Origin of the sequence: Fulvimarina uroteuthidis, assembly GCF_034321785.1 — a bacterium.
GTDB classification, from domain to species: domain Bacteria; phylum Pseudomonadota; class Alphaproteobacteria; order Rhizobiales; family Rhizobiaceae; genus Fulvimarina; species Fulvimarina uroteuthidis.
This window is the reverse complement of the sequence record NZ_JAXLPB010000005.1, coordinates 1-57671: the sequence shown is the minus strand read 5'-3', so window position 1 is coordinate 57671 and position 57671 is coordinate 1. Positions and strand designations below refer to the sequence as shown.

Below are 57671 nucleotides of genomic sequence, written 5' to 3'. Positions count from 1 at the left end.
CTGTCGAGGCGATCCGCAAGGCTGCGCAGACAGGGCGAATCGGCGACGGAAAGATTTTCGTGTCGAACATCGAAGAGGCCATCCGCATTCGAACCGGCGAAGCGGGCACGGACGCAATCTGAGCCACAAACGTTCGTCGTTTGGACCCCCACAATTCATAAGCCTGAAATTACAGCCTATTCACAGGGAAAGACTATCATGACCGATGCGAACGAAATTCTGAAGCAGATCAAGGACAACGACGTCAAGTTCCTCGATCTCCGCTTCACCGATCCCAAGGGCAAGATGCACCATGTCACGATGGATGTATCCTGCGTCGACGAGGACCTGTTCTCCGAAGGTTCGATGTTCGACGGCTCGTCGATCGGCGGCTGGAAGGCCATCAACGAGTCCGACATGGTGATGATGCCGGATCCAGAGACGGCCTACATGGACCCGTTCTTCGCTCAGTCGACCATGGCCATCGTCTGCGACATTCTCGATCCGATCTCCGGCGAGTCCTACAATCGCGACCCGCGGACCACCGCCAAGAAGGCCGAGGCTTACCTTTCCCAATCCGGCATCGGCGACACCGCGTTCGTGGGCCCGGAAGCCGAATTCTTCGTCTTCGACGACGTCCGCTACAAGACCGACCCCTACAACACCGGATTCAAACTCGACAGCACGGAACTTCCCTCGAACGACGACACCGACTACGAGACCGGCAATCTCGGCCATCGCCCGCGCATCAAGGGCGGCTATTTTCCGGTGCCGCCGATCGACAGCGCCCAGGACATGCGTTCCGAGATGCTGACCGTCATGGCCGAGATGGGGCTCGAGGTGGAGAAGCATCACCATGAGGTCGCCGCCGCGCAGCACGAACTCGGCATCAAGTTCGACACGCTCACCCGCAACGCCGACAAGATGCAGATCTACAAATATGTGATCCATCAGGTCGCGAACGCTTACGGCAAGACCGCGACCTTCATGCCGAAGCCGGTCTTCGGCGACAATGGCACCGGCATGCACGTGCACCAGTCGATCTGGAAGGACGGCAAGCCGACCTTCGCCGGCGACGAATATGCCGGCCTGTCCGAGAGCTGCCTCTTCTATATCGGCGGCATCATCAAGCATGCGCGGACGCTGAACGCGTTCACCAACCCTTCGACGAACTCCTACAAGCGCTTGGTTCCCGGCTACGAAGCGCCCGTGCTGCTCGCCTATTCGGCCCGCAACCGGTCGGCTTCGTGCCGCATCCCGTTCGGCCAGTCGCCGAAGGCCAAGCGCGTCGAGGTGCGGTTCCCCGATCCGACGGCCAACCCCTATCTCGCCTTCGCGGCAATGCTGATGGCCGGCCTCGACGGCATCAAGAACAAGATCCACCCCGGATCCGCGATGGACAAGGATCTCTACGACCTGCCGCCGGAAGAGCTGAAGGAAATCCCGACCGTCTGCCGGAGCCTGCGCGAAGCGCTGGAGCATCTCGATTCGGATCGCGACTTCCTGAAGGCCGGCGGCGTCTTCGACGACGACCAGATCGATGCCTACGTCAAGCTGAAGATGGAAGAGGTCGAGCGTTACGAGATGACCCCGCATCCGGTCGAGTTCGAGATGTACTACTCGGTCTGACACCATTGAAACCGACGCGCGAACTTGATCCGCCGAACGAGGAAAGGGGTGCCATCGGCGCCCCTTTCTTGTTCCGACCGCCGATCAGGCCCTTCGGCTTAAGTGGGCAAATCGTTCCGGATGAAGCGTACATCGCAGCGATTTCTGCTCTCATTGGGAACTGATCGCAGACCTTGCGACGGACCTGCGCCTGCCGGAGCCGTGGACCGGTATCGCGCCCACGCGCCACGCCTTCGTTTCACACGATCGATCGGTTTTGAATGATCAATATAGGAAAATACTAAGAGATTTCGGCGATGCTCCCGCAATCAAACGAGACAATCGCTATGAACTTATTTCTCGACGGTTTCATTTCTACATTTCTGTACACTCCGATGCGGGCGCCAACCCCGACCGAGCACAGCAAGGCTGAGTCGGTCGTGGTCGCAAAGCTCGGGGCATCGGCTCCGGCGCAAGCGCCATCGGTCAACGCGGCACAAGCTGCGGCGCGAGCACAGGCCATGGCCAAATTCACCGCCTGGCGGCTGGAAGCAACGACGAACGATGTCGTGCCAGCCGACCATTCGCGCCCTGCGCCCCAGGAACCCAGCGGCGGCACATCTGTGACGGGTCCGATCAGGATGATCTCGCCGGCCGCCGTCAAAGCGGCCTACGCGGAAGTCTGACCGTTTCAGCGCACTGGGCGGTTTGGGCGGCGAGCGGAAAGGCTCTGCCGCCTTTCGCTTTGCGTGCCTTGAAAGCCAGCCGAACTTCCTCAGTCGAACAACGACCGCACCCGTCACACGTCTGGAATGGGGTCTGATGCGGACGATCGACGTGATCGGCATCGGATGATCCGAAGACCGAGGTCACGTTTCGGATCGGTGCCTCCAAACGCAAAAGGCCGGGCACCCGATCGTGCCCGGCCTTTTCGCTAAACTCGAAGCGCGCGGTGAAGCGCCTGATCAAGCAGCTGCGGAGATGCCGCCTTCTTCCGCGCCCTCGACCTCGGCCACGGTCTTCAGGATCACCGATGCGATCTGGTACGGGTCGCCCTGGGAGTTCGGGCGGCGATCCTCCAGATAGCCTTTGTAGCCGTTGTTCACGAAGGAATGGGGAACGCGGATGGAGGCGCCGCGATCGGCAACGCCCCAGGAGAACTGATCGATCGCCTGGGTCTCGTGCAGGCCGGTCAGGCGCATGTGGTTGTCGGGACCGTAGACGGCGATATGCTCGTCGACGTTCTTCTCGAATGCAGCCATCAGCTTGAGGAAATAGTCCTTGCCGCCGGTCTCGCGCATGTAGCGCGTCGAGAAGTTGGCATGCATGCCGGAGCCGTTCCAGTCGGTCGCGCCGAGCGGCTTGCAGTGATATTCGATCACGATGCCGTACTGCTCGGTGAGGCGCTGCAGCAGATAGCGCGCGATCCAGATCTCGTCGGCGGCGCGCTTGGAGCCCTTGCCGAAGATCTGGAATTCCCACTGACCCTTCGCCACTTCGGCGTTGATGCCTTCATGGTTGAGGCCGGCCTCGAGGCAGAGATCGAGATGGGCTTCGGTGATCTCGCGCGCGATATCTCCGACATTTTCGTAGCCGACGCCCGTATAGTACTTGCCCTGGGGCTCGGGATAGCCGCTCTCGGGAAAGCCCAGCGGACGGCCGTCCTTGTAGAAGAAATATTCCTGCTCGAAACCGAACCAGCAGCCCTCGTCATCGACGATGGTCGCACGTTTGTTCGACGGATGAGGCGTTACGCCGTCCGGCATCATGACTTCGCACAAAACCAGGGCGCCATTGGTCCGAGCCGGATCGGGATAGACCGAGACGGGCTTCAGGACGCAGTCCGAGCTCGAGCCTTCGGCCTGTTTCGTCGAGGAGCCGTCGAACCCCCAGAGCGGAAGCTCTTCGAGCTTCGGAAACTCGTCGAAGCTCTTGATCTGGGTCTTGCCGCGCAGGTTCGGCACCGGGGTGTAGCCGTCCAGCCAGATATATTCGAGCCTGTACTTCGTCATTTGCATACTCCTGAGAGGGTCTTTCGAAAGAAAGGCTAGCCCATGGACCTTCGTGCCTTCCGCCTCGGCCAAACAGATGCAAAAGCCGTGCCAAGATCGGGCGCGACCGGTCTCGGGCAATGGCACGACCGCTTCGATTTTGTGCAGCGCGATAGGCAAGCGCCGGAACAATAGGCATTCCCACTGTCTGCACGCCTTTTACGCCGCAGATCACATCTTGTTGATAGAGGTGATATTGCCGGTCTCGACACGCCATCTTCCGCGCGAAGCGATCGCATTTGCTTTATTTTCGTGCATAATGGTCACGCAGTAGGCAATACGCGCTCGTCGCGACGCAGCGGCTTCCCGGCGGAATCCACCTGCCATCGCAACATGAAAGGAGCAGGCAAATGGCTACCGGCACGCACACACGCGCAGGCACCAGCGCCACGATCTTCCAGTTTCCAGTGGGTGGGCGCGCGGGGACCGTCGTTCCGCTGGATACGAGAGACGCGCTTCGAGGCATGATGTCCCAGACGACGGCCCGCAACCTCGACTGGCGCGCATTCTATCATGCCGAGGCGATCGAGGACGAACGCAAGGGTTCATGACACGGGCCTGATCGCCCTGGCGAAAGCCGCGCTCAAGGCGCATGATGATGCGCCCGTCGAAGCTGCTTTGGGCGTTGATCCGCCCCGGCATCGGTCGCCGCCCTTGCGGATGGGGACGAATGCCGTGGATAGTTCGGTTCGGCGGCATGCCATCCTGCGCCTGTCGCACGGACTTCGCTTGAAGAACATTTCGTGAAAGTGTAGCGTCGGCACCATGGTCGATACGCGCTTTCACAACTGGTCCGGAACCCATTCTGCATCCTGCGGCGCGACGACGCCGCAGCCTGGCATGGGGCGACCGGCATGAGCGACGATCTCTTTTCCGGAAACGCCGCGCGCAAGCTGCCCTCCACCCGCACCGCAAATCCGCGCAAGCCGAAGAGCGAGGGCTTCGACCCGAACGCCGATTATACCGCCGCGGACATCGAGGTTCTCGAGGGCCTCGAGCCGGTGCGCCGCCGACCCGGCATGTATGTGGGCGGGACGGATGCCAAGGCGCTCCATCATCTCTTCGCCGAGGTGATCGACAATTCGATGGACGAGGCGACGGCCGGCCATGCCAACTTCATCGAAGTCTCGCTGGACACCAACGGCTTCTGCACGGTCAGCGACAATGGTCGCGGCATCCCGATCGACCCGCACCCGCGATTCAAGGACAAGTCGGCGCTCGAAGTCATCCTGACGACGCTGCACGCCGGCGGAAAATTCGATTCGAAGGTCTACGAGACCTCCGGCGGTCTCCACGGGGTCGGCGTTTCGGTCGTCAACGCGCTGTCGGAAAAGCTGGAGGTCGAGGTCGCGCGCAACCGCAAGCTCTACCGTCAGGACTATGCACGGGGCCATGCGGTCACCCGGCTGGAGGAGGTCGGCGAAACGCAGAACCGGCGCGGCACGCGAATCCGCTTCCGCCCGGACCCGCAGATTTTCGGCGAGCACGCGACGTTCGATCCGGCGCGGGTCTACCGGATGGCGCGTTCGAAGGCCTATCTGTTCGGCGGCGTCGAAATCCGCTGGCAGTGCGATCCCAAGCTGTTGCCGGCCGACAGCGAGATCCCGGCCAGGGACACCTTCCATTTTCCCGGCGGCCTGAAGGACTATCTCGACACCTCGATCGGCAAGGACCGCATCACCTCGCAGATTTTCGCCGGACGCACCGAGAAGGTGTCCGGGCATGGCGCGGTGGAATGGGCGGTCGCATGGACGCCCGACGACGGGTCGATCCGATCCTATTGCAATACGATTCCAACGCCGGAAGGCGGCACTCACGAGACCGGCCTGAGGGCGGTGCTGTTGCGCGGATTGAAGGCCTTTGCCGAACTGTCGGGCAACAAGCGCGCCTCCGTCGTGACCGGCGACGACGTGATGTCGACGGCGTCCGGCATGCTGTCCGTCTTCATTCGGGAACCGGAATTCGTCGGCCAGACCAAGGACCGGCTCGCCACGTCCGAAGCGCAACGGATCGTCGAGCAGTCGATCCGCGATTCGTTCGAGATCTGGCTCGCATCCTCGCCGCAGGACGCCGCGCGCCTCATCGAATGGGTGCTCGACCGGGCCGACGAACGTCTTCGTCGACGCCAGGAAAAGGAAGTCAGCCGCAAGAGCGCGACGCGCAAGCTTCGCCTTCCCGGCAAGCTCGCGGACTGCTCGCAGACCGGCGCAGCGGGCGCCGAGATCTTCATCGTCGAAGGTGATTCCGCAGGCGGCTCGGCCAAGCAGGCGCGTGACCGCAAGACGCAGGCGATCCTGCCATTGCGCGGCAAGATTCTCAACGTGGCGAGCGCGGGACGGGAAAAACTGGGCGCGAACCAGCAATTGTCCGACCTGATCCAGGCGCTCGGGTGTGGAACCGACGCGAAATATCGCGATGCCGATCTGCGTTACGAGCGCGTGATCATCATGACCGATGCCGACGTCGACGGCGCGCACATCGCCTCGCTGCTGATCACCTTCTTCTACCGCGAAATGCCCGAGTTGGTGCGCAGCGGGCACCTCTATCTCGCCGTTCCGCCGCTCTACAAGCTGACGCAGGGCGGGAAGACGGCGTACGCCCGGGATGACCGGGACCGGGAACGGCTGATCGCGAAGGACTTCAAGGGCAAAGGCAAGGTGGAGATCTCCCGCTTCAAGGGGCTGGGCGAAATGCTGCCGTCCCAGTTGAAGGAAACCACCATGGACCCGCGCAAGCGCACCCTTCTCCAGGTGGTCATGGACGAAGCGCCCGAGGCTGGAACATCGGGGGCCGTCGAGGCCTTGATGGGCAACAAGGCCGATCTGCGCTTCCGGTTCATCCAGGAGCGCTCGGCGTTCGCGGACGATCTCGACATCTGACGGCATCCGGAACAGGCAAGGGGTCGAACCGCCGGCCGCGAGCCTTAGATGAGGGTTCGAGCTGCAGGCCCATGCCTGATCATCCATACGCGCCAGAAGGTCTCCCATGCGATACGTTTCAGCGACATTTCTTCTCGTTTCCGCGGCCTCGATGCTGCCGCTGACCGGATATGCGCAGACACCGGAGCCACCGGCGTCGCAGACCGCGCCCGCGGACGCGTCCGGGCAGCAGGCGCCCGCCGGGGCGCCTGCGACCACCCCCGATATAAATTCGGACACGCCCACGGCAGAGGCCGGCGAAAGCGCAGAGGCAGCGGCGACGAGCCCGTCTCCAGTGACCGTCGGCGCGGACGGGGTGTCGGCCATCGTCGGCACGCTCTCGCCGCTGATCGAGGACGTCCAGGTCGTCGGGCCGTGGACCGAGGGCGACAGGACCGGCGTCTGGCGCGCGGTGATGGCTCGGGACCCCGCCGATCCGGCCAAATCCCATTTCTTCATCCAGCAGATCGCGCCTTCGCCGAGCGGGGCTGAGATCGCGCGTTCGGTGCGCGTCGAGGAAGTCGCCGCATTGGGCGGAGCGGTCGTCGGCTATTCCGCCGATCAGCCGACGGAGGGGCAGGAAAACTCACTGACGCTCTTCTTCGAGATCGTCCCGAGCGACGGCGAGATCTCCGAGACCTACGAGCTGAATGTGCAGACGGACGGTTCCTACGCGTTCGGCACCGCGACGAACTAGCGTGCGCACGATCCGGCCGGGCCCGATGGTCGCAGCGCGTCAAACCATGGGACCGCATGGATTGCGGTCTTCGACGTGGCATCTCTAAAAAGCACGTTCCACCCGCCCTATATGGAGGATGGCGGTTGACTCCAACAAGGGCACGCTCTATCGCGCGCACATGGGCGGACCGCCGTCCCCATATTACGAAACGAGAGTATTGTCGATTTGACCACCTTTTCCGAACTCGGCTTGAGTGCCAAAGTCCTGGCTGCCGTTGAGGCGACGGGCTACACCGAGCCGACGCCGATCCAGGCCGAAGCCATTCCGCATGCGCTGCAGCGCCGGGATGTTCTGGGGATCGCGCAGACGGGAACGGGCAAGACGGCGTCCTTCGTACTTCCGATGCTGACGATGCTCGAAAAGGGCCGCGCTCGCGCGAGGATGCCGCGCACGCTGATCATCGAGCCGACGCGCGAACTGGCCGCGCAGGTGGCCGAGAGCTTCACGCGCTACGGTCACGACCAGAAGATCAACATCGCCCTTCTCATCGGCGGCATGTCGTTCGACGAGCAGGACCGCAAGCTCGATCGGGGCTGCGACGTGCTGATCGCGACGCCGGGCCGACTGCTCGACCATTTCGAGCGTGGCAAGCTTCTCCTCACGGGCGTCGAGGTTCTCGTCATCGACGAGGCGGATCGCATGCTCGACATGGGGTTCATCCCGGACATTGAACGGATCTGCAAGCAGCTTCCGTTCACGCGCCAGACGCTGTTCTTCTCGGCGACGATGCCGCCCGAGATCACCAAGCTGACCGAACAGTTCCTGCAGAACCCGGTGCGGGTCGAAGTCGCCAAGCCGGCGTCCGCCGCGCTCACGGTCGAGCAGCGGCTCGTTGCGGCCGGTTCGAAGGACTTCGAGAAGCGCGACCGTCTTCGGGAACTCCTCCGGGCCAATCCGGACGTCAGCAATGCGATCATCTTCTGCAATCGCAAGCGCGACGTGGCGACCTTGTTCCGGTCGCTCGAGAAGCACGGCTTTTCCGCCGGCGCGCTTCATGGCGACATGGACCAGCGCGCGCGTATGACCATGCTGCACAATTTCCGCGAGAACAAGCTGCAGCTACTCGTCGCCTCGGACGTGGCGGCCCGCGGTCTGGACATTCCCGCCGTCAGCCATGTCTTCAATTTCGACGTGCCGATCCACGCCGAGGATTATGTCCACCGCATCGGCCGCACGGGTCGCGCGGGACGTTCCGGCAAGGCCTTCACGCTGGTGACCAAGCCGGAGGTCAAGAACCTCGAGGCGATCAAGAAGCTGATCGGAACGGATATCGAGTGGCTGGACGGCGATCTGTCGACGCTGAAGGTCAGCGAAGGGGGCGGTGAGGACGACGAACGCCGCCCACGCGCACGCAACAGCTCCACCCGCAGCAGCGGGCGTGTCCGCAAGAGCAGAGCGCGTGGCGAAGGCGAGAACGAGACCGTCGAGCAGCCACAGGCCGAAGCGATCTCCAAACCTTCGGAAGAGCCAAAGACACCCGACATCCAGCCAGAAGACGAGACGATTTTGGACGCAGTTGCAAACCACGACGCCGACGCACCGGCGCAGCCGAAAAGCCGTGCGCAATCCAGCGCCCGGTCCCGCCCGGCGGCGCGCGGACGCAATGCGCCACCGGCAGCGGCCCGCGGACGCACACCGCGCGAGGAGGCCGGTCCGGTCGGTTTCGGCGACGATATTCCGGCCTTCATGCTGATCGCGACCGGTTCCTGAACCGCCTCCTGAAGGGAAAGCTTCAGGCAGCGGCCGACATTGAGAAGCCCTCGTCCGCAGAACGGACGAGGGCTTTTTTCGTGTGTGGCGGCTGGTCCGGTGCCGGGCCGTTGCGGAAGGTCGCAAAACCTCCGCGCGAAGGCTTGCCGACCGTGCGGATCGAAGATGCCGTAAGGAAGCATCGCGCGTCCACAGTCTCGGGCGACATATCAGCATCGCACGAGACTGTCGGTTTATTGCCTGGCGTGCCGGATCGACCGAAAAACCGGTTTCCACTTTTTCGCCTGGCCCCCTATTCGCACGCACGATGCCCCCGCCGGGTTTCAGAATTCACGCATCGGGCTTTCGGTCGATAAAGCGATCCCGATTTTCGCCCCGATGCACCGGCGTTTAGCGATGGGTCGAAGCTCGACCCGAACGGCGAGAGCGCCAACGGCCGTTCTGCGCCGGGCGTCCTATCCGAGCCGGATGCCCGTGCCGGACGCCTTCAAGCGGTTGAGCTCGGTGATTCCCTGTTGCGTCATCTGCAATTGCAGATGGACGGACCCGTTCTCCAGATCTTGGCGCTCCAGCACCGACGCATTCTGGTAGATCCAGGACAGATGGCTCATGCCACCGGAATCCAGTGTCACGTCGATCTCCGCGACCCGGCCCGCGATACGGCGTTCGATGTCCACCAGCAGCGCGTCGATGCCGTCCCCCGTATGGGCGGAGACGAGATGGGGCGCGTTGATGCCGCTCATGTTCGAGGCGAGCGTGCCGATGCGTTCCCGCTCGGATGCGTCGAGAAGATCGATCTTGTTCCAGATCTCGACCACATGCTCGGAATCGTCGGCATCGATCTTCAGGTCGCGCAGGATCTGCCGGACATCGTCTGCCTGGGCCAGCGTGTCGGGATCTGCGACGTCGCGAACGTGCAGGATGATGTCGGCCTCGATGACCTCTTCCAGCGTCGCCCGGAACGCCGCCACCAGATGGGTCGGAAGCTCCGAAATGAAGCCCACCGTATCGGAGAACAGGATCTCCGTCCCGTGCGACAGCGTCGTGCGGCGAAGCGTCGGATCCAGCGTTGCGAACAGCAGGTCCTTGGCGAAAACATCCGCCCCCGTCATCCGGTTGAACAGGGTCGACTTGCCGGCATTCGTGTAGCCGACGAGCGCCACGATCGGATGCGGCCGCTTCTGCCGCTTGGCGCGGTGCAGCTGGCGTGTCCGGCGCACTTGGTCAAGTTCCGCCTCCAGGCCCTTGATCTTGGACTGAAGCTGCCGGCGGTCGGCCTCGATCTGCGTTTCACCCGGACCGCCCAGGAAACCCGCACCGCCGCGCTGGCGTTCCAGATGGGTCCAGCTGCGCACGAGGCGTCCACGCTGATAGTTGAGATGGGCGAGTTCGACCTGGAGCCGGCCTTCCTTCGTCCGCGCACGCTCGCCGAAGATTTCGAGGATCAACGCGGTCCTGTCGAGCACCTTCGCGTTGAGCTCCTTCTCCAGATTGCGCTGCTGCACCGGCGTCAGCGGATGATCGAAGATCACCAGGGCGATCTCGCCGGCGGCGATGATGCCCTTCAGCTCTTCCACCTTGCCCGGACCGATCAGGGTCGCGGGGCGACGCTCGCGCTGGGTGATGACCGCGCTGTCGATGATTTCGAGATTGATGGCGGCCGCAAGTCCGACCGCCTCCTCGAGCTTGGCGTCGGGGGACCGGCGGACCTCGGTTTTCGAAGCCGCTTCGGCACGTGTCATCGTCTTGAAGATCGGAACATAAACGGCGGTCCTCGTCGGCTCCGCCTTGTGCTCGATCGGGCCGCTCGGGCCCTTCTCATGAAATTCTGCCAATCAGGCCTTCCCGTCATCGCCATCGTAAAGTGCAACCGGCTGTGCCGGCATGATGGTGGATATAGCGTGCTTGTAGACGAGTTGCGAATGGCCGTCGCGCCGCAGCAGGACACAGAAATTGTCGAAGGACGTCACCACACCCGTCAGCTTCACGCCATTGACCAGAAAAATCGTGAGGGAAATCTTTTGTTTGCGAACGGTATTGAGAAACAGGTCCTGCAGGTTCTGCGTGCGTTCAGCCATGGCGTTCGGCGCCTTCCTTCTTGTTATCGTTATTGAAGAGCCAGAGGGCTCCAGGCGTTGCACCACAGTACACCGAGATGAGAAAGGATCAATCCACCCCGCCTTGTCGGGACGCGATCGGGTGATGGAAGCGTGCGGGAAATCCGCCGGTTTCAAGACCGGAAATGCCGGAACCGAAATCGAGATTGCCACACTCCGAGGCGCGAAGTGCGCCCGCAGCCGAGGGAATGCTCCGCCCGCATCTGCGATCAGAAGAATTCGAGACTTACCCGGAACATCTGCTCGACATGGCGCACCGCCCCGGCCTTGGCGAAGATCACGACCCTGTCCTTGGCCCGGATCTTCGTCGCGCCGGTCGGCTTGATGAAGGTCCCGGCACGATAGATCGATCCGATACGCAAATTCTCGGGCAGATCCAGTTCCTTCAAGGGGACGCCGACGATCGGCGAGGTTTCGAGGGCTTCGGCTTCGATCGCTTCCGCAAGCCCGTTCTGGATCGAATGCACGGCGCGGATACGGCCGCGGCGCACATGCTGCAGCACGCGGGAAATCGTCACCGACTTCGGATTGATGAAGGCGTCGATCTCGAGCGGCCGGGTCAGGCCCTGGAAGGCCGAATCGTTCAGGAGCGCGAGATTGCCGTGACATCCCAGCCGCTTGCCCATCACGCTCGCCAACACGTTGACCTTGTCGTCATTGGTCAGCGAAACGATGAGGTCGCTCTCCTCGATATCGGCCTCCCGCAAAAGGTTCTGGTCGAGCCCCGATCCGTGCAGCACGATCGTGCGCTTGAGCTGGTCGGCAATGGCGACGGCCCTGTCGCGGTTCGCCTCGATGACGCGCATCTTGGCCCGAAGATTGCGTCGCTCCATCTCGCGGGCGACGTAAAGACCGATATTACCGCCACCGACGATCACGATCCGCGTCGCTTCCGGTTCGACATGGCCGAACAGGCCGAGGGTGCGCTTTACCTGCGCCCGCTCGACCACCGCATAGGCGACGTCGCCGGCGACCATCTGGTCGTTCGATCCCGGAATGAAGAGATTGTTGCCACGCAGGATGCCGACGACCGTGGCGTTCAGGTCCGGAAAGAGATCCGTCAGCTGGCCGAGCGGCGTGTTCACCACCGGACAATCCTCCCGGCATTCGATCGCGATCATGGCGGTCGAATTGTCGGCGAAGCGCACCGCGTCCATCGCTCCGGGCAAAGCGATGCGCCGCAGCACCATTTCGCCGACTTCGATCTCCGGGGAGATGATCACGTCGATCGGCATGTTGTCGGTGGAGAACAGATCCTGCCAGTGGGACTGCAGATAGCTCTGGGCACGCACGCGGGCGAGCTTCGTCGGAATGTTGAACAGCGAATGGGCGACCTGGCAGGCGACCATGTTGACCTCGTCGTGCAGCGTCACGGCGATGATCATGTCGGCCTGCTCGGCGCCCGCCTCGGCAAGCACGTCCGGATGGGCGCCATGCCCCACGAAGCCGCGTGCGTCGAGATTGTCGCGGATCGCCTGAACCAGCGTCGGCGAGGTGTCGATCACCGACACGTCGTTGCGCTCGGACGCGAGGCGTTCGGCGATACCGTAGCCCACCTGCCCTGCCCCACAAATCACGACCCGCATCGGCGACGCCCCTCAAACTCGAACTGAACAAGGCTTTATCGCGGCCTTGGATAAAGCGCAAAGGTCGAAGGGCCGAGGGCCGCGTTCAGATGCCGAGCGATTTCAGTTTCCGGTGAAGTGCCGAGCGCTCCATGCCGACGAACTCGGCGGTTCGCGAGATGTTGCCGCCGAACCGCGAGATCTGTGCGACGAGATATTCCTTCTCGAACACCTCGCGGGCGTCGCGCAGCGGCAGGGCCAGGATCTGTCCGTTCGACTGGCTCGGCGTCTGGGGCAGCATGTCGCCGACCTCCGACGGCAGCATGTCGGCCGAGATCATCGCGTCGTCGTCGCCATCGCGCGACAGGATCATCAGGCGCTCGATATTGTTGCGCAACTGGCGAATGTTTCCCGGCCATTCGGACGATTGCAGAACGGCGAGAGCCTCAGGGCTGAGCTGCTTCGGCCTGATGCCGGTCTGTTCGGCGATCTGCTTCATGAAGGCCTCGATCAGCATCGGAATATCCTGGCGCCGCTGCGACAAAGGCGGCACGCTGATCGGCACGACGGCCAGGCGATGATAGAGGTCCTCGCGGAACTGACCTTCGGCGATCGAGGACTCCAGATTCTGCGCCGTCGATGAAATGATGCGGACGTCCACCTTCACCTTCTTGGTGCCGTCGACGCGCTCGAACGACTGCTCGGTCAGAACGCGCAGGATCTTGTTCTGGGTTTCCCGGGGCATGTCGGCGATTTCGTCGAGATAGAGCGTTCCGCGGTGGGCCTGCTCCAGGGCACCGATCTTGCGCTCCACGCCGGGCGGCGTCTCGTTGCCGAACAGCTCGATCTCCATGCGATCGGGCGTGATGGCGGCCGCGTTCAGCGCGATGAACGGCCCCTGCGCCCGCAAGGACGAGCCGTGGATCGCCCGCGCCACCATCTCCTTGCCCGAGCCGGACGCGCCCAGGATCATGATGCGGCTGTTGGTCGGCGCCACCCGTTCGATGACGGTTCTGAGCTGGTTCATCGGCTGGGACTTGCCGAGGAGTTCGGTGAAGTCGCTCGACTTGCGCCGGAGTTCGACGACTTCCCGCTTCAGCTTGGAGTTTTCGAGCGCGCGCTCGGCGATGAGCACGAGCCGGTCGGCCTTGAAGGGCTTTTCGATGTAGTCGTAGGCGCCGCGCCGGATGGCGGAGACAGCGGTCTCGATATTGCCATGTCCTGAAATCATCACCACGGGCACTTCCGGATGCTGCGCCTTGATCATGTCGAGGAGGTCGAGCCCGTCGATCCGGCTTCCCTGAAGCCAGATATCGAGGAAGATCAGTTGCGGCGCGCGGTCGGCGATCGACTGAAGCGCGAGATCGGCATTGCCGGCCGTGCGCGTCTCGTGCCCCTCGTCCTCCAGAAGGCCCGCGACCAGTTCCCGAATGTCCGCTTCGTCGTCGACGATCAGAATGTCCGATGCCATAGCGTTTGTCGTCCCTCTAAGCGTTATTCTTGAACTGCATGTGTTTCACCTGCCGGCAGCGTGACGCGAACCATCGCGCCGGGCGCTCCGTCGGGCGCGTCTTCGAGCGTGATCGTGCCGCCATGTTCCTCGATGATCTTGCGGACGATCGCGAGACCCAGCCCGGTGCCCTTCTCGCGCGTCGTCATATAGGGCTCGAGCAGGCGATCACGATCCTCGCGCGGAAATCCCAATCCATTGTCGATGATCGCGATCTCGTGGGTCCGCGGCGTGGAACGCGCGCGAATCATTACCTTGCCGTTGGTTATACCAGCCCCTTCAAGGGCTTCCACGGCGTTCTTAACGAGATTTCCCAACGCCTGGCCGAGCAGCCGCGTGTCGTAGAAGCCCTTCAGCGGACGGTCCGGGACGTCCTTCTCGAACATCACGCCATGATCGCCCATTTCGCGCGCGAAGATGGCTTCCTTGATGACGTCGCGCAGATCGGTCGGCTCCATCCGGGGCTTGGGCATGCGGGCGAAGTTCGAGAACTCGTCGACCATCCGGCCGATGTCCGCCACCTGGCGCACGATCGTATCGACGCAGCGATCGAACACTTCGCGATCGTCCTCGACCCGCTTGCCGTAACGCCGCCGGATGCGCTCGGCCGAAAGCTGGATCGGCGTCAGCGGATTCTTGATCTCATGCGCGATCCGGCGCGCCACGTCGGCCCAGGCCGAGGAACGCTGCGCATCGACCAGATCGGTGATGTCGTCGATGGTGACGACGCTCGCCTGGCCTTCGTTGCTGCGTTCGGCACTGGTGATGCGCACCGCGAGCGTGCGCTCGCGCTCGCGGATCTTCAGCTTGATCTCTTCCTGATATTCCGAGCGATGCGAGGTCCGGGCCGCATCGTGGATCTCGGCGAAGGCCGGAAAGGCCTGCCGCAGCGGCTCGCCGACGAGGGTCCGCGATTCCGTCGCCAGGATCCGCTCGGCCGACGGATTGACCATCGAAATGCGGCGGTCCGGCGAGACGCCGATGACGCCGACGGTGACGCCGGACAGGACCGCCTCGATGAACCGCCTGCGCTCGTCGATCGTGTCCCGCGCATTGACCAGTTCGGACCGCTGGCTCTGAAGCTGGCGCGTCATGTTGTTGAAGGTGGACGACAGGGAGCCGACGTCGCCGTCCGATGCCAGGACCGGAACCGAGACCGAAAGATTGCCGCGCGACACTTCGTCGGCTGCGGCCATCAGGAGCCGGATTGGCCGCACGAGCCGGTCGGCGACGCCGATGCCGGTCCAGATCGCCGACAGAAGGACGATCAGCGCGATCCCGAGATAGAGCAGCGCGAACGCCACCTGCAGCCCGAAGCGGTTCTCCTGCAGGCTCTGATATTCGGCCGAACGCTCTTCCATCAGGCGCAGGGCTGACAGCACCTGCGGATCGACCGCGCGCACCGTGTAGAGAAAGGCGCCAGGCACCTGACGCAGTCTGATGATCGCCCCGACGAGGTTCGTCACGCCTGGCGGAATGAACACGAGATTGCCGTCGATCGCCTGCTGCATCGCATCGTCGGGCGGGACCGGAAGCGGCTGCTCGGTCTCGACGTCGGCCGTCAGGAACGGCGTCTTGTCCTGCCGGATCAGTTGCGCGCCGAGGAGGGAGCGCCCCCGCGCCTGCTCTGTCATGAAGTTCTCGAAACCGCTCGGATCGAGGTCGAACAGCCGGCGCTGCTGATCGAGATCGTAGGCCATGGAGAGCGTCGAGCCCTGCAGGTTGCGGGCGTTCTCGTTCACATAGGCGCGAGCCACATTGATCGAGGAATCGACGATGGCGCGCGTGCGCACCTCGAACCAGCGATCGAGGCCGAGATCGAGGGTAATCGAGGCGACGATCGCCACGAGAATCGCCGGGATCGCCGCGACGATCGAAAACAGGATGACGATCCGCACATGCAGGCGCGAAGCGGCGCGTCCCTGGCGCCGCGCACGGAACATGCGCGCGACCTCCCGCCAGATCAGCGTGGCCAGAAGCAGCACGAACAGGCCGTTCACGATCGTCGCGACGGTGACGACCGTGTCGGTGGGCGCGATCGGCGTCAGCCCCATGAGAACGACGAACGAGATCGCGCCGCAGATCATCGCGCCGCAGACCGCGAGCAAACCCGGGACGAGCATGAACCGGCGCCGTTCCATGAGGAACGGGACGTTGGTCGCCGTATCGATGGGTTCGCTGGTCATAAGTTGCTGGTACCTCTCGTTGAACGTAGAGATACGGAATGTGTCAAAAATGCAACTTATTTTTTCTTACCCTAAGGCAACCGAGACAATTGCCTTTCGTTTCGGGGTCCGGAACCCGGTTGTCGGCGGAAACCCGCGCCCGCATCCGAAGAATTCAGGCGGGGCCGTCCGCGAACGCCTAGCGAATCGACCGAACGATCGAGATGTCGAGATCGCGGATCTTCTTGCGCAAGGTATTCCGGTTGAGGCCCAGAAGGTCCGCGGCCTTCACCTGGTTTCCGCGGGTGGCGGCCAGCGCCGCCGCGATCAACGGGTACTCCACCTCCCTGAGGATGCGCGCGTGAAGGCCCGCCGGCGGAAGCGTATCGCCGAACGAGGCGAAATAGTCGGCGAGATACCGTTCGGTTGCATGGCTGAGGTCGACGGGTGCGCTGCCGTCATCGTCGCCGGGGCCGAACTGGGAGGCATCGTTCGCCAGTTCGTTCTCGACAAGCTCGGAGGTGATCTCGTCCTGCGGGTAAAGAGCGCACAGCCGGCGCACGAGGTTCTCGAGCTCTCTGACATTGCCCGGCCAGCTATAGTGACGCATCACGTCGAGCGCGCCGTTGGTCAGGCTCTTTCGCGGCAGCCCTTCCCTGGCCGCGAGCGCAAAGAAATGCTGCGCGAGATCCGGCAGATCGTCGAGACGCTCGCGAAGCGGCGGCAGGCGGAGCGGAACGACGTTGAGCCGGTAGAACAGGTCCTCGCGGAACAGGCCGCGCGTGATCAGAAGCCGCAGATCCTTGTTCGTCGCCGCGACGATGCGCACGTCGGCGGTGATGGGGGTCCGCCCGCCGACCGTCGTATATTCGCCCTGCTGCAGAACGCGCAGGAGGCGGGTCTGTGCCTCCATGGGCATGTCGCCGATCTCGTCGAGGAAGAGCGTTCCGCCCTCGGCCTGCTCGAACCGTCCGGTCGAGCGCGACTGCGCGCCGGTGAAGGCCCCCTTCTCATGACCGAAGAGTTCCGATTCGATCAGTTCCCTCGGGATCGCGGCCATGTTGATCGCGACGAACGGCCCCTTCTTGCGCCGGCCGTAATCGTGCAGCGCGCGCGCGACGAGTTCCTTGCCCGTGCCCGATTCGCCCGTGATGGTGACGGTCAGGTCGGTCTGCATCATGCGCGCGAGCGCCCGATAGATGTCCTGCATGGCTGGCGAGCGGCCGACGAGAGGCATGGTCTCGCCATCCTCGTCGTGCGCCATGCGCTTTCCGTCATTCTTGGGCTCGGCGAGCGCGCGGCGCACCACGCCGACGAGCTCGTTCAGATCGAAGGGCTTGGGCACATAGTCGTAGGCGCCCTTTTCGGAGGCCTTCACGGCCGTCATGAAGGTGTTCTGCGCGCTCATGACGATGATCGGGAGATCCGGCCGCGAGTTCTTCATCTTCGGCATGGAATCGAAGACGTTCCCGTCCGGCATCAGAACGTCGGTCACGACGAGATCGCCCTCGCCACTGGTGACCCAGCGCCAAAGCGTGGCGATGTTGGATGTCGCCCGGACTTCGAAACCCGCCCGCATCATGGCCTGCGAGACCACGGTGCGGATCGCGGCATCGTCGTCGGCGATGAGAATCTGTTGGACCATCGCTTTATTCCCGTTCCGCCGAGTCCGGCTCGTGCCCTGTTATGGTGTCGGATGTTGGTGCCGGCTCCAGATCGGCGCGCAGCTTCTTCCACGTCGGCATCAGGACGCGGAAGATCGTATGGCCGGGCTGCGACTCGCACTCGATCACGCCGCCATGGTCGCCGATGATCTTGGCGACGAGGGCAAGCCCGAGACCCGAGCCCGAGGCCTTGGTCGTCACGAACGGATCGAAGATGTTCTGGCGGATATCGTCCGGCACGCCCGGCCCGTTGTCCTCGACGGTGAATTCCATGGGCAGGGACACGCGATCGCTGGTGCCCGGGATCGTCAGCCGCACGCCGGGCCGGAACGAGGTCGTCAGCCGGATCTCCGGTTTCTCGGTCCGTGCGACCGCCTCGGCCGCGTTCTTGATCAGGTTGAGGAACACCTGAACCAGCTGGTCGCGGTTGGCGAACACCGGAGGCAAGGAGGGGTCGTAGAGTTCGGTGATCGGAATGTCGCGCGCCACGCCGTTGACCGCGATCCTCTTCACATATTCGAGCACCGAATGGATGTTGACGGCGGAGCGTTCGATCGGGCGCTGGTCGGAGAACACTTCCATCCGGTCGACGAGCTTGACGATCCGGTCGCTTTCTTCCTGGATGATCCGGGTGAGGACCCGATCCTCGTCCGATGCGGAACTCGCCAGCAGTTGCGCCGCACCCTTGATGCCGGAAATCGGGTTGCGGATCTCGTGGGCGAGCATCGCGGCAAGGCCCGTGACGGTGCGCGCGGCGGACCGATGCGTCAGTTGCCGGTCCATCTTCTCGGCGATCGACCGGAGCTGGATGATCACCACGACGCGATTGGGAAGCTCGGGAATCGTCGAGACGTAAAGATCGACCACCCGCTCCTGGCCGAGACGCGGCGAGGACAGGTCGACCCTGTATTCGCTGAACCGGGCCTGCTCGTCCACCGCCTTCTGGATCAGCGAGAACAGCGGGCTGTCGCCCGGCACGAAATCCTGCAACCGGCGCTTCGCCAGATAGGTCTGACTTGCGGAAAAGAACTGCTCCGCGTCGGAGTTGGCATAGTGGAAGGCGCCACGATCGTCGCAGACGATGACGGGATGGGGCAAGGCTCCCAGAATACGCAACGCGTCGGGATCGGCCTTTCGATGGGTCGAATTGCTCACGATCAGGCCGCCTTCGGACAGGTGTGGAGACGCGCGGCCTTGCCGAATTCGAGGTCCGCGAGGGATGTGCCGGAAAAGATCGCCCGCAACAGGCCGAGGACGCGGTGGGGATCGCGCTCCGTCATCAACGCGCCTCTTCGGGCCGGCTCGATCGGACCATCGGCAAGGGCATGACGATCGAGATACCAGCCGATATGCTTGCGTGCGTGGCGTAGCCCGGTGCGCTCGCCGTAATGGGACAGCATCGCCTCGTAATGCTCGCAGATGAAATCTCCGGCATCAATGGCTGCGAGGCGCGCACGGGTGGTCGCTCCGGAAAGCAGCCCCGGAAGCCACATCCGGCCCTGCATGCCGCGCCCGATCATGATCGCATCGGCGCCGCTCGCGGCCAGAATCTGCGGAACCTGCGCGGCCGACACCACGTCACCGTTCGCGACCACCGGGACCGACACAGCAGCTTTCACGTCGCCGATCGCCGGCCAGTCGGCACGCCCTTCGTAGAAATCCTCGCGCGTCCTGCCATGCACGGTCAGCATGACGACACCGGCCGCCTGCGCCTTCGCCGCGATCTCGGCCGCGTTGATCGAGGTGCGGCTCCACCCCAGACGCATCTTGAGCGATACCGGCACGGAGCCTGCGCCGCGAACGGTCGCCTCGACAATGCGAAGCGCCAGCTCGGGCTCGCGCATCAGGGCCGAACCGGACAGGCCGCCGACGACCTTCTTGGCCGGGCAGCCCATATTGATGTCGATGAGATCGACACCGGTGTCCGCGAGCCTTCGTGCCGCCTCCTCCATCCAGGAGGGGTCGCGGCCGGCGAGCTGCACCGTATGAATGCCCGGTCCGTCGCGCAGCGAACGCAGCCTGCCTTCGGGCGCGCCCTTCACGAACTCGCCGCTCGCCACCATTTCCGAGACCACGAGACCCGCACCGAACCGGCGGGCCAGCCGACGGAACGGCACGTCGGAAACACCCGAAAGCGGCGCGGCGAAGACGCGGTTCGCAAGCTCGAGTGGCCCGACCCTCAGCCGTTCGTCGATGTCAGCTATCCTCATGTGCAAAGCCCATAAAAGTCGCACGTACCAAAGCTGTCGCGTTTTTCAGCATTATGCTCTCCGTAAGTCGCAAAATTTCAAATGACAACCTTTCTGACGCATCGCAGCCTTGCGAAATGATCATCCGATTGACGAATGCCGCTTTCGACGCCATTCGGGAGACCTGATGCGAGCCTCGCCTTTCCCGTGCGATCCCAGGATGGTGTCCGATCGATGAGCAGAAACGAAGTGGCGGCGATCATCGTCGCGAGCGGACGCGGCGTGCGGGCGGGGGACCATCCCCTGGGTCCGAAGCAGTTTCGCACTGTCGGCGGACAGACCGTTCTGGCCCGGACGGTCGAACTGTTCGCGCATCACGCTTCGGTGTCGCGGGTCGTCCTCGTGACGAACCCGGACGATCGGGGGCGCCTTGCCGAAAGCCTGCCGACCATGGCCGATTTCCCGACGCTGACCCTCGTCGATGGCGGCGCGACGCGGCAGGCCTCCGTGCGCAACGGGCTGCTCGCCCTGAAGCAGAACGGGCCGCAAACGGTCCTCATCCACGATGCGGTGCGCCCTTTCGCGACCCCGAGCCTCATCGACCGCGTGGCGCAAGCCGTCACGCCAGACGCGGGCGCCCTGCCCGTCATCGCCGTCTCCGATACCTTGAAGCGGGGCGATGGCGGGTTCGTCGCCGCGACGATCGACCGGTCCGGCCTCTACGCCGCCCAGACGCCGCAGGGCTTCCCCTATCTGCCCATCCTCGCCGCCCATGAACGGGCCCGACGGGACACGCAAACCGCGTTCACCGACGATGCCTCGATCGCCGAATGGGCCGGACTTGCGGTGCGCCTCGTCGACGGGGAACCGGACAATATCAAGCTGACCAGCGCGCGCGACATCGAGCTGGCCGATGCCAGGCTGAGAGAGAGATCCGCCATGACACACAAGATCGACGTGCGCACCGGCAATGGCTACGATGTCCACCAGCTCGTCGCGGGCGAGCAGGTCACGCTCTGCGGCGTCGAGATCCCGCACGATCAGACGCTGTCGGGCCATTCCGATGCCGATGTCGGCCTCCATGCCTTGACCGATGCGCTGCTGGCAACGTGCGGCGCAGGCGACATCGGCGATCATTTTCCGCCGAGCGATCCGCAATGGCGCGGCGCGCCCTCGCGGATCTTTCTCGAACGTGCCCGCGATATCGTCACCAAGGCCGGGGGCCGAATCATGAATGCCGATATTTCTCTCATCTGCGAAGCGCCGAAGATTGCGCCCTATCGCGATGCAATGCGTCAGGCGATTGCCGATTGCCTTCGGCTCTCGATGGAGCGCGTCTCCGTCAAGGCGACGACGAACGAGACCATCGGCTTCGTCGGACGACGCGAAGGCATCGCGGCCATCGCGACGGCTTCGGTCGCCTACGGAGAGACCGACTGATGGACAGGGCCACATACGATCTCGCCCGGCAGGTGATCGAGGATTTCACGGCCGTCGGTTGGACCATCGCAACGGTCGAATCCTGCACGGGCGGGCTGGTTGCCGGCGCACTGACCGAGATCCCCGGATCGTCCGCGGTCGTCGACCGGGGTTTCGTCACCTATTCGAACCAGGCGAAGATCGATCTCGTCGGCGTCGATCCGCAAACGCTCGCGGATCACGGCGCCGTCTCGGAGCCTGTCGCAAGGCTGATGGCGGAAGGCGGCCGGGCGCGAGCCGGCGTCGACGTGTGCCTGTCGGTGACCGGGGTCGCGGGACCGGGCGGGGGGACGGAGCGAAAGCCCGTCGGCCTCGTCCATTTCGGCTGCGCGTCGGCAGGCGACACAGTCCATCGGGAAGAGCGTTTCGGCGATCTCGACCGGGGGACGATCCGTCGCAAGAGCGTCGAAACCGCGCTTCGGCTTTTGCTTGCCGCCGTGTCCCGCACGTCCTGAAACCTGCGGGTCCTTGCGGCGAGACGGTCAGCCCTGTGGTCTGCCGTAGACCGCGTCGGCCCGGTCTTCGAACGCCTTGGCGAAGCGCCGGAAGGCATAGTCGAACATGGACCCCATAAGCATGCCGAGCGTACGGCTCTTGAACTCGTAATCGATGTAGAAGTGAACGTCGCATTCGGCCTCGCCCACCGGCTCGAACGTCCAGCGATTGTCGAGATAGCGGAACGGCCCATCGACATATTTCACGTCGATCCGACGTTCGTCCGGCTTCAGCATCACCTGGCTCGTGAAGGTCTCCCGGACCATCTTGTAGGCCACGGTCATATCCGCGACGAGCAGGGTCTTTCCGTCCCGCTCACGCTCGGAGCGAACGCTCAGGCTTTTGCAGAGCGGAAGGAACTGCGGATATGCCTCGACGTCGGCGACGAGGCGGAACATCTCGTCGGCGGTATGCGAGACACGGCGTGTCGATTCAAATTGCGGCATCGGACGGCTTCACGCAGCTCTCATCTTGGCCAGACGAGCGGCCTTCAATCGTTCGAAATCCTCGCCGGCATGGTGCGACGAGCGGGTCAGGGGACTTGCCGCGACCATGTGGAAGCCCTTGGCGAACGCGACGGTCTCGAACGATTTGAACTCGTCCGGGGTCACGTAGCGTATGACGGGATGATGCTTCTTGGTCGGCTGCAGATATTGACCGATGGTCAGGAAGTCGACGTCGGCCGATCGCAGGTCGTCCATCAATTGCAGAACCTCGCCGCGCTCCTCGCCGAGGCCGACCATGATGCCGGACTTCGTGAAGATCGTCGGGTCGAGCTCCTTGACCTGCTGCAGAAGCCGGATCGAATGGAAATAGCGCGCACCCGGACGGACGGTCAGATATTTCGACGGCACCGTCTCGAGATTGTGGTTGAAGACGTCGGGCCTGGCCGCGACCACGGCTTCCAGGGCGCCGGGCTTGCGCAGGAAATCCGGCGTCAGGATCTCGATCGACGTGCCCGGCGCCGAAGCCCTGATGGCCCGGATCGTGCGGACGAAATGCTCGGCGCCGCCGTCGGGAAGATCATCGCGGTCGACCGATGTGATGACGACGTGATTGAGACCCATCTTCGCGACGGCCCGGCCGACGCTTTCGGGCTCGCTCTGATCGAGCGGATGGGGCATGCCGGTCGCCACGTTGCAGAACGCGCAGGCGCGTGTGCAGATGCCGCCCATGATCATGAAGGTGGCGTGCTTCTTGTCCCAGCACTCGCCGATATTGGGGCACCCCGCCTCCTCACAGACCGTCACCAACCCGTTCGAGCGGGCGATGTCCCGAGTTTCCTGAAACCCCTTGCCGACGGGCGCGCGCACGCGAATCCAGTCCGGCTTCGGGGGGCTCGCGGCCGCATCCGGCCGATGAGCTTTTTCGGGGTGCCGGAGCCGAGGCTTGACCCCGGCTTCGGAACGATTGTCGAGCACCGTAACCATGATGTGTATCTAAGCTCCGCTCGCGCTCGACGCAATCAGCAGAATGGTCGCGTCAGCGACGGACCAGACGGAAAATGAAGATCAGGAGACATGCACCGACGAAACCGGTGATGAGGTAGGCGAACGAGAACGAAGCACCGGCGCCGGCACCGAGGCCCGTCAACTGCAGGACGAGACTCAGCACGATCGCACCGACGATGCCGAGAATGATGTTCATGAGGAGCCCCATATCGCTCTTCATGACCTTTTCCGCGAGCCAGCCGGCGAGACCGCCGACGACAATAGCTGCAAGCCAACCCATGTTGTGTATCCTCTATGCGTTTGTTGTACCACGACGGCAGATAGGTGAATGTCCGGCGAGGCAAGGCGCTTCCCGCGATTTCCACCGCTCCGTCATGAACTCACTGATGGATCACGCGCCCATAGGCGTCGAGCGAGGCTTCGTGCATCATTTCCGACAATGTCGGGTGCGGGAAACAGGTGTGGAAGAGGTCTTCCTCGGTGGTTTCCAGTCCGATCGCGATGACGAAGCCCTGGATGAGCTCGGTCACCTCCGCACCCACAAGATGGGCGCCGAGCAGCTCGCCGGTCTTGGCGTCGAAGATCGTCTTCACCATTCCCTCGGGCTCTCCGAGGGCGATGGCCTTGCCATTGCCGGTGAAATTGAATCGCCCGACCTTCAATTCGTAACCGGCTTCCTTCGCCTTGGCCTCCGTCAGGCCGACCGAGGCGATCTGCGGCTGACAGTAGGTGCATCCTGGAATCTGGGTCTTGTTCATCGGATGCGGTTCCAGGCCCTTGATCGCCTCGACGCAGATCGTGCCCTCGTGCTCCGCCTTGTGGGCCAGCATCGGCGGCCCCGCCACGTCGCCGATCGCGTAGATGCCCTCGACATTGGTCTTGCCGAGACCATCGGTGCGGACGATCCCGCGCTCGATCTCGACCCCGGCCTCTTCCAGACCCAGACCCTCGATATTGCCCTGGACGCCAACCGCCGAAATCAACCGTTCGGCCTTCAGGGTTTCGGTCTTGCCGCCTTTGGTCTCGACCGTGACCGTGACGCCGTCCCCGTCCTTTTCGACGCTCGCGACCTTGGCGTCGGTCATGATCTTCATGCCCTGCTTCTCGAACTGCTTGCGGGCCAGCTTGGCGATATCGGCGTCTTCCACCGGCAGGATCTGCGGCAGGAGTTCGATCACCGTGACCTCGGCGCCCATGAAGCGATAAAAGCTCGCGAACTCGATGCCGATCGCGCCGGAACCCATGACGATCAGGCTCTTGGGCATCGATTTCGGCTTCATGGCCTCGAAATAGGTCCAGATCCGGTCGCCGTCCGGCTCGATGCCGGGCAGAACGCGCGGACGCGCGCCGGTCGCCACGATGACGTGCTTCGCCTTGTACGTCCCCTCGCCGAGCACGCCCTTCGGCACCGGGTTCTGAGGCTCGACGACCGGCTTCTTCATCTTGCCGACGGTCACCTCCACCGGCGCGCCCTTGCCCGCCTTGGTGATCTTCGCCTCGCCCCAGATGACATCGATCTTGTTCTTCTTCATCAGATAGCCGACACCGCCGTTCAGCTGCGCAGAGACGCCGCGCGAGCGCTTGACGACCGCCTCGATGTCGAAGCTCGGCTTGGGGATCTCGAGACCGTAGTTCTTGCCGTTCTCGGCGTAATGGAAGATCTCGGCCGTCCGCAGCAGCGCCTTGGTGGGAATGCAACCCCAGTTCAGGCAGATGCCACCCAGATGTTCGCGCTCGACGACAGCGGTCTTGAAACCCAGTTGCGCGGCACGGATCGCGGCGACGTAGCCGCCGGGGCCACCGCCGACGATCAGGATATCGTAACTATCAGCCATGGTGGCGTCTCCCGTGTCGTTTTCAGGTCGGCGGCAACCCGCCAGGCTTATCGCGGCGCTCCGGCGTCATCCTCGAGGCCGAGCAATCGGGCGATCGGCTGGATCAGCGCTTCGCCGAGCCGCCGGGTGTTTTCGGCGTCGAGATGCACCCCGTCGAGCGAAGAGGTCTCGCAAACCTCGCCGGCATCGAACATTGCCAGCTCGTATTCCTCGGCGACCTTCGTGACCGCCGAACGGAAATGCAGGGATTCGTCCACCGCATGGCCGAACAGGAGCGAGAAGTCCGGCTCCATCGTCGCCGTGAACGGGGGCGGTGCGACCAGAAGGATCTTCGGCGGAACGTAACCGCGCTGGTAGGGGAAGCATTGCGCGATCTCGACGAGCCGCTCCAGACCCTGGCGCGATTCGAACACGCGGCCACCACCGGTGTGCGTCTTGAGATCGTTGGTGCCGAGCATGATCACGAGCACGTCGAGAGGCTGGTGGCTGGCGAGCAGCGTCGGGAGGATCTTCGCGCCGTTGCGCTCGGCCGGGACCATATGGTCGTCGAAGGCCGTCGTCCGGCCGTTCAGGCCTTCGCTGATCACGCGAACCTTGTGCCCGAGTGCCTTGGCGACGACGTTCGGCCAGCGATCGAAAAAGGCATGGCGCAGCATTGTTTCGGGATCGTAGCCCCAGGTCAGGGAGTCGCCGAAGGCGAGTACGGTCTTCATCGCCGCGCCTAGACCAGCATGCCCATGGGATTCTCGATATACTGCTTGAACGCCGAGATCAGTTCGGCCCCGAGCGCTCCGTCGACGGCCCGGTGGTCGGTCGAGAGGGTCACGGTCATGATCGTCGCGATCTTGATCTCGCCATTCCGGACAACCGGCCGCTCCTCGCCCGCACCGACCGCCAGGATCGTCGCGTGCGGCGGATTGATGACCGCGGAAAAATTGTCGATCCCGAACATGCCGAGATTGGAGACGGCCGTGGTGCCGCCCTGATATTCCTGTGGCTGGAGCTTGCGGGAGCGCGCGCGCCTGGCGAGATCCTTCATCTCGTTGGAAATGGTCGAGAGGGTCTTCTCCTCCGCCCGGCGGATGATCGGCGTGATCAGCCCGCCATCGATCGAAACCGCGACGCCGACATCGGCGTGCTTGTGCTTGAGCATGGCGGTTTCGGTCCAGGACACGTTCGCCGTCGGCACCGCCTTGAGGGCGAGCGCCATGGCCTTGATCACCATGTCGTTGACGGAAAGCTTGTAGGCCGGCCTCTCGCCATCGTCGCCCTTCAGCTTCGGTGCGGCATCGTTCAGCTGCTTGCGCAGGGCGAGAAGCGCACCCAGATCGCAATCGACCGAGAGATAGAAATGCGGCACGGTCTGCTTGGATTCCACGAGACGCTTGGCAATCGTCTTGCGCATTCCGTCGTGCGGGATCTTCTCGTAGGAGCCTTCCTCGAACATTTTGAGGATGGCTTCGTCGCTCGCGCCCTTCGGCGCGGCGGCCGGCGCCGGCTGCGTTTTGCCCTCGCCAGCCTTCGGCGCGTCGGTTCCGGCCTTGTCCGCAGCGGACGCGCCCTTGCCGACGCCCTGTTCCTTCGCTTTGTCGATATCGGCTTTCACGACGCGGCCATGCGGACCCGAGCCTGTGACCTTGGCGAGATCGATACCGGCCTGCTTGGCCAGGCGCCGGGCAAGCGGAGAGGAGAAGACGCGGTCGCCATCGTCCGTGCGCGGCGCCGGACCCGACGATGCCGTGGCCTCGCCGCCATCGCCGGACGAAGCGGCGCCGCCCTCGGGACGCGCATCGCCGCGCTTCGACGCATCCTTGGCATCCGCCTGCGTCCCGACTGCGGCATTGTCGGCCTTCGGGTCAGGGCTCATCGCGCCGCCTTCGGCGTCGCCCGACGGGGCCGGATCGTTGCCGCCACCGGATTTGGCGGCGGCCTTCACGTCTTCGCCGTCGACCGCGAGGATCGCGATCACCTCGTTGACCTTCACGCCTTCGGTTCCACCCGGAACGACGATCTTGGCGACCGTTCCCTCATCGACGGCTTCGACTTCCATCGTCGCCTTGTCGGTCTCGATTTCGGCGATGATGTCACCGGCGGACACCTTGTCGCCCTCGGCGACCAGCCATTTGGCAAGATTGCCTTCTTCCATGGTCGGAGACAGGGCGGGCATCGTCACATTGATCGGCATGGTCGTCTCCGAAAGATCTTTTCGTCGTCTTTTCTGTATCGCCGGCCGCTCAACGCAACCGGCGGATGGAAATCGGCCGAGGAAGCGCGCCGTGCCGTCGGCAACCGGCGGCGCCGGAAGAAACTGCCTTCCCGTCTCCGCCGCCCGATCGCCGAACCCGTGCGCATTCCATCATCTCAGTGCTTCCGCTTGGGCCCGGACGTCTGTCCGAAATGGGTTTCGGCATGCGTCGCAAGCTTGTCGAGACGGTTGTCCCAGCCGTCCTGATGGTCCAGAAGCAACGTCGAGCGGTCCGGCTCGGGCGCTTTTTCCCAGCCCTGATGTTCGATCGTGACCCGTGTGCCCTCGTTCGTATCGGTCAAGGTGACCGTCACCACCGTATCGAACGTCCAGTCCGCGTCGGCCCAAACCATGACGAACCCCTCGGGCGGATGAAACGATGTCACCTGCGCCTTCGTCACGCGGTTGCGGCCGGTCGGATCGATCCACGGTTCGACAAACCGCCCACCATCCTTCGGTTCGAACTCGATATTGTCCCGCCACCAGCTCTTCAGGCAAGCCGGCTGGGTGAGACAGCGCCACACGGTTTCGCGCGAGGCCGCGATATCCTTCCGGATCTCCAGCCGACCGTTCTCCCGCGTGACGCTTTCATTGTCGTTCGACGACATCCGAACCATCAGATCAGTTCCGGTAGCAGACCGCTTTGACCGCATCGATCACGTCCTTGACCGACGGCAGCGCAAGCTTCTCGAGATTGGCCGCATACGGCATCGGAACGTCCTTGCCGGCGACCTTCAGGACAGGTGCGTCGAGATAGTCGAAGGCCTGAACCATCAGCTCGGAGGCGATATGGCCGCCGACCGAGTTCTGCGGGAAGCCCTCTTCAACGGTCACGCACCGGTTGGTCTTCTTCACCGACCGCACGACGGCCGGCATATCGAGGGGACGGATCGTGCGAAGATCGATGATTTCCGCCTCGATCCCCTCTTTCGCCAACTCCTCGGCCGCCTTGATGGCATAGGTCATGCCGATCGACCAGGACACGATGGTGACGTCGCTTCCCTTGCGGTGGACGCGCGCCTTGCCGATCGGGACGGTCCAGTCGTCGACCTTCGGAATGTCGAAGGAATGACCGTAGAGGATCTCGTTCTCCAGGAAGACCACCGGGTTCGGATCGCGGATCGCGGATTTCAGCAGGCCCTTGGCGTCCGCCGCCGTGAACGGCTGAACGACCTTGAGGCCCGGCACGTGGCTGTACCAGGACGCGTAGTCCTGACTGTGCTGGGCCGCGACGCGCGCGGCCGCACCGTTCGGCCCGCGGAACACGATGGGACAGCCCATCTGGCCGCCGGCCATGTAGAGCGTCTTGGCCGCGGAATTGATGATCTGGTCGATCGCCTGCATCGCGAAGTTGAAGGTCATGAACTCGACAACCGGACGCAGGCCGCCGAACGCCGCGCCGACGCCGAGACCGGCGAAGCCATGCTCGGTGATCGGCGTATCGACGATGCGGCGCGCGCCGAACTCGTCGAGCAGCCCCTGCGTGATCTTGTAGGCGCCCTGATATTCGGCGACCTCCTCGCCCATGACGAAGACGGTTTCGTCGCGACGAAGCTCTTCGGCCATGGCGTCGCGCAACGCTTCGCGAACGGTCGTCGAGACCATTTCCGTGCCTTCGGGGATCTCCTGGCCGAACGGACCCTCGTCGTCCTCGACGTCCGGATGCGTCTTGCCTTCCGCCGGAACGCGGCGCTGCTCGAGCGGCGTGACCGTCGCGGCACCGCGTGCCTGATCGCCGCTGTGGGCAACCGGCTCGTCGTCGGACTTCGTGCTGACGGGCTGCGAGGACTGCCTGTCGCTTTCGTCCGAGCCACCGGCCTTGTCGAGATCACCCTCGCTTTCGCCTTCGGCCAGAAGAATGGCGATGGCGGCATTGACCTTCACATTCTCCGTGCCGGCCTCGACGAGGATCTTGCCGAGCGTCCCCTCGTCGACCGCCTCGACTTCCATCGTGGCCTTGTCGGTTTCGATCTCGGCGATGACGTCGCCGGGTTCGACCTTGTCGCCAACGTTCTTGACCCACTTGGCCAGCGTGCCCTCTTCCATGGTCGGCGAGAGGGCGGGCATCAAAATTTCGGTCGGCATGGCCGTCCTCCCTTATTCGGCGGCCTGAGGGGTTTCCTCGGCATAGATGTCGGTCCAAAGCTCGGACGGATCGGGCTCGGGGTCGTTCTGGGCGAAATCGGCAGCGTCGGCCACGATCTCGCGCACTTCCTTGTCGATTTCCTTGACCTCGTCCTCCGACATGCCGTGGTCTTCCAGCAGGCGCTTCTTGACCTGCTCGATCGGATCGGATTCGGAACGCATCTTCTGGACTTCGTCGCGTGTCCGGTACTTGGCCGGGTCGGACATGGAATGGCCGCGATAGCGATAGGTCATCATTTCGAGAATGATCGGCCCCTCGCCCGAGCGGCAATGCTCGACGGCCATGTCGCCGGCCGCCTTGACCGCGCGCACGTCCATGCCGTCGACCTGGATGCCGGGGATCTTGAAGGACAGGCCGCGATGGGAAAAATCGGTCTCCGCGGAGGCGCGCGAGACGGACGTGCCCATGGCGTAACGATTGTTCTCGATCACGTAGATCGCCGGCAGCTTCCAGAGCGATGCCATGTTGAAGCTCTCATACACCTGACCCTGGTTCGACGCGCCATCGCCGAAATAGGTGATCGAGACCGCGTCGGTGCCGTTGTACTTGTTGGAAAAGGCAAGGCCGCTGCCGATCGGCACCTGGGCGCCGACGATGCCGTGGCCGCCGTAGAACTTCTTCTCCTTCGAGAACATGTGCATGGAGCCGCCCTTGCCCTTCGAGTAGCCCGAGCGGCGCCCCGTCAGTTCGGCCATCACGCCGCGCGCTTCCATGCCGGTCGCCAGCATGTGCCCGTGATCGCGATAACCGGTCACCACCTGGTCGCCCTCCTTCATCGCCATCTGCATGCCGACGACGACGGCTTCCTGGCCGATGTAGAGGTGGCAGAACCCGCCGATGAAGCCCATGCCGTAGAGCTGCCCGGCCTTTTCCTCGAACCTGCGGATGAGAAGCATGTCACGGTAGGCGCGAAGCTCTTCGCTCTTGTCGAGATCGGCCGGCGCGGGGGTCGAGAAGTTTTCGAGCGTGCGGACGATCTCCTTGCCCGATTCCGTGTCGACACTGTTCGTATCGGCGGATTTCGACCTGTTGTCTCGCGATGAGCCGGAGGAAGAGCTTTTTTGCCGTGCCGCCATAGTGCCTCCAAACGGTGCGTCATAAATTCGATCGTTGGGGAGACTATAGTCGGGAATAAAGCGCCATCAAGCGCGGGCGCATCATTTAACCAGAAAACGGTTTACCTTGCGCTGCAGCAATTTATGAACCGAAATCCGGTTAAATCGTGTCGGGAGCCTGGCGGGTCCTTCATGGTCCTCCATCGCGGTCGCACAGCCGCGTGGGCGCCGACGATCCGTACCGAACAGGGCAGCACCCGCACCATGGCGGCAAAGGCACCGTGGCAGCAGAGGCATCATGCCGGCAGGGGCATTGGACCAGCCTATCGCAGAATGACGATTTCGTCTTCGGTCAGGAAATTGAGGGCCCAGCGTGCGCGCTCGTCCAGCATGTCACGCTCGAGCGTTCCCGGGCTGAGGAGTTCGACGCGCTGCGCCAGCGCGATCCGTTCGCGCTCGACGCTGGCAAGTTCCGCCCTCTTGACGTTGAGACGGCGTTCCAGTTCCGCCTTCGACGTGAGGCCGTAGTCGCCCGTCTGCACATGAACGGCGAAATAGGCGAGCACCGCCGCCGAGATCGTCGGGATGATCAGACGGATAAGACGACTGCGTTTGGTCTGGATCGTTCGCATGGACAGGTCTCCTCGGCCGTTCTTGATGACATGAACGGCGTTAACAGGCGGTTGAACCGGAACCCCGCTTCGTCGTGTCGCAGCGCAGCAGACCAATCACGTTTTCGGCAGGGACGTGCCCGGTTGGAAAAAAGCGCTATTTTTCCGGGTCGGCGGATGCATAGGGCATCTCCTTCAGGGTTCGGATGCCATAATGAGCGAAGACAAGCAGAATGCGCGGGAGCACCAGGACGAGGAGATGCTCCGGAAGGATCCGGACGAAGAGCTTCTGAACGCGCCCGACAAGGGCGAGACCCTTGCCGACTATTTTTCTTTCGAGGAAGTCTTCGCCCGCGTCCTGTCTTCGGCGGATCACGAGCTCGACGTCAGCAACCGCTACCTGTTCTGGAGCGCTCTGGGTGCCGGTGGGGCCATTGGACTGACGTTTCTCGCCAGGGTGATCCTCACCGAGACCGCCGGCGAGACGACGCCGGGATTCCTGGGCAACCTCATGTATCCGGTCGGCTTCCTCATCATTGTTATCGGCCGCTATCAGCTCTTCACCGAGAACACGCTGACCCCGGTCGTGCTCGTCCTGACCAAGCTGACGAGCATCTCGAACCTTCTGAGGCTCTGGATCGTCGTGCTGATCGGCAACATGCTCGGCGCCTTGGCGGTCGCGGCCCTCATCGCCTACGTCGATGTGCTGACGGTCGAGCGGGTCGTGACGGCGATCGAGATCGGGCGCCATGCATACGAAACCGAATGGACGACGATCTTCGTCCGCGCCCTGATCGCAGGCTGGATCGTCGCGGCCATGGTGTGGCTGGTGCATGCGTCGCGCGAGACGATATCGAAGATCTTCGTCGTCTTCATCCTGATGTATTTCCTCGGGATCTGCGGCTTCTTCCACGTCATCACCTCGTCCGTGGAGGTCTTCTTCCTCGCCTTCCGGGTCACCGAGATCAGTTTCTTCGCCCTCTTCCCGAATTTCGTCCTGCCCGTCCTGCTCGGCAACACGGTCGGCGGCGTGATCTTCGTCGCTGTCCTCAACTATGCCCAGTTTGCCGAACACAAGGATTCCCAGGTGTTCGAGCGCTATGGCGATCCGCTCAGCTTCAACGAATGGCTCTTCGGACGAAAGAAGCAGGACGCGTGAGCGGCCGCCGTCGTCCCGGATCCGGATGACGAAACCCAAGCACGCGAAAGCCGCCGCTCCCGCCAGGAGCGGCGGCTTTCGTTCGGCCGGTTCGACGGTCCGCCCCTCCAGAGGCCTTGAACCGAAGGGCTTGGTGGCTGCGTCTATTCCGCCGGGGCCGTGCCCGGCCCGGCAGGCGGTCCTGACGGTTTCGGCGAATGCCGGTCCGCCCAGGGAAACGCCGTTACCGCCTCGTCTGCGGGCCCGCCCTCGCCCCGTCCGCCGTCCCCGTCATCCTCGGTTCCCCACAGCTTGCCGCCCTTGCCGGCGGCGATCCGCTGCATCAGGGCATAGAGCGCCGGCACGATGAAGATGCCGATGAAGGTCGCCGCCAGCATTCCGCCGATCGACGTCACGCCGATCGCGTTGCGCCCGGCGGCGCCCGCACCCGAGGCGGCGGCGAGCGGAATGATGCCGAGGATGAAGGCGAGCGCCGTCATCAGGACGGCGCGCAGCCTCAGCCGCGCGCCCCGGATCGCCGCTTCGGTGATCGAACGGCCGGCGGACTGCTGGTCCCGTGCGAACTCGACGATCAGGATCGCGTTCTTGGAGGCAAGGCCGATCAGCATCACGATACCGATCTGCGAATAGATGTTCGACGTGTAGCCGAGAAGCCAAAGCGAACCGGCCGCCCCGGCTGCCGCGATGACCAGCGACAACATGACGGCCAGGGGCAACAACCAGCTTTCGTACTGACCGACCAGGAACAGGTAGGCGAACACGAAGGCGAGGGCGAATGCGAGGTAAGTGACGTTGCCGGCTTGCCGTTCCTGATAGGACGTTCCCGAGAACTGGTACGAATATCCGGTCGGGAGGGTCTCCGCCGCAGTCTCCTCGAGCGCGGCGAGCGCTGCACCCGACGAGAAGCCGGGCGCCGGATTTCCCGACACTTCCGCCGCCAGATAGAGATTGTAGCGCGGCACGGCGTAGGGACCGAATTCGGTCCTGACATCCACGACCGTGCGGATCGGCACCATGTCCCCGGCCCGGTTCTTGGCATAGATGTCGAGGATGTCGCTCTCGTCGGCCCGCGCCTCGGCATCGGCCTGGAGACGCACCTGATAGACCCGGCCATTATAGTTGAACTGGTTGACGAAGACCTCGCCGAGCGTGCCGCCGATCGCATCGTAGATGTCGGCGACGGTCAGTCCGAGGGTTTCGGCCCGGTCCCGATCGATGTCGATGAAGAAACTCGGAACATTGGCGGTGAACGTCGTGCGAGCGCCCGCGATCTCGGGCCGTTCGTTGGCGGCGGCCACGAAGGCCCGCGCCACCTGCGCCATCTCCGCCGGTTCCTGCCCCTGCTGGGCGAGAATCTCGAAGGTGAAGCCGCCGACCGAACCGAGGCCGGGAATGGGCGGAGGCGGAAAGGCCGCGACGGTCGCCCCCGGAATCTGGCTGAACTTGCCGGACAATTCGCCGAGGATCGTGAAGAGGTCGCGGCGCTCGCCCCACAATTCCAGCCCGATGATGCCGACGCCGGCGGACGGCCTCTGGGCCGACTGCAGCAGGCTGTAACCCGCGGCGACGGTGAAGGTCTCGACACCTGCGGTGTCGCGGATGATCTGCGAGATCTCGTCGAGGACCGCGTCCGTTCTCTGCAGCGACGAGGCGTCGGGCAGGGAGACATCGAACAGGATCGCGCCCTGATCCTCGGACGGGATGAGACTGCTCGGCAGGCTCAGAAACGAGAACGTGGCCACGACGAAGGCGGTGGCCAGCATGGCGAGCGCGACGAGAACGCGCCGCACCAGAAAACCGACGGCTCGCGCATAGCCGTTCGTCACCCGCTCGAGGCCCTTCGAAAAGGCGCGAAGCGGAAACCAGCTCCTTCCCGGCTTGCGAAGCAGGATCGAGGACAAAGCGGGCGTCAGCGTCAGCGCGACGAGGGAGGACAGGACCAGCGACACCGAGAGCGTCACGCCGAACTGCTTGTAGAGCTGCCCCGACAGTCCGGGAAGGAAGGTCGTCGGCAGGAAGACGGCCAGGAGCACGAGCGTCGTCGAGATGATCGGTCCGGTCACCTCGCGCATGGCTTGCCGGGCCGCCTCCTTCGGCGGCAGGTTCTTCTCGACCATCACGCGCTGGCAGTTTTCCACCACGAGGATCGCATCGTCCACCACGAGGCCGATGGCCAGGATGAGGGCCAAGAGCGTGATGACGTTCACGGTGAAGCCGACGGCAAGAAGGAACGCGAAGGTTCCGAGCAGCGAGACGGGAATGGCGAGCGCCGGCACGAGCGTTGCGCGCCAGTCCTGCAGGAAGACGAAGACCACGGCGACGACGATCGCCGCGACGACGAACAACGAGACGATGATCTCCTCGATCGTCGCGCTCACATATTCGGTCGAATCGTAGACCACCTCATATTCGAGACCGTCCGGAAAGGTCTGCGACAGGCGTTCGAGCTCGGCTTTCACGGCGGTCACCGTCGCCAGCGCGTTGGCGCCGGGCGACTGGTTGATCTGAACGAGTTGGGAGGGCTGGCCGTTCGCGGCGTAGGCGTTGACGGAATAGTTCTGGGCGCCGAGCTCGACGCGCGCCACGTCGCTGATGCGGACGATGGCGCCGTTCGGCTGGGCCCGAACGACGATGTCGGCGAACTCTTCCGGCGTCGACAGGCGCCCCTGCGAGGTGACCGTATAGACGGTCGCCTGACCCTCGGGCGCCGGCGATCCGCCGACGAGGCCCACCGAGGCGACGGTGCTCGCTGCCGAGATCGCATTCGAAATGTCCGACGGGGCGACGTTGAGCGAGGCCATTCTGGCGGGATCGGTCCAGATCCGCATGGCGTAGTCGGCCGGCCCGAGCGGCGACGCGTTTCCCACGCCCTGAACGCGCGACAGGGCGGTGGTCACATTGGTGGCGACATAGGCTCCGACATCGATCGGCCCGAGCGTATCGAGATCGTTGGAAAAGAACGTCAACGCCAGCAGGAAGTTCGGCGAACGGCTCTGCACCGTGACGCCCTGGCGCGAGACGGCCGTCGGCAGCTGCGAGGTCGCCAGCTGCACCCGGTTCGACACGTTGACCTGGGCGATGTCCGGATCCGTGCCGATCTCGAAGGTGATCGAAAGATTGTAGTTTCCCGAATTCGTCGAGGTCGAGGACATGTAGATCATGTTCTCGACGCCGTTGATCGCTTCTTCGAGAGGGGCGGCGATCGCGTCGGCGACGCTCTGCGCCGATGCGCCCGGATAGCTTGCCGAGACGCTGACGGTGGGCGGCGCGACGTTCGGGAACTGGGTCACCGGCATGACGAAGATCGAGAGCGCGCCCGCAATCATCAGGACGACCGAAATCACCGTCGCAAGGCGCGGGCGGCTGATGAAGAGATCGGAGATCATTGGCCGGCCTCGCCGCCGGCATCGGCCGAATCACCGGTGCCGGCGGCCTCGCTTGCGGCGCCTTCGCCCGACGTCGCCGAAACCGCGCCCGAGCCGCCGTCCGCATAGGTCGGCGTGACCTTGGCCCCATCGGAGAGGTTCTGGATGCCTTGGACGACGACGAGATCCCCGGCGGCGACGCCGCTGGTGATCGCCACGCTGCCCCGCATCTCCTTCCCGGTCTCGACCGGCTGCCGGCGCACCGTGTCGTTGTCCTCGTTCAGAACGAACACGGACTTGCCCTCCCGGTTCAACTGGATCGCGGACAGGGAAACGACGGGAAAGCGCGGCGGGTCCTTTTCGGCTGCCACGAGCGTGACATTCTCGTTCGGCAGGAGGCGTCCTTCCGGATTGGGGAAGCGTACGCGGACCTCGATCGTGCCGGTGGAGGGATCGACCGTATTGCCGACGAAGGCGAACGATCCGTCCGGACGGAACGCCTCGTCGCCCGAAAGCTTGAGGGAAAGCCGGTAGTTTTCGGCCGACTGCGAGGCGTTGTCGGCGCTGGCGCCGACGCGCCGAAGCGTCGACAGCCGGTCCTCGCCGATCGGGAAGGTTCCCCAGATCGGATCGAGCTGGACGATGTTGGCGAGGGTACCGCTCGCGGCGGAGACGAAATTGCCCTTGGTGATCAGCGGCTCGGAAATCACGCCGTCGATCGGGGCCGTGATCGAGGTATAGTCGAGATTGAGCTCGGCCTGGCGAACCGCGGCCTGCGCCTGAAGACGGGTCGCGCGCGCCGATTCGAAGGTCGCGCGCTGGGTGTCGAGCTCGGCGGCGGGAATCGTGCCGGAATCGATCAGTTCCTGCGCGCGGCTCAGCGATCGCTCGGCCTCGGCCAGTTGGGCCTCCGCGCCGGCGAGCCGGGCGTTCGCGGCGTCGAGCGATGCCTGATACTGGTCGTCCTCGATCTTGAACAGCACGTCGCCGATGGCGACCGTGTCGCCGCCCTGGAAGAAGACCTGTTCGATGAAGCCGTTGACCCGCGATTGCAGCGTGACGGTCTCGATCGCTTCGATCGTTCCAATGAATTCGAACTCGTCGCCGACCGAGCGAAGCCCGGCAGCGGTCACGACCACCGCCGGTGGCGGCTGGGATCCCGCCTCGCCGCCCTCCCCGCTGCCTTGCGCCGAGGTGGACTGGTCCGAAGAGGAGGATCCGAGAAAGGACAGCCATCCGGGGAGTTCGACCGTCCCGACGATCGGCAGATCGATCGTGGTCGGCTGGCTCCCCGCCTCGGCCTGTGTGCCGGTGGCTGACCCACCCTCCTGCGCGGAGCCGGGGACTGGAAAGCTCATAAGGACTGCCGAGACGACGCTTGCGACTGACGCGGCGCGGAAAACAGTCTTGCTGGCCTGCGCCAGGCCGCCACGAGCGATCGAACGATGCATGCCATCTCCCCTGTTCCGGCGGGGCGCTTCCCGGCGGCTCGACGAGTGATACCGCAAATTGCAGTGGCAAAAACCGTTCATGCCCTCAGATAAAACGATCTTGAACCGATTTATCCAACGTCAGCAGGCTGTTGCGCAATGCTTCGGGCATTTTGCGAGTTTTTGTCGCAGGCACGCGGAGATTGGATAGTCGACATATCGCGCCCTGCCCCGGACCTGCGGATATCGGCCTGGGCGGCAAGCCGAGATTCGCCGTTGGCGACGCAGGAGGGCATGTGCGAAGTCTTCGGGATCGCCGTTCGCCCACATCCGTGCGTTTGCGGGACGTGGTGACCGTCGAACGCGATTCGGCCGAACGAATTGGTGAGTTTGTCCGTCATATCGGGCCGCCGGTCGACCTCGATGCAGGCGCGGCGGCGAGCTCGACGGGGCAGCACGGCCGCGACCGGCCGGTGGTCAGGCGAGGCCCAGTTCGATCACGCGGCTTTTCAGCCGATCAGAACTCCCTCTTGGGCGACCTGATGCTCAGAAGCTGACCTTCTTCCATGCCGGCGACGATGCGTTTCAGATCCGCAAGCAAGGGTGCGTGACGGTTCTGGTCGAGCGCGATGTTGCAGGCGACGGCCTGCTGGATGATCGAGGCTTCCTTCTCGAGCTCGGCGCCGCGATCGGTCAGGTGAATCATCGAGGTGCGCCGGTCGGTTTCCGAAGGCACGCGGATCACAAGTTCGATCGCTTCGAGCCGATCCACCAGAGGCGTGATCGCATTGGGCGCAAGATCGAGCCGACGCGCAATGTCGACGATCCGGACGGCGCCCTGGTCCCAAAGAACCATCAGGACGAGATATTGCGGGTAGGTCAGATCGATCTTCTGCAGCAGCGGCCGGTAGGCGCGGATGATCGCGTTCGTCGCATTGTAGAGCGCGAAGCAGAGGGCGTCGTCGAGACGAACACGCTCCGCGAAGGTCGGGTCGTTCATGCTCTCGGCGAGCTCGGGCGAAGTCGAGTGTTTCATGCCGTCACTATACATCAGGCGTGATGAGAATCGATGGTCTTCGCCCCTGAAAACAAGCGCTCCAGCGAATAATTTCGCGTCGTCGCCGGCTCACGACACGCAGCGCGTGGAAGGCACACCCAGAAGGATTCACCGGCCTATCGAGCGGACGCGTTCGCCGCAGGATCGTCCGCGCCCTGTGCGTTTCGGACCATCGACCCTTTCGCACGAAGCCTGCGGGGTTTAATGCAGTCGGAAAACCCGGGCCCTGCCGTGATCGAAGAGAAGGAACAGCCATGAGCACCCGTACCGAAACCGATTCCATCGGCGCGATCGACGTTGCATCCGACCGCTACTGGGGTGCCCAAACCGAGCGGTCGCGCAACAATTTCAAGATCGGCGGCGACCGCCAGCCGATGCCGCTCATCGTCGCGCTGGCGACGGTCAAGAAAGCCGCGGCGCGCGTCAACTCCGCCAAGGGCAAGCTCGACACGCCGATCGCCGATGCGATCGAAAAGGCCGCCGACGAAATCATCGCCGGAAAGCTCGACGACCATTTCCCGCTGGTCGTCTGGCAGACCGGCTCCGGCACCCAGACCAACATGAACGTCAACGAGGTGATCTCGAACCGCGCGATCGAGATGGCGGGCGGCGAGATGGGCTCGAAGAAGCCGGTCCATCCGAACGACCACGTGAATATGAGCCAGTCCTCGAACGACGTGTTCCCGACCGCCATGCACGTCGCGACCGTCGTCGAGACCCACAAGCGGCTGCTCCCGGCGCTCGAGCGGCTGCATGCCTCGCTCGACCGGAAAGCGAAGGAATATGCCGACATCATCAAGATCGGCCGCACCCACACCCAGGACGCGACCCCGGTCACGCTCGGCCAGGAGTTTTCCGGCTACGCCATGGCGCTCGCTCTCGCCCGCAAGCGTATCACCGATTCCCTCGACGGGGTTCTCGCGCTGGCGCAGGGTGGCACGGCGGTCGGCACCGGGCTCAACGCGCCGGTCGGCTTCGACACGGCGATCGCCGCGGAAATCGCCCAGTTGACGGGACACCCGTTCCGGACGGCCGAGAACAAGTTCGAAGCGCTCGCTTCGCACGGCGCGCTGACCTTCTTCCACGGCTCGCTGAACACGCTTGCGGCCGATCTCATGAAGATCGCCAACGACATTCGTTTCCTCGGTTCCGGTCCGCGCTCGGGCCTCGGGGAGCTGAACCTTCCGGCCAACGAGCCCGGCTCATCGATCATGCCCGGCAAGGTCAATCCGACCCAGGCCGAGGCGCTGACCATGGTGGCGACCGAAATCTTCGGCCACGAAACCACCGTCACGGTCGCGGCCAGCCAGGGTCATTTCGAACTGAACGTGTTCAAGCCGGTGATCGCGAACGCTGTGCTGTCCTCGATCCGGCTCCTGGCGGACGGCATGGACAGCTTCGCCGAACATTGCGTCGACGGCATCGAAGCCAACGAAGAGCGCATCAGGAGCCTGATGGAGCAGTCGCTGATGCTCGTCACCGCGCTTGCTCCGATGATCGGCTACGACAATGCGGCCAACATCGCCAAGACGGCCCACAAGAATGGAACGACCCTGCGCGAGGAAGCGATCGCGTCCGGCCTCGTATCGGCGGACGACTACGACCGGATCGTCGACCCGAAGACGATGATCGCGCCGCGATAAGCGACGAGACCGCCCGGCATGCGCGGTTCCGCATGCTGGGCGGCTTGTCGGATCAGGCGCGCGGCGCCGTGCCGTTCGATCGGGCGAGGAGATCGCGGATCTCCTCCAGGAGCTTTTCGTTGCGCGGCACCTCGGCGATCTCCACCGGCTTGGCTTCTTCCTTGCGTTTCAGGCGGTTCATGCCCTTGACGACCATGAACAGGATAAAGGCGACGATCGTGAAGTTGATGAGCAGGGTGATGAAATTGCCGTAGGCCAGAACCGGGCCCTGTTCGCGCGCGGTGGCAAGGTTCGTTGAATTGACGGCGGCGGACAGGCCGACGAACTTGTTGGAGAAATCGACGCCGCCGGTGATGGTCGCGACGATCGGCATGAAGAGGTCCTGAACCACCGAATTGACGAGACCCGAAAAAGCCGCGCCGATGATGATGCCGATCGCCAGATCGACCATGTTTCCCTTGAGAGCGAACTCTTTGAATTCCTTGATCACGCCGTTTGACCCTGCTTTGATTGATCCGGTTTCCGTTTCGCCCTGTCTATAGGTCGCACGCGCACGCACGTCACCGCCCGGAAGGCGCCGAGCCGACCGAAATTCGCGCCGCTTCGCACGTGCGCCGTCGCCGCGCACGGGCCGGCGGCCGGATCGATCTAGACGAGCCCTTCGAGGCCGACCAGACGGACGATGTCCTCGCGCGTCATGCCGGCGGCGCGTAGTGAACGGATCGAGGTATCGCGGGCGCTCTTCGACAGCTTTCGCCCGTCATCGCCCAGGATGAGATCGTGATGGTGGTAGCGCGGCGCCGGAAGGCCGAGCAGCGCCTGCAGGAGACGGTGGGCGCTCGTCGAAAAGAACAGATCCCGGCCCCGGACCACGTCGGTGACGCCCTGAAGGGCATCGTCCACGACCACGGCAAGGTGATAGCTCGTCGGTATGTCATGGCGCGCGAGGATGAAGTCTCCCCAGGCGGAGGGATCGGCCGGGACGGTCCCCGTCTCGCCGTTCGGCCCTTCTCCGCCTTCGTACCAGGTCAGATCGGGATGCAGCGCGAGGGCGGCGCTGGTGTCGAGGCGCCACGCGAACCGTTCGCCCGCCGCGATCCGCTCGTCCCGTTCGGCTTCGCTCAAGCTGCGATCGAGCCCGGGATAAAGCGGCACGCCGTCCGGATCGTGCGGCCAGGGCTCTGCAGTCTCCTCCTCGAAACGTTCGGCCGTGCGCCGGACCTCGCCGCGCGTCATGAAGGACGGATAGACCAGCGAATCGTGCTTCAGCACGTCGAGCGCCTCGGCATAGCGCTCGAAATGCTCCGACTGCCGGCGCCTGCCTTCGTCCCAGTCGACGCCGAGGAAGCGGAGATCCTCGACGATCTGCTCCTCGTAGGCCAGGCTGCAGCGGGCAAGGTCGATGTCCTCCAGCCGAAGCAGGAACTTACCCTGATTGTCGCGTGCGAGCCGATGATTGAGGAGGGCGGAATAAGCGTGGCCGAGATGGAGTTCGCCATTGGGGCTCGGCGCGAAACGAAAGACCGGCATGGCGTTGTCGACCTCCCGCGCGCCTGCTCCGATATCCATCCACCGCCTCGATCTGTCTGGTTTGCCTGACGTGACCCATGGCTAAACTATGGGACTGTCGCAACAGGAAACGAGGGCCGGCATGAACGATCCCATTCGCTGCGCCGACGATATCGCGCGCGCCCTTCGCCATCTGGCGCGTCAGGATCCGGCTCTTCGCCCCGTCATCGATGCGGCGGGGGCGGTTCCGCTGCGCCGCATGGCGGGCGGCCTGCCCGGCCTCTGCGCCATCATCGTCGGCCAGCAAGTCTCGAGGGCCAGCGCGGACGCGATCTTCGGACGGCTGGAAAAGCATGTCGATCTCCACGATCACCGGGCGATCCTTGCAATGGCGGACGAGGATTTCCGCCGCGTGGGCCTGTTGCGTCCCAAGCAGCGGACCTTCCGGCACATCGCGCAAGCGTGCGAGGACGGCGACCTCGATTTCGATCGTCTTGCCCAAGCCAGCGGCGAGAGGGCCGTGGCCGAACTCGTCGCCCTGAGCGGCGTCGGCCGCTGGTCGGCGGAATGCTATCTCCTGTTCTGCCTCGGACATCCGAATGTCTTTCCCGCAGGCGATTTGGCGCTCAAGGCAGCGGTGGCGACGGCTTTTGGGATCGAGCCGCGGCCCAAGGAGAAGGATCTTGCCGCGATCGCCCAGCGCTGGGCGCCGCGCAGATCCGTCGCCGCACGCCTCTTCTGGGCCTATTACGCAGTCGTGACGAAGCGTGACGCCATGCCGGTCACCGGGCCGAGCGGGACGGCGCTCCGGCTGTAGACGCGCGCCTTCCACAGGCCGTCCAAGGCTTTTGCAGGCATTATCCACAGCTTCCGCACAGATCGGCGAAGGCGGTCGACGAACAGGTTTTGGACCCGGTTTCGGCCATGAAGACGCACGCGCGCGGTTCGAGGCTTCACAAACCTGTCGTGTTGGCGCACGATAACCGCGTTGGGCCTGTCAATGGTTCGCGGTAAAAAAAGGAGTTTGTCGGTGACGATCGGTGTTCCAAACGATTTATCCCCGGCGCTCGTCCTCAACGCAGACTACCGACCCCTCAGCTACTATCCCCTGTCGCTGTGGTCATGGCAGGACGCGATCAAGGCGGTGTTTCTGGATCGGGTGACGATCGTCGCGGAATACGACCGGGCCGTTCGAAGCCCCACGGCATCGATGCGGCTGCCCTCGGTCGTATGTCTCAAGAGTTACGTCAAGCCGGCCCGCAACCCGGCCTTCACCCGGTTCAACGTGTTTCTGCGCGATCGCTTCCAGTGCCAGTATTGCGGCGCGCACAACGATCTGACGTTCGATCACGTCATTCCGCGCTCCCGCGGCGGCCTGACCACGTGGGAGAACGTCGTCGCGGCCTGCTCGCCCTGTAATCTTCGCAAGGGCGGCCTGATGCCGAAGGCGGCGGGCATGTTTCCCGCGCAAAAGCCCTTCCAGCCGACGGTTCACGATCTGCACAACAATGGGCGCATGTTCCCGCCGAACTTTCTGCACGAAAGCTGGCTGGACTATCTCTACTGGGATTCCGAACTCGATCCCGAATAGGCCGAACGCGCCTTCTTCCTTGCCGTACGCCATCGTCGGCGCGCTCGGCCGGGCTTGCGCCCGCTTCCCTCTTCGGCAAGAACCGGGACGTGGGCGCGTGACAGTGCGCCCTCCCTTCACCGGAACCGGACCCGTCATCGATGCAGCGCGTTCAGACGGACGGGCATTCGTCAGGGTCCCGAGCGGACGCATCGCGTGTCACGAGGAGAGCACTTTTGCCGGGAATCGTCATCGTCGGAGCGGGTCACGCCGCCGTTCAACTCGTCACGAGCCTTCGCCAGGACGGGTATGACGGCGATCTGACGATCATCGGGGACGAGCCGCATCTTCCCTATCAAAGGCCTCCGCTGTCCAAGACCTACATGAAGCACGGCGAGGCGGAACGGCTCCTCCTGAAGGCCGAGAGCTTCTTCGAGACGAACCGGATCACCCTCTTGGCGGGCACGCGCGTCGTCGCCATCGACCGCGAGGCACGGCAGGCGATCACCGCCCCCGGCACGCATATCGATTACGATCATCTCGTCCTGGCGACCGGCGCACAGAACGTCCGCCCGCCGCTCACCGGCGCCCATCATCCCGCCATTCTCGAGCTTCGAACCCTTGCCCACGCGGAGGCGATCCGCGCGCGGCTCGCCAGGACCGGGAAGGCGATCGTGATCGGCGGCGGATTCATCGGCCTCGAATTCGCGGCGATGGCGGCCGGCGAAGGCGTGTCGTCGACCATCGTCGAAGCCGGACCCCGCCTGATGGCACGGGCGGTGTCGCCGCTGATATCCGACAGCTTTCTGGACTATCACCGCTCGCTCGGAAACGAGGTGCTTCTCGACGCGCCGGCCTCCGAGATCGTCGGCACACGGGAAGATCTGATCGAATCGGTCCGTCTTGCGGATGGACGTGTCCTGTCCGGCGACCTCGTTCTCCTTGCGGCCGGCGTCAGGCCGAACACGGATCTTGCGGAACAAGCCGGGATCGCATGCCGAAACGGCATTCTCGTCGACGGCCGCCTCGCAACCGACGACCCGCGGATTTCCGCGATCGGCGATTGCGCGTCGGTCCTGACGATCGACGGCATCCATCAGAGACTGGAATCGGTGCAGGCCGCCACGGACCAGGCAAGGCACCTGTCGCGGCGACTTGCGAAAGGCGACGAAGCGGGCGGATATCACGCCGTCCCCTGGTTCTGGAGCGACCAGGGCGAGTTGAAGCTGCAGATCGCGGGTCTTGCGAGCGACGCCGACGGTTTCGAGGACCGGCGCGGCGCCGGGACGGCCCGGACGATCGTCGGATTTCGCGGGGATCACCTCGTCAGCGTCGAAACGATCAATGCGGCCGGCGATCATATGGCGGCGCGCCGCCTGCTCGCGCTGCCGCAGCCTCTCACACGTCAGCGCCTGTCGGACAGCGCGTACGACCTGCGCGCGCTCGCCAAATCCCAAGGCTGACACCGATCGTTCGATCCGCCGGCCCGGCATCGATTTGACACGGTCCGTTCAGATGACGGGAATACCGGTCGCCTGCGCCTCTTCCTCGGGTTCGACATGGATCTGGATGTTCGCGGTGGTGAAGGTGGCCGCCAGCGCCTCCTCGATCCGGTCGCAGATGACATGCGAGGCCCCGACCGTCATCTCGCTCGGCACGACGAGATGGAACTCGATGAAGATCATCCGCCCCGACAGCCGCGTGCGCAAATCGTGCACCTCGATCGCACCGACGGCATGGGACGAGATGATTTCCCGGACCTGCGCCTCTTCCGCCGGTTCCATCGCCTGATCCATCAGGCTGGACAGCGAATGCGACACCACCTTGAAGCCTTCGCGCAGGACGTTGAGTGCGACGATTGCCGCCAGGATCGGATCGAGGACCGGAATGCTGGTCCAGGTCGCGATCCCGAGGCCCGCGATGACGCCCACGGAGGTCACCACATCGGCCATCAGATGGCGGCCATCGGCGGCAAAGGCGGGGGAGCGTTTCGCGCGCGACAGGCGAATGAGGTACATCGCCCAGCCGAAATTCGCCACCGTCGCAACGCCGTTTATGGCAAGACCGACGATCGGCATCTCGATGATCCGGGGATTGCGGAACGCGTCCCAGGCTTCGACCAGAATCCAGACCGCGGCGCTGGCGATGAGAACGCCTTCGACGACGGCCGAGAAATATTCCGCCTTCGTATGTCCGAACGGATGGTCGTTGTCCGCAGGCTTGTACGAGATGGTGATCGCCCAGAGCGCAATCAGGCCCGCCACCACGTTGACGATCGATTCCAGCGCGTCGGAAAACAGCGCGACCGATCCGGTGACGGCATAGGCCGCATATTTGACGCCGAGGACGACGACGGCGATCGCGACGGACGCCAGCGCGATGCGCTTGGCGAGCCGCGCGCCTTCGTCGATCGTTGCTTCTCCGGCCACCGAACTAGGCTGCCTGATCCCTGGCCCGCCGCGGCAGATGCGCGACGATATTCTCGATCATCTTCAGGCCCGCCTCCCCGCCAAGGCTCATGATGCTTTCGGGGTGGAACTGCACGGCCGCGATCGGCTCGGACCGATGCTCGAACGCCATGACGATCCCGTCCTCGCTCTCGGCGGTCACCTCGAAGTCCCGTGGCAGACGCACCGGATCGGCGAAGATCGAGTGATAGCGCCCGATCGTCACTTCATCGGGAAGTCCGGAGAAGATGATCCCGGGTTTCGAGACGCGGATGCGCGAAGCCTTGCCGTGATAGGGAATGCTGAGGGTTCTGAGCTCGCCGCCATAGGCTTCCGCCAGCGCCTGCAGGCCGAGACACACGCCGAAGATCGCCGCGCCATGGGCGCGGGCCTTCGCGATGGTGCCGGCACAGTCGAAGTCGGTCGGCGTGCCGGGCCCCGGGGAGAGGACGACGAGATCGGGATCGATCCGCTCGAAGATCTCGGCCGGCACCGGCGTGCGCACGGTGGAAACCTGCGCACCGGTCTGCCGAAAATAGTTCGCGAGCGTATGGACGAAGGAATCCTCGTGGTCGACGAGAAGGATCTTCAGCCCCTCTCCCACCTTGGCGGCGCTCAGCTTGGCAACGCCCTCGTCGGTCTTGCCGGCGTCGCGAATCGCGCCGAGCAGCGCCGACGCCTTCAGCTCCGTCTCGGCCTCTTCGGCTTCGGGATCGGAATCGAACAAGAGTGTCGCGCCGGCGCGAACCTCCGCAATGCCGTCCTTCAGGCGTATCGTGCGCAAGGTCAGCCCGGTGTTCAGGTCGCCGTTGAAGTGCACCATGCCGACCGCGCCGCCATACCAGGCGCGCGGGCTCTTCTCGTTCTTTTCGATGAAGCGCATTGCCCAGAGCTTCGGCGCTCCGGTAACGGTCACCGCCCAGGCGTGAGACAGGAACGCATCGAACGCGTCCATCCCGTCGCGCAGAACACCCGTGATATGGTCCACGGTATGGATCAGGCGGGAGTAGATTTCGATCTGCCGGCGTCCGATCACCTTGACCGAGCCGGGATTGCAGACGCGACTCTTATCGTTGCGGTCGACGTCGGAGCACATGGTGAGTTCGGATTCGTCCTTCTTCGAATTCAGGAGCTTCAGCACCTGCTCGGCATCGCCGATCGCGTCGCTGCCGCGCGGCACCGTCCCGGAAATCGGACAGGTCTCGACACGCTTGCCGGTGACGCGAACGAACATTTCGGGCGATGCACCGATGAGGAATTCGTTCGAGCCGAGATTGACGAAGAAGGAATAGGGCGAGGGATTGACCGCCTTCAGGCGGCGCGAGATTTCCGAGGGCTTGTGCTCGGCGCGCTCGTAGAACACCTGGCCCGGAACGACCTCGAACAGGTCGCCGCGCCGGAACTTGTCCTTGGCCGAGCGCACGAGGGCCGCGTATTCGCCTGGCTGGTGGTCGCCGCGGCCGGGAATGCGCGAAGCCGGCGCGAACCCGTCATCGGACCCACCCGAGGCAAGTCCCTTGGTCGACAGGCCGCCTTTCGTGAATTCGTAGGAGGACAGGACCGCCGAGGCGGAATAGTGATCGACCTCGAGCACCTCGTCGGGAAGATAGAGAACGAGGTCGCGCTGATCGGCCGGGCGCTCGAGGCTCTGTTCGATCGGATCGAACTGGAAGGCCAGATCGTAGCCGAATGCGCCGTAGAGCCCGCACCGCGCGTCGTCGCCGGTCTTGAACAGGGCCACGATCGCGCGCAGCACCGAGAAGACGGATGGCATGCGCGAACGCTCTTCCTCGGTGATGGCGCGTTCGGGTTCCTTCACGATGACCCGCACGCGGGCGCCCGAAGGTTCACGCGAAATGCTCGCCAGATCGTCGCTGCCGTCGAGCGCATCGGCGATCATCGCCAGAAGTTTGGTCCCGCGCGGGTTCAGCGCCTCGATGTCCATCCGGCGGCCGTTGGAGGTCAGGACGAGGGGCGGATCGACGAAGGCGATGTCCTGCTTGGTGTAGCGGCCGGGATATTCGTAGTTCGAGAACAGGATCGCGCCGCGCCGCGTGTCGAGCTTGTCAAAATAGGGCTCGATCGCGCCCGCATAGGGCACGCTGCGGGAGCGGCGGACGATGTCCACGCCGCCCTCGGTCGTGAACGTCTCGCTGCCATCGGGGAGAGACTGGGTCGCCATCGGTCTTGCGTCCTTCATATCGCGCTTAAACAAACGCCGAGCGCCATAAGAAAAAGGCCGCCAGCGTTTCCGCAGCAGCCTTCGACAAGTTGATCACGCACAGGTCGATAGGCCGCCTCTAGAGCGACCGCCACCAGACCGTGAGCATGATCGTTTTCAATTTCATCCGCCATGGATAGCCGAGGTCGGGCGAGACGGCAAGCGTCCCGCCCGTTTGCGACAGGTTTAGAACAGACCTTCGATGAGCCCGTCTTCGTTCAGGCGGATCGTCTCGGCCGACGGCCGTCTCGGCAGGCCGGGCATCGTCATCACCTCGCCGCAGATCACGACGATGAAGCCGGCGCCCGCGGAGATGCGGACTTCGCGGATCGGGATGTCGAAACCGGTCGGCGCGCCGCGCCGGCTCGGATCGGTGGAGAACGAGTACTGGGTCTTCGCCATGCAGACCGGCAGCTTGCCGTAGCCGGCCTCTTCCCATTCCTTCAGCTGGTTGCGGATCTTGGAATCGGCCGTCACGCCATCGGCCCGATAGATCTCTTTGGCGATCGTCTCGATCTTCTGGAACAGGCTCATCTCGTCCGGATAGAGGGGCTTGTAGTTCGCCTCGCCGCTTTCGCAGACCTTCACCACCGCCTCGGCCACGTTGGTGATGCCCTTGGATCCGTCCGCCCAATGTCTGGCGACCAGCGCATCCGCCGCGCCTGCCTGCCTGGCATAGTCCACGGCCGCCTGAAGCTCGGCATCCGTGTCCTTGATGAAATGGTTGAGCGCGACGATGACCGGAACGCCGAACTTCTTCAGATTCTCGATGTGGCGTCCGAGATTGGCGCAGCCATCCTTGACGGCCTGGACGTTCTCGGTTCCCAACGCGTCCTTGGCGACGCCGCCATTCATCTTCAGGGCGCGAACCGTGGCGACGAGAACCACTGCCTTGGGGGACAGACCCGCCTTGCGGCACTTGATGTTGAGGAATTTCTCCGCGCCGAGATCGGCACCGAAGCCGGCTTCCGTCACCACATAGTCGGCGAGCTTGAGCGCCGTCTTGGTGGCCACGACCGAGTTGCAGCCATGGGCGATGTTGGCGAACGGGCCGCCATGGACGAAGGCCGGGTTGTTCTCGAGCGTCTGGACGAGATTGGGCTGGATCGCGTCCTTCAGGAGAACCGCCATCGCGCCATCGGCCTTGATGTCCCGGCAGGTCACCGCGGACTTGTCGCGGCGGTAGGCGACGATCATGTTGCCGAGGCGTTCCTGCAGGTCGGCGAGATCGTCGGCAAGGCACAGGATCGCCATCACTTCCGATGCGACGGTGATGTCGAAACCGGCCTCGGCGGGAAAGCCGTTCGCGACGCCGCCGAGCGACGTCGTGATCTGGCGCAGCGCGCGATCGTTCATGTCGACGACGCGCCGCCAGGAGATCCGGCGCTGGTCGATCTCCAGCTCATTGCCCCAATAGATATGATTGTCGATCATCGCCGACAGGAGGCTGTGAGCGCTGGTGATCGCATGGAAATCGCCGGTAAAGTGAAGGTTCATGTCCTCCATCGGCACGACCTGCGCATAGCCGCCGCCCGCAGCGCCGCCCTTCATGCCGAAATTCGGACCGAGCGAGGCCTCGCGGATGCAGATCATTGCCTTCTTGCCGATGGCGTTGAGGCCGTCGCCCAGACCGACGGTGGTCGTGGTCTTGCCTTCACCCGCCGGCGTGGGGTTCACGGCGGTCACGAGAATGAGATTGCCGTCCGCACGGTCCGCGACGCTCTTGATGAACTCGGCCGAAACCTTCGCCTTGTCATGGCCGTAGGGAAGCAGATGCTCCTGCGGAATGTCCAGTTTGCTGCCGATCTCCAGAATCGGCCTCTTGCTCGCTGCGCGCGCAATCTCGATATCGCTTTTCACGTCACTCATGGCTTCGCCTCCCTGCCCCACAAAGATTTTGATGGGCCAAGTTATGGTCAATTGCGGGGCTGAAGGAAACAGGACGACGCCAAGAAAGCCGGGCGTCGATACGAATCTTACCGAACGGGTAGACGGTCACCGGCAGTTGGAGAATGGCAGGTCCGGTTCCTCAAAAAAGATGAGAAAACCGCCGGCAGCGGCGGCCATACAAGGTTGGGGAAACCGCCGAAATCGGCGGTCATGCTCCCCCGGTCGAGCCCCCTCAGATCAACGTCCTGCAACCACAGGCCTGCGTCCGGACGTTCAAGACACCGGACAGATCATCGGATCGTCGCGCGTCCGAAAGGACCGGTCATGCTGAAACGGCCACCTGCGCAATCGGAACGGTCTCGGCGGGAACCGGCGCTTTCGTGCCGGGCCGTCGGCCTTGGGCGAACCGACACCGTCAGCGTTTTCGATGCCACCTTCGTTGGCACTCCTAAACTCCGCCTGCCTCGCAATCGATCGATTCGCTGGTCCGTGGAGAACCCTCCGGCCCCACCAAAAAGGAACGGCCGGTCTATCAGGCGTGTTCCACGACGAGCCGGACAACATTCGGGCTCAGCGAATCTTCGTCCCTCGTCGCCCAGTTGACGAAGCTGGCCCCCTCCAAGAGGCTCAGCAGGAGAAATGCCTTCTGCCTGGCGCCGCTGCCTCTCGGAATCTCCCTGCAGTGCATGCCCTGCTCGAGCAGTCCGGTCAGCCAATTCAACTGCATGTCGAAGAAGCACTGCGTCAACCGCTGGAGACCGAGCGGCAATGCCGACATTTCGGCTGCCAGCGCACCGCACAGTGGCAGCAGGCCGCCATCGGAACCCGACCGGAACAGCTGGAAGAAAGCTTCGAGACGGGCAATCACGTGCCCATGCTCGGCCTCGATACGCCCGAACTCGATTCGGACACGATCGATATAGTCCTCGACGATCGCGGTTCCGAGATCTTCCTTGGTCGGAAAGTGATGGTGGATGCTTGCCTTCCGGATACCCACCGCCTCGGACAGGTCCGCGTAGCTGAACGCGGTGTAGCCGCGTGTACGCATCAGGTTCTCGGCCGTGTGGATCAGGGCGTCGCGTGTGCCGACAGCCATATCGCCTCCTCAACTCCGGAACCATCTTCAAGCGGATCCGACCTAGCATATGCCAGATCGTCAATCGACACGCGAGGAGCATCGCCGACACCGCTGGGGCATCGCACGTCCCTTCAGACGCACGATGTCCCAACGATCGTCTTGATGTCCCGCAACAAGGTTTCCGAAATCATTCCCGGGTTTCAGGCCGATCTACCGGGCAGCGCGGCAGTCTGCTCGATCACGCTTCCAGTTCCTCGAACGCCTCGAAGGCGCGTGACGAGTACACGTAGGCGGCGCCGGCATTGAGTGCGATTGCCGTGCCGAGGGCCGCGGCGACCTCCTCCCTGCTGGCCCCGGCACGCTTGGCAGCGCTCGCATGAGCGGCGATGCAGCCGTCGCAACGCGTGGTCACGGCGACCGCCAGGGAAATCAGCTCATGCGTCTTGGCGTCGAGCGCGTCGCCTTCGCGCGTCGCGGCCTCCAGCTGGTGAAACGCCGACGCCACCGGAGCATTCGCCTTGTCGAAGCGGGTGACGCGTCTGACCAGCGCGCTCAACTCTCCGAACCATTTCTTTTCCATGTCGATACGCCTTTCTGTTTCAGGAATTCATTTGCCGAGCTTGCGCGCAGCCATCACACCACCATCGACGTCCCAGACTGCGCCGGTTACCCATGAGGCCTTGTCCGACAGGAGGAAGATGACGGTTTCGGAAACGTCGCGCGGCGTGCCGTTGCGACCCAGCGGATGGAAGCTGCTGAATCCCTTCAACGCGTCGCTCAACTGCTCGCCCGGAATGAAGCGCTCGAAGATCTTGGTTTCCACGATCGCCGGGCTGACCGAGTTCACACGAATGCCGTGCTCCGCCAGTTCCGCGGCAAGGTGCCTCGTCATCGCGTCCAGACCGATCTTCGCCATCGAGTAGGCGGACGCGGGAACGGTTTCGATAGCCTGGCGGGCCGCGACGGCCGTCACATTGACGACCGAACCCGGCTTCTTTCGTGCGACCAGGGACAGGGCCACCTGCTGGGTGATGAAGAACAGGGAACGGTTCAGATCGAGGAAGTTGTCATAGTCCTCGATGGAATGCTCCAGGAATGGCTTGGGGTAATAGATGCCGGCTGTGTTGAGAAGCAGATCGACGTCCCCATGCTCCGCAGCGAGCTTGGCCAGCAGAGATTGCACGCTCGCCGCGTCGGACAGGTCCGAAGCGTAGGCTGTCGCCTTCTGCTCGCCGGCGATCGCGGCCAGCTGCCGACCGGCTGCCTCGGCCTTCTCGGCGCGATTGCCGACGACGATAACGGCGCCGCCCTGCTCGGCCACCATCCGGGCGACCTCGAGACCAATCCCACTCGTGCCCCCTACGACAAGGAGTTTGCGCCGCTCAAATGGCTTCGTATCCACCGAAACATCCCCTCAGCTTTTGCCTACCAATTAGTAGGATGTTTTCTGAACGCGACCTGTTGGATTGTCAATGCGGGAAATATGGGTCGAGCGGGTTCGGGGCCGATCACGGCGACATCCCGTTGCCAGGCCGCATGGCTGACCGTACGACGACAGGGAAATGGCCGACCCGGCTTGGCAAGCTTGCCGATGGCCGGCGGCCATCCGTCTTTCGCACACCGGACACCATGACGAACTGTGCGGGAACCTCACGGTCGTAGCGGGGAGCATCCGTCATGCTCACCCCCCGAGGCGATGGGCTGGCGTTTTCGGATCATGGCGTCGCGGACGACGAGGCGTCGACGAATGACAGGCATTCGGCTGACACGCAGCTGTCGCGCATGGCGGTGAGGACGGGAGATGGATCGGGAGGCGTTCAGCGTGGCGATAGGGAGTGCTTGTTCGATCCTGGAATTTGGATCTCACGCCGCAGGCGCCCGAGGAGACGCCTGATGGTCCGATCCCCCAGTCCATGTCCGATGCATGATGCCGGCATTCTCGGGCGGAACCCATATCCGCCAGCGCGCTGCCGCACCTGTGCCATGGCGGATCAGCGGCTCTTGCGGAGTGCGACATGTCCGTTCGAGACGGTCTTAGTCTTCCGATTTGACGCCCGCGACGGGATGATGTGAGCGGCACGCCGTTTTCCCGCTTGTCATCCGCCCTCTCCTCTTGCTAATGAGCCCACGCAATCCGAACACACGGATCGCAAGACCATCGCCGTTTGCTGTTCGCCCGGAAATCCGGCCCATGCGAACCACATGCGGCGAACGATCTCCCCTAAGGGGAGGCCTCGCGGAGAGGTGGCAGAGTGGTCGAATGCACCGCACTCGAAATGCGGCATACGTTAATAGCGTATCGGGGGTTCGAATCCCCCCCTCTCCGCCATATATCCCCAGCAAAGCCCTGATCTATAAGGCTTTCCAACGATCTTTTCACGCCTACTGTCACCAGTTCTGTCACCCGACAGTGCGGACACATGCGAACATTTCCGAATATCGCAGCGGATGAGGGCCGACTTCAGCCCTGCCGACGCCGCATCGCCCGACGATAGGCACGAACCGAAGCACGGGCTCTCATGATCGCCCGCAAGAGCCTCATGCGCTCGTTTCCCCGTCGAGCCAGGCCAAGGCGGCGCGTATGAGAGGAGCGGTGATGGGGTCGCATGTGTCTTTCTCGGCGAGCGCAGCACGAAGAGCCTCGGCGGCTCCGGCCCGCGTCGTCGCATGAGGCGTTTGATAGATGATCGCATCTCGCGCTGGCGTCAGGTGCTCTTCCGTGAAAGCGTCAACGGCTTCGTCGTCATCGGTAGACCGCACGAACTGGACATAGGCGGCTTCGGCCTGCCGATAGGCATCGATCGCGGCAAGCATCGGGTCTCGATCCGGCGTCATGACGAACGCTCCTTCGCCGACAAACTTTCGAAGCCCTTCGAGAGGAACGCAACCACGTCGAGGATAGCCTCGCCGAAATCGAGAAGGTCGGCGGTCGCGATGATCCGAAGGCGCTCTTCGTCAATATGCCGATCGCCGGACACTGGGCGGTGACGAAGTTCCTCGATCGCCATTTCCAGCAAGTCGCCAGCCCGGTTGAACTCGCTATCGAAGAAAACGCGAGCGTCCTCGTTCCCGGCGATGCGCGGCTGATTGCCGATATTCCCAATCCCGGGAAGCATCTGATGTAGGCCGTTCGCGACATGCACGAGGTCGGTTGTTTCGAGCCGCTGCAATGCCGCCGCTTCTGTTGGTCTGATATGCGCTCGGCGCACGGGCAAGCGCAATTGCCCAACGTTCTCGATCGGCAAAATACCGGTTCGAAGGTGTGGGCTGACACAGCCTATCGATCGAAGAAGAACGAGGAATGGCTGGATCGAAACGGCTTCAAGTCGGACATCCATCGCAAGAAGCTGAAGGGCAAGCCGATGAGCGAACGAACTTCGCACGCCAATGGCAGGCGTTCCATGATCCGCTCAAAGGTCGAGCACGTCTTCGCCCGTCAGAAGGGACCGATGGCTGCCTTCATCCGAACTATCGGCATTGTGCGCGCTGAGACGAAAATCGGCATGGTCAACCTCGCCTACAATCTCAGTCGTTTCGTTTGGCACCAAGGGCGAGGTGCGTCCGCATGACGGCGAAAACGCCGTTCGATCCGCCAGAAGGCGGACGATAAAGCATCAAAAACCGGATATCCGCTGCGGTCGAACTGTCAACCGCTCAACCTTGCCGATGTCCGACCTCAAATCTCGAAAACGACAGTACTTCGAGGCCTCCAAATTTCTAGAAACTTTGATAATCTAATCATATTTCATTTTTGAGAATTTACTAAATCCAGTCCGACCTGCTCTCGTTCGAGCGATGCGAGCAACGGACCTGTCGGTCGAATGTCGCTGATCACTAAATCGATTTGACTCCATCGCGCAAATCGCGCTGTCGCAACCCGGTCAAATTTTGTAGCATCGCAAACAAGCATGCGACGCGTACTTCGAGCGATCATTGCGGTATACACCTCGGCAGCCTCGATCAAAGCATCACTCGGTCCTTCGGGCGAAACACCGCTTGCGCCAAGGATTGCCCAGTCCGCGTTCAAACCCTCTAAGAACCTAAGGGCCTGCCCGCCGTGCATCGCGCCTTCACCTGCGTGATACAGCCCAGGTACGATCAAAACCCGGATTGTTGGATTGATCGAAAGGACCGTGGCGACGCTGAAGGAGTGCGTTACAACCGTGGCGTTCTTCATAACAGTCGCGAGACGCCGCGCGACATGGGTAGTCGTAGCGCCCGAACCGATCATCAGCACCGAGGCGTCCTTTACGTAATTTGCGGCGCGGTAAGCGATAGCGGTCCGTTCTTGAACCAAATCCTTATGGCGTTGGCTCAGCGATGGTTCGCTCGCTGGTCGAAGTACCGCTCCGCCGTAGGTTCTGCTGATCGAGCCACGTTCGGAAAGATCATCGAGATCGCGCCTTATCGTTTCTCCAGTCACCCCGAACTCTTCAGCAAGCTCGCCAACCCGCAGAGTCGGGTTTGAACTTAAGCGGACAATAATTGCGCTCTGGCGATCGGATTTCTTGCTCAACTCATGCCCATCTTTGCAGCCCCTGCACGACACCTTACAACGCCGATAGGTAAGATATTCCGCTATATTATTATGGCTTCGAGAAACCATACGTTCGCAGCTCTCTTTCCCTTGAAAGTTTATCCAACGCGCGGGAGAGATTGCAGGCGAAAACGAAAAAATGTTCCTCTGAAGAGCTACACGCGTTGCATTACAGTGTTAAGCCGATCAATAAAAATATCGACCTCTTCGCGCTTGAGGCAAAGTGGTGGGCGAATCTTCAACGTGTGGCCATAAGGGCCAGCTGCTCCGATCAGCACCCGCTCCTCTTTCAGGCCGTTGATGACCCGTGTCGCGAGCTCGGGGTCGGGCTTTGATCGATCTCCGTCCGCAACGAGATCGAGGCCGACGAACAGGCCGGCCCCGCGAGGCGTCCCGACCCGGGTGTCTTGAGAGCTGAGTTTGGCGAGAAGGGTCCGCAGGTGCCGCCCGACGTCATCCGCATGAGCTTGGAGATTTTCATCCTCGATCACATCTAGAACCGCCGCTCCAGCTGCAGCTGCAACCGGATTCCCCCCGAACGTGTTGAAATAGCCTACCGTTGCCGCGAACCATTCGAGGTGGTCGGGTCGGGCAGCCAGTCCAGCCATGGGGAAACCATTTCCCATTGGCTTGCCCATGGTGACCATATCTGGCTCGATACCGTGACGTTCGAACCCCCAGAAGGTCTCGCCGGTGCGGGCAAAGCCCGGCTGTACCTCATCGGCGATATAGAGCCCTCCAACGCTACGCACCATCTTCACGACCGGTTTCAGGAAACCCGCTGGATCAGCGAAGACGCCATCGCTCGAGAAGATCGAGTCACAGATGCATGATGAGAGACCGTATCCGCGGCTTCGAAGGGTTTTAATCGCCTTGCTGATTGCCTCGGCGAAACCCGCCTCGATTGCTTCTCCATAGTTGCGCGCGGAGGGTGCTGGAACCGCAACGACGTTCTCTGGCGGTTTGTCTTTTTTCAAGGCAGACGGAGAGATCGCTGTCGTGAGGGACGTATTCCCGTGATACGCGGTTTCGGTGACGATGACGCCTCGTTCGCCCGTCACTGTCTCGGCGACGCGCAATGCCAGATCATTGGCCTCGCTCCCCGTACAGGTCAGAGCGATATTGGCGAGCTGCTCGGGCAGTCTTTGTTTCAGGCGCTCGAGATAGTCGTCGACGACGCTATTGAGGTAGCGCGAATGGATGTTCAGCCTGGCCATCTGACGAGACACGGCATCCACGACCCTTGGATGCGAATGCCCGACAGATGGAACATTGTTGTAAAGATCGAGATAGTGATCGCCGTTCGCCGCGTGCATCCAAGCGCCCTTAGCGCTGACCATCTCGATCGGTTCGCGATAGAAGAGAACCGAGAGCGCCCCGGCATTATCGAGCCGTCGCTTGACCTCTCCCCGACGATTTTCGAGATCGGCACTGGCGTCGAACGCGTTCATATCGAGGATCTGCTTCGTCCGACTCTTCGTTGTCCGTCCGTCCATCTCAGCCACCCTCCTTCAAGAGATAGTTTTGCGCGAGCCGGATCGTGCCATCCGTGTATCCGGCGCCTAACTCCTGCGCGGTCTCCGTTTCCGCATGACTGGCAAGCCAAGCGGTCAGGAGAATGCGCCGCAGCATGACAAAGGTCGGGATCATCGCGATATGTTCCTCGCTGAGCGGAGCGACGGTTCGATAACCGCGCAGCCAGGCTTCCGCGAGCGCTGGAACGAATGGCTCTTCCTCGATGAAGCTGATCGCTGCGGCGAAATCGTAGATGAACCAGGAGAAACCGCAGTCGTCAAAATCGATGACCGTGGTCTTGTCATCTTCTACTAAAAGGTTGGCAAGTCGAAGATCTGCATGGACAAGTCCGAAGCGGTCCTCTCCTTCGCCATAGTTCGCCAAGTGCTTTTCGATGACGGCGCAGGTCCGCTCGAGAATCTCACGTCCATCATTGGTCAGGCCGATGGCTGAGCGCCAGTCACCCCAGAGGGGTTGATTTCCCAGCATCGTCTCGTACCGCCAGGTTTTGCGTGTAAAATGATCGGGGCGGCGCCAACTGCGGGCATGCTGATGCAACCGGGCGCTAATCGCTCCGAGGCGTTTAAAACCCGGTTGTTGATTTCCAAGCGGAACTGACCCGGGTTTTCCATCGAGAAGTGACCCGGCTTCAGTTTACTTTGAGAGGGTCATGTCTGGGTCAAGGGATGTGCGTTCTCCTTCTTCGTGCGGTTGACGA

Annotated in this window: 49 protein-coding genes, 1 tRNA gene and 1 pseudogene (1 of these 51 running past the window's edge); 16 read left to right on the top strand and 35 right to left on the bottom strand. The window is 63.3% G+C overall.

All coding sequences use genetic code 11. The features are described from left to right. From U0C82_RS14560 to U0C82_RS14550, 3 genes are all read left to right on the top strand, one after another. Window positions 1-122 carry the final stretch of a P-II family nitrogen regulator gene (locus U0C82_RS14560; RefSeq protein WP_322187918.1) on the top strand. The gene continues 217 nt to the left of window position 1, outside the view, so 122 of the gene's 339 nt are visible here — the last part of the coding sequence; its start codon lies off the left edge, out of view; the stop codon is at window positions 120-122. A 76-nt stretch (window positions 123-198) separates the two neighbouring features. After that, a complete protein-coding gene (gene glnA / locus U0C82_RS14555) occupies window positions 199-1608 on the top strand; it encodes a type I glutamate--ammonia ligase (protein ID WP_322187916.1) in 1410 nt (469 codons plus the stop codon). Window positions 1609-1934: 326 nt separating this feature from the next. After that, the gene (locus tag U0C82_RS14550; RefSeq protein ID WP_322187914.1) at window positions 1935-2273 is read left to right on the top strand and encodes a hypothetical protein; all 339 of its coding nucleotides are present in this window, start codon (window positions 1935-1937) and stop codon (window positions 2271-2273) included. Window positions 2274-2552: 279 nt separating this feature from the next. Here the strand turns inward: U0C82_RS14550 and U0C82_RS14545 are convergent, their stop codons facing one another. Then, window positions 2553-3599 carry a glutamine synthetase beta-grasp domain-containing protein gene (locus U0C82_RS14545; RefSeq protein WP_322187912.1) on the bottom strand — a complete coding sequence of 349 codons (1047 nt, stop codon included), beginning with the start codon at window positions 3597-3599 and terminating at the stop codon, window positions 2553-2555. 389 nt (window positions 3600-3988) lie between these two features. Here U0C82_RS14545 and U0C82_RS14540 point away from each other — a divergent pair, with 389 nt between their 5' ends. From U0C82_RS14540 to U0C82_RS14525, 4 genes are all read left to right on the top strand, one after another. Beyond that, window positions 3989-4189 carry a DUF2735 domain-containing protein gene (locus U0C82_RS14540; RefSeq protein WP_322187910.1) on the top strand — a complete coding sequence of 67 codons (201 nt, stop codon included), beginning with the start codon at window positions 3989-3991 and terminating at the stop codon, window positions 4187-4189. 303 nt (window positions 4190-4492) lie between these two features. Beyond that, window positions 4493-6517, top strand: a complete 2025-nt coding sequence (parE, locus tag U0C82_RS14535; protein WP_322187908.1) for a DNA topoisomerase IV subunit B — start codon at window positions 4493-4495, stop codon at window positions 6515-6517. Between the two features lie 106 nt (window positions 6518-6623). Continuing rightward, a complete protein-coding gene (locus U0C82_RS14530; protein ID WP_322187906.1) occupies window positions 6624-7253 on the top strand; it encodes a hypothetical protein in 630 nt (209 codons plus the stop codon). 207 nt (window positions 7254-7460) lie between these two features. After that, window positions 7461-9005, top strand: a complete 1545-nt coding sequence (locus U0C82_RS14525) for a DEAD/DEAH box helicase (RefSeq protein WP_322187904.1) — start codon at window positions 7461-7463, stop codon at window positions 9003-9005. A 455-nt stretch (window positions 9006-9460) separates the two neighbouring features. Here U0C82_RS14525 and hflX read toward each other — a convergent pair whose 3' ends face one another. From hflX to dusB, 8 genes are all read right to left on the bottom strand, one after another. Beyond that, window positions 9461-10840 (bottom strand): GTPase HflX, encoded by a 1380-nt coding sequence (hflX, locus tag U0C82_RS14520; RefSeq protein ID WP_416186693.1) that lies wholly within the window; start codon window positions 10838-10840, stop codon window positions 9461-9463. Further along, entirely contained in the window at window positions 10841-11083 is a 243-nt protein-coding gene (gene hfq, locus U0C82_RS14515) for an RNA chaperone Hfq (protein ID WP_322187902.1), read from the bottom strand. It lies immediately after the preceding gene. A gap of 248 nt (window positions 11084-11331) precedes the next feature. Further along, window positions 11332-12708, bottom strand: a complete 1377-nt coding sequence (gene trkA, locus U0C82_RS14510; RefSeq protein ID WP_322187900.1) for a Trk system potassium transporter TrkA — start codon at window positions 12706-12708, stop codon at window positions 11332-11334. 85 nt (window positions 12709-12793) lie between these two features. Continuing rightward, complete coding sequence (gene ntrX, locus U0C82_RS14505; RefSeq protein ID WP_322187898.1) at window positions 12794-14158, bottom strand: nitrogen assimilation response regulator NtrX; 1365 nt, start codon at window positions 14156-14158, stop codon at window positions 12794-12796. A 23-nt stretch (window positions 14159-14181) separates the two neighbouring features. Next, complete coding sequence (locus tag U0C82_RS14500) at window positions 14182-16383, bottom strand: sensor histidine kinase NtrY-like (RefSeq protein ID WP_322187896.1); 2202 nt, start codon at window positions 16381-16383, stop codon at window positions 14182-14184. Between the two features lie 178 nt (window positions 16384-16561). After that, on the bottom strand, window positions 16562-18007 hold the full coding sequence (ntrC, locus tag U0C82_RS14495) for a nitrogen regulation protein NR(I) (RefSeq protein WP_322187894.1): 1446 nt from the start codon (window positions 18005-18007) through the stop codon (window positions 16562-16564). A gap of 4 nt (window positions 18008-18011) precedes the next feature. Further along, window positions 18012-19181 (bottom strand): two-component system sensor histidine kinase NtrB, encoded by a 1170-nt coding sequence (locus tag U0C82_RS14490; RefSeq protein WP_416186692.1) that lies wholly within the window; start codon window positions 19179-19181, stop codon window positions 18012-18014. A gap of 2 nt (window positions 19182-19183) precedes the next feature. Then, complete coding sequence (dusB, locus tag U0C82_RS14485; protein ID WP_322187893.1) at window positions 19184-20236, bottom strand: tRNA dihydrouridine synthase DusB; 1053 nt, start codon at window positions 20234-20236, stop codon at window positions 19184-19186. Between the two features lie 213 nt (window positions 20237-20449). Here dusB and U0C82_RS14480 point away from each other — a divergent pair, with 213 nt between their 5' ends. Together U0C82_RS14480 and U0C82_RS14475 are read left to right on the top strand one after the other, a co-directional pair. Further along, a complete protein-coding gene (locus tag U0C82_RS14480) occupies window positions 20450-21655 on the top strand; it encodes a bifunctional 2-C-methyl-D-erythritol 4-phosphate cytidylyltransferase/2-C-methyl-D-erythritol 2,4-cyclodiphosphate synthase (RefSeq protein ID WP_322187891.1) in 1206 nt (401 codons plus the stop codon). After that, a complete protein-coding gene (locus U0C82_RS14475; RefSeq protein ID WP_322187889.1) occupies window positions 21655-22149 on the top strand; it encodes a CinA family protein in 495 nt (164 codons plus the stop codon). The genes U0C82_RS14480 and U0C82_RS14475 overlap by 1 nt, the downstream gene beginning before the upstream one ends. A gap of 27 nt (window positions 22150-22176) precedes the next feature. Here the strand turns inward: U0C82_RS14475 and U0C82_RS14470 are convergent, their stop codons facing one another. From U0C82_RS14470 to U0C82_RS14425, 10 genes are all read right to left on the bottom strand, one after another. After that, window positions 22177-22635, bottom strand: coding sequence for a type II toxin-antitoxin system RatA family toxin (locus U0C82_RS14470; RefSeq protein WP_322187888.1), 459 nt, complete (start codon window positions 22633-22635; stop codon window positions 22177-22179). Between the two features lie 9 nt (window positions 22636-22644). Beyond that, a complete protein-coding gene (lipA, locus tag U0C82_RS14465; RefSeq protein WP_322187886.1) occupies window positions 22645-23619 on the bottom strand; it encodes a lipoyl synthase in 975 nt (324 codons plus the stop codon). Between the two features lie 52 nt (window positions 23620-23671). Further along, the gene (locus U0C82_RS14460; RefSeq protein ID WP_322187884.1) at window positions 23672-23920 is read right to left on the bottom strand and encodes a GlsB/YeaQ/YmgE family stress response membrane protein; all 249 of its coding nucleotides are present in this window, start codon (window positions 23918-23920) and stop codon (window positions 23672-23674) included. A gap of 100 nt (window positions 23921-24020) precedes the next feature. Then, on the bottom strand, window positions 24021-25475 hold the full coding sequence (lpdA, locus tag U0C82_RS14455; RefSeq protein ID WP_322187883.1) for a dihydrolipoyl dehydrogenase: 1455 nt from the start codon (window positions 25473-25475) through the stop codon (window positions 24021-24023). A gap of 47 nt (window positions 25476-25522) precedes the next feature. Next, complete coding sequence (locus U0C82_RS14450) at window positions 25523-26188, bottom strand: SGNH/GDSL hydrolase family protein (RefSeq protein WP_322187881.1); 666 nt, start codon at window positions 26186-26188, stop codon at window positions 25523-25525. Between the two features lie 8 nt (window positions 26189-26196). After that, window positions 26197-27660: a pyruvate dehydrogenase complex dihydrolipoamide acetyltransferase gene (locus U0C82_RS14445; RefSeq protein WP_322187879.1), complete on the bottom strand. Its 1464-nt coding sequence runs from the start codon at window positions 27658-27660 to the stop codon at window positions 26197-26199. 176 nt (window positions 27661-27836) lie between these two features. Then, window positions 27837-28337: an SRPBCC family protein gene (locus U0C82_RS14440; RefSeq protein WP_322187878.1), complete on the bottom strand. Its 501-nt coding sequence runs from the start codon at window positions 28335-28337 to the stop codon at window positions 27837-27839. Window positions 28338-28341: 4 nt separating this feature from the next. Then, window positions 28342-29805 (bottom strand): pyruvate dehydrogenase complex E1 component subunit beta, encoded by a 1464-nt coding sequence (locus U0C82_RS14435; RefSeq protein WP_322187876.1) that lies wholly within the window; start codon window positions 29803-29805, stop codon window positions 28342-28344. A 12-nt stretch (window positions 29806-29817) separates the two neighbouring features. After that, entirely contained in the window at window positions 29818-30942 is a 1125-nt protein-coding gene (gene pdhA / locus U0C82_RS14430) for a pyruvate dehydrogenase (acetyl-transferring) E1 component subunit alpha (RefSeq protein ID WP_416186691.1), read from the bottom strand. A gap of 302 nt (window positions 30943-31244) precedes the next feature. After that, on the bottom strand, window positions 31245-31553 hold the full coding sequence (locus U0C82_RS14425) for an FtsB family cell division protein (RefSeq protein WP_322187874.1): 309 nt from the start codon (window positions 31551-31553) through the stop codon (window positions 31245-31247). A gap of 193 nt (window positions 31554-31746) precedes the next feature. Here U0C82_RS14425 and U0C82_RS14420 point away from each other — a divergent pair, with 193 nt between their 5' ends. Then, complete coding sequence (locus tag U0C82_RS14420; RefSeq protein ID WP_322187873.1) at window positions 31747-32691, top strand: formate/nitrite transporter family protein; 945 nt, start codon at window positions 31747-31749, stop codon at window positions 32689-32691. Window positions 32692-32834: 143 nt separating this feature from the next. On the opposite strand, the gene U0C82_RS14415 is transcribed toward U0C82_RS14420, so the two are convergent. From U0C82_RS14415 to U0C82_RS14405, 3 genes are all read right to left on the bottom strand, one after another. Continuing rightward, window positions 32835-36077 (bottom strand): efflux RND transporter permease subunit, encoded by a 3243-nt coding sequence (locus tag U0C82_RS14415; protein ID WP_322187872.1) that lies wholly within the window; start codon window positions 36075-36077, stop codon window positions 32835-32837. Beyond that, window positions 36074-37414 carry an efflux RND transporter periplasmic adaptor subunit gene (locus U0C82_RS14410; RefSeq protein WP_322187871.1) on the bottom strand — a complete coding sequence of 447 codons (1341 nt, stop codon included), beginning with the start codon at window positions 37412-37414 and terminating at the stop codon, window positions 36074-36076. Before U0C82_RS14410 ends, U0C82_RS14415 begins: the two co-directional genes overlap by 4 nt. Window positions 37415-38003: 589 nt before the next feature. After that, window positions 38004-38522 (bottom strand): MarR family winged helix-turn-helix transcriptional regulator, encoded by a 519-nt coding sequence (locus tag U0C82_RS14405; protein WP_322187870.1) that lies wholly within the window; start codon window positions 38520-38522, stop codon window positions 38004-38006. A 275-nt stretch (window positions 38523-38797) separates the two neighbouring features. Here U0C82_RS14405 and fumC point away from each other — a divergent pair, with 275 nt between their 5' ends. After that, on the top strand, window positions 38798-40186 hold the full coding sequence (gene fumC / locus U0C82_RS14400) for a class II fumarate hydratase (protein WP_322187869.1): 1389 nt from the start codon (window positions 38798-38800) through the stop codon (window positions 40184-40186). Between the two features lie 52 nt (window positions 40187-40238). Here fumC and mscL read toward each other — a convergent pair whose 3' ends face one another. Next, on the bottom strand, window positions 40239-40676 hold the full coding sequence (gene mscL / locus U0C82_RS14395) for a large conductance mechanosensitive channel protein MscL (protein ID WP_322187868.1): 438 nt from the start codon (window positions 40674-40676) through the stop codon (window positions 40239-40241). 158 nt (window positions 40677-40834) lie between these two features. After that, window positions 40835-41755 carry a tRNA glutamyl-Q(34) synthetase GluQRS gene (gene gluQRS, locus U0C82_RS14390; protein WP_322187867.1) on the bottom strand — a complete coding sequence of 307 codons (921 nt, stop codon included), beginning with the start codon at window positions 41753-41755 and terminating at the stop codon, window positions 40835-40837. Window positions 41756-41837: 82 nt separating this feature from the next. On the opposite strand from gluQRS, the gene U0C82_RS14385 reads away from it, so the two are divergent. The 3 genes from U0C82_RS14385 to U0C82_RS14375 all read left to right on the top strand — a co-directional run bounded on the left by U0C82_RS14385 (window position 41838) and on the right by U0C82_RS14375 (window position 44728). Further along, window positions 41838-42512: a DNA-3-methyladenine glycosylase family protein gene (locus U0C82_RS14385; RefSeq protein ID WP_322187866.1), complete on the top strand. Its 675-nt coding sequence runs from the start codon at window positions 41838-41840 to the stop codon at window positions 42510-42512. Between the two features lie 183 nt (window positions 42513-42695). Next, on the top strand, window positions 42696-43286 hold the full coding sequence (locus U0C82_RS14380; RefSeq protein ID WP_322187865.1) for an HNH endonuclease: 591 nt from the start codon (window positions 42696-42698) through the stop codon (window positions 43284-43286). 215 nt (window positions 43287-43501) lie between these two features. Further along, window positions 43502-44728 (top strand): NAD(P)/FAD-dependent oxidoreductase, encoded by a 1227-nt coding sequence (locus U0C82_RS14375; RefSeq protein WP_322187864.1) that lies wholly within the window; start codon window positions 43502-43504, stop codon window positions 44726-44728. Between the two features lie 48 nt (window positions 44729-44776). On the opposite strand, the gene U0C82_RS14370 is transcribed toward U0C82_RS14375, so the two are convergent. The 6 genes from U0C82_RS14370 to U0C82_RS14345 all read right to left on the bottom strand — a co-directional run bounded on the left by U0C82_RS14370 (window position 44777) and on the right by U0C82_RS14345 (window position 52303). Next, a complete protein-coding gene (locus tag U0C82_RS14370; protein ID WP_322187863.1) occupies window positions 44777-45694 on the bottom strand; it encodes a cation diffusion facilitator family transporter in 918 nt (305 codons plus the stop codon). 4 nt (window positions 45695-45698) lie between these two features. Next, window positions 45699-47894 carry an anthranilate synthase gene (locus U0C82_RS14365; protein WP_322187862.1) on the bottom strand — a complete coding sequence of 732 codons (2196 nt, stop codon included), beginning with the start codon at window positions 47892-47894 and terminating at the stop codon, window positions 45699-45701. Window positions 47895-48119: 225 nt separating this feature from the next. Next, the gene (locus U0C82_RS14360; protein WP_322187861.1) at window positions 48120-49802 is read right to left on the bottom strand and encodes a formate--tetrahydrofolate ligase; all 1683 of its coding nucleotides are present in this window, start codon (window positions 49800-49802) and stop codon (window positions 48120-48122) included. Window positions 49803-50355: 553 nt separating this feature from the next. Beyond that, window positions 50356-50919, bottom strand: coding sequence for a TetR/AcrR family transcriptional regulator (locus U0C82_RS14355; protein ID WP_322187860.1), 564 nt, complete (start codon window positions 50917-50919; stop codon window positions 50356-50358). 220 nt (window positions 50920-51139) lie between these two features. Beyond that, window positions 51140-51481, bottom strand: a complete 342-nt coding sequence (locus U0C82_RS14350; RefSeq protein WP_322187859.1) for a carboxymuconolactone decarboxylase family protein — start codon at window positions 51479-51481, stop codon at window positions 51140-51142. A gap of 27 nt (window positions 51482-51508) precedes the next feature. Then, window positions 51509-52303, bottom strand: coding sequence for an SDR family NAD(P)-dependent oxidoreductase (locus U0C82_RS14345; RefSeq protein WP_322187858.1), 795 nt, complete (start codon window positions 52301-52303; stop codon window positions 51509-51511). 836 nt (window positions 52304-53139) lie between these two features. Here U0C82_RS14345 and U0C82_RS14340 point away from each other — a divergent pair. Next, window positions 53140-53230, top strand: a tRNA-Ser gene (locus U0C82_RS14340). A 209-nt stretch (window positions 53231-53439) separates the two neighbouring features. On the opposite strand, the gene U0C82_RS14335 is transcribed toward U0C82_RS14340, so the two are convergent. Both U0C82_RS14335 and U0C82_RS14330 read right to left on the bottom strand, forming a co-directional pair. Further along, window positions 53440-53736 (bottom strand): hypothetical protein, encoded by a 297-nt coding sequence (locus tag U0C82_RS14335; RefSeq protein ID WP_322187857.1) that lies wholly within the window; start codon window positions 53734-53736, stop codon window positions 53440-53442. Continuing rightward, complete coding sequence (locus U0C82_RS14330) at window positions 53733-54071, bottom strand: hypothetical protein (RefSeq protein WP_322187856.1); 339 nt, start codon at window positions 54069-54071, stop codon at window positions 53733-53735. The genes U0C82_RS14335 and U0C82_RS14330 overlap by 4 nt, the downstream gene beginning before the upstream one ends. Here U0C82_RS14330 and U0C82_RS14325 point away from each other — a divergent pair. Beyond that, a complete protein-coding gene (locus U0C82_RS14325; protein ID WP_322187855.1) occupies window positions 54039-54470 on the top strand; it encodes a transposase in 432 nt (143 codons plus the stop codon). The genes U0C82_RS14330 and U0C82_RS14325 overlap by 33 nt on opposite strands. 176 nt (window positions 54471-54646) lie before the next feature. On the opposite strand, the gene U0C82_RS14320 is transcribed toward U0C82_RS14325, so the two are convergent. The 3 genes and pseudogenes from U0C82_RS14320 to U0C82_RS14310 form a co-directional block, all read right to left on the bottom strand. Next, window positions 54647-55417: a DeoR/GlpR family DNA-binding transcription regulator gene (locus U0C82_RS14320; protein ID WP_322187854.1), complete on the bottom strand. Its 771-nt coding sequence runs from the start codon at window positions 55415-55417 to the stop codon at window positions 54647-54649. A 176-nt stretch (window positions 55418-55593) separates the two neighbouring features. Next, the gene (locus tag U0C82_RS14315; protein WP_416186699.1) at window positions 55594-56889 is read right to left on the bottom strand and encodes an aspartate aminotransferase family protein; all 1296 of its coding nucleotides are present in this window, start codon (window positions 56887-56889) and stop codon (window positions 55594-55596) included. A 46-nt stretch (window positions 56890-56935) separates the two neighbouring features. Beyond that, window positions 56936-57565, bottom strand: a pseudogene (locus U0C82_RS14310) (phosphotransferase enzyme family protein); the annotation flags it as partial. Window positions 57566-57671 lie beyond the last annotated feature (106 nt).

Bases quoted from the DNA above. Each gene is read 5' to 3' on its own strand.
- glnA (WP_322187916.1), top strand. From the start codon at position 199: ATGACCGATGCGAACGAAATTCTGAAGCAGATCAAGGACAACGACGTC.
- U0C82_RS14550 (WP_322187914.1), top strand. From the start codon at position 1,935: ATGAACTTATTTCTCGACGGTTTCATTTCTACATTTCTGTACACTCCG.
- U0C82_RS14545 (WP_322187912.1), bottom strand. From the start codon at position 3,599: ATGACGAAGTACAGGCTCGAATATATCTGGCTGGACGGCTACACCCCG.
- U0C82_RS14540 (WP_322187910.1), top strand. From the start codon at position 3,989: ATGGCTACCGGCACGCACACACGCGCAGGCACCAGCGCCACGATCTTC.
- parE (WP_322187908.1), top strand. From the start codon at position 4,493: ATGAGCGACGATCTCTTTTCCGGAAACGCCGCGCGCAAGCTGCCCTCC.
- U0C82_RS14530 (WP_322187906.1), top strand. From the start codon at position 6,624: ATGCGATACGTTTCAGCGACATTTCTTCTCGTTTCCGCGGCCTCGATG.
- hfq (WP_322187902.1), bottom strand. From the start codon at position 11,083: ATGGCTGAACGCACGCAGAACCTGCAGGACCTGTTTCTCAATACCGTT.
- trkA (WP_322187900.1), bottom strand. From the start codon at position 12,708: ATGCGGGTCGTGATTTGTGGGGCAGGGCAGGTGGGCTACGGTATCGCC.
- ntrX (WP_322187898.1), bottom strand. From the start codon at position 14,158: ATGGCATCGGACATTCTGATCGTCGACGACGAAGCGGACATTCGGGAA.
- U0C82_RS14500 (WP_322187896.1), bottom strand. From the start codon at position 16,383: ATGACCAGCGAACCCATCGATACGGCGACCAACGTCCCGTTCCTCATG.
- ntrC (WP_322187894.1), bottom strand. From the start codon at position 18,007: ATGGTCCAACAGATTCTCATCGCCGACGACGATGCCGCGATCCGCACC.
- dusB (WP_322187893.1), bottom strand. From the start codon at position 20,236: ATGAGGATAGCTGACATCGACGAACGGCTGAGGGTCGGGCCACTCGAG.
- U0C82_RS14480 (WP_322187891.1), top strand. From the start codon at position 20,450: ATGAGCAGAAACGAAGTGGCGGCGATCATCGTCGCGAGCGGACGCGGC.
- U0C82_RS14475 (WP_322187889.1), top strand. From the start codon at position 21,655: ATGGACAGGGCCACATACGATCTCGCCCGGCAGGTGATCGAGGATTTC.
- U0C82_RS14470 (WP_322187888.1), bottom strand. From the start codon at position 22,635: ATGCCGCAATTTGAATCGACACGCCGTGTCTCGCATACCGCCGACGAG.
- lipA (WP_322187886.1), bottom strand. From the start codon at position 23,619: ATGGTTACGGTGCTCGACAATCGTTCCGAAGCCGGGGTCAAGCCTCGG.
- U0C82_RS14460 (WP_322187884.1), bottom strand. From the start codon at position 23,920: ATGGGTTGGCTTGCAGCTATTGTCGTCGGCGGTCTCGCCGGCTGGCTC.
- lpdA (WP_322187883.1), bottom strand. From the start codon at position 25,475: ATGGCTGATAGTTACGATATCCTGATCGTCGGCGGTGGCCCCGGCGGC.
- U0C82_RS14450 (WP_322187881.1), bottom strand. From the start codon at position 26,188: ATGAAGACCGTACTCGCCTTCGGCGACTCCCTGACCTGGGGCTACGAT.
- U0C82_RS14445 (WP_322187879.1), bottom strand. From the start codon at position 27,660: ATGCCGATCAATGTGACGATGCCCGCCCTGTCTCCGACCATGGAAGAA.
- U0C82_RS14440 (WP_322187878.1), bottom strand. From the start codon at position 28,337: ATGGTTCGGATGTCGTCGAACGACAATGAAAGCGTCACGCGGGAGAAC.
- U0C82_RS14435 (WP_322187876.1), bottom strand. From the start codon at position 29,805: ATGCCGACCGAAATTTTGATGCCCGCCCTCTCGCCGACCATGGAAGAG.
- pdhA (WP_416186691.1), bottom strand. From the start codon at position 30,942: ATGGCGGCACGGCAAAAAAGCTCTTCCTCCGGCTCATCGCGAGACAAC.
- U0C82_RS14425 (WP_322187874.1), bottom strand. From the start codon at position 31,553: ATGCGAACGATCCAGACCAAACGCAGTCGTCTTATCCGTCTGATCATC.
- U0C82_RS14420 (WP_322187873.1), top strand. From the start codon at position 31,747: ATGAGCGAAGACAAGCAGAATGCGCGGGAGCACCAGGACGAGGAGATG.
- U0C82_RS14415 (WP_322187872.1), bottom strand. From the start codon at position 36,077: ATGATCTCCGATCTCTTCATCAGCCGCCCGCGCCTTGCGACGGTGATT.
- U0C82_RS14410 (WP_322187871.1), bottom strand. From the start codon at position 37,414: ATGAGCTTTCCAGTCCCCGGCTCCGCGCAGGAGGGTGGGTCAGCCACC.
- U0C82_RS14405 (WP_322187870.1), bottom strand. From the start codon at position 38,522: ATGAAACACTCGACTTCGCCCGAGCTCGCCGAGAGCATGAACGACCCG.
- fumC (WP_322187869.1), top strand. From the start codon at position 38,798: ATGAGCACCCGTACCGAAACCGATTCCATCGGCGCGATCGACGTTGCA.
- gluQRS (WP_322187867.1), bottom strand. From the start codon at position 41,755: ATGGATATCGGAGCAGGCGCGCGGGAGGTCGACAACGCCATGCCGGTC.
- U0C82_RS14385 (WP_322187866.1), top strand. From the start codon at position 41,838: ATGAACGATCCCATTCGCTGCGCCGACGATATCGCGCGCGCCCTTCGC.
- U0C82_RS14380 (WP_322187865.1), top strand. From the start codon at position 42,696: ATGGTTCGCGGTAAAAAAAGGAGTTTGTCGGTGACGATCGGTGTTCCA.
- U0C82_RS14365 (WP_322187862.1), bottom strand. From the start codon at position 47,894: ATGGCGACCCAGTCTCTCCCCGATGGCAGCGAGACGTTCACGACCGAG.
- U0C82_RS14360 (WP_322187861.1), bottom strand. From the start codon at position 49,802: ATGAGTGACGTGAAAAGCGATATCGAGATTGCGCGCGCAGCGAGCAAG.
- U0C82_RS14355 (WP_322187860.1), bottom strand. From the start codon at position 50,919: ATGGCTGTCGGCACACGCGACGCCCTGATCCACACGGCCGAGAACCTG.
- U0C82_RS14350 (WP_322187859.1), bottom strand. From the start codon at position 51,481: ATGGAAAAGAAATGGTTCGGAGAGTTGAGCGCGCTGGTCAGACGCGTC.
- U0C82_RS14335 (WP_322187857.1), bottom strand. From the start codon at position 53,736: ATGACGCCGGATCGAGACCCGATGCTTGCCGCGATCGATGCCTATCGG.
- U0C82_RS14325 (WP_322187855.1), top strand. From the start codon at position 54,039: ATGCACGAGGTCGGTTGTTTCGAGCCGCTGCAATGCCGCCGCTTCTGT.
- U0C82_RS14315 (WP_416186699.1), bottom strand. From the start codon at position 56,889: ATGAACGCGTTCGACGCCAGTGCCGATCTCGAAAATCGTCGGGGAGAG.